68 protein-coding genes, 1 rRNA gene and 1 other annotated feature are annotated in these 55,771 nt (G+C 45.4%); all 69 genes read left to right on the forward strand.

Annotated features, from left to right (window positions below; all coding sequences use genetic code 11):
* Window positions 1-75, forward strand: a 5S ribosomal RNA gene (rrf, locus tag ACL9RM_RS24010); the annotation flags it as partial.
* A gap of 162 nt (window positions 76-237) precedes the next feature.
* Entirely contained in the window at window positions 238-1,425 is a 1,188-nt protein-coding gene (locus ACL9RM_RS24015; protein ID WP_250266762.1) for a GNAT family N-acetyltransferase, read from the forward strand.
* Between the two features lie 538 nt (window positions 1,426-1,963).
* A complete protein-coding gene (locus ACL9RM_RS24020; RefSeq protein WP_013312188.1) occupies window positions 1,964-2,428 on the forward strand; it encodes a CtsR family transcriptional regulator in 465 nt (154 codons plus the stop codon).
* Between the two features lie 69 nt (window positions 2,429-2,497).
* Entirely contained in the window at window positions 2,498-3,022 is a 525-nt protein-coding gene (locus ACL9RM_RS24025) for a UvrB/UvrC motif-containing protein (protein WP_023990574.1), read from the forward strand.
* A gap of 28 nt (window positions 3,023-3,050) precedes the next feature.
* Complete coding sequence (locus ACL9RM_RS24030; RefSeq protein WP_039274956.1) at window positions 3,051-4,115, forward strand: protein arginine kinase; 1,065 nt, start codon at window positions 3,051-3,053, stop codon at window positions 4,113-4,115.
* A 44-nt stretch (window positions 4,116-4,159) separates the two neighbouring features.
* On the forward strand, window positions 4,160-6,604 hold the full coding sequence (gene clpC, locus ACL9RM_RS24035; protein ID WP_023990572.1) for an ATP-dependent protease ATP-binding subunit ClpC: 2,445 nt from the start codon (window positions 4,160-4,162) through the stop codon (window positions 6,602-6,604).
* 240 nt (window positions 6,605-6,844) lie between these two features.
* Window positions 6,845-8,218, forward strand: a complete 1,374-nt coding sequence (radA, locus tag ACL9RM_RS24040) for a DNA repair protein RadA (RefSeq protein ID WP_013312184.1) — start codon at window positions 6,845-6,847, stop codon at window positions 8,216-8,218.
* A gap of 12 nt (window positions 8,219-8,230) precedes the next feature.
* Window positions 8,231-9,307, forward strand: coding sequence for a DNA integrity scanning diadenylate cyclase DisA (gene disA / locus ACL9RM_RS24045; protein ID WP_013312183.1), 1,077 nt, complete (start codon window positions 8,231-8,233; stop codon window positions 9,305-9,307).
* A 54-nt stretch (window positions 9,308-9,361) separates the two neighbouring features.
* On the forward strand, window positions 9,362-10,108 hold the full coding sequence (pssA, locus tag ACL9RM_RS24050; RefSeq protein WP_025723803.1) for a CDP-diacylglycerol--serine O-phosphatidyltransferase: 747 nt from the start codon (window positions 9,362-9,364) through the stop codon (window positions 10,106-10,108).
* Window positions 10,109-10,301: 193 nt separating this feature from the next.
* Window positions 10,302-11,387 (forward strand): PIN/TRAM domain-containing protein, encoded by a 1,086-nt coding sequence (locus ACL9RM_RS24055; RefSeq protein WP_039274953.1) that lies wholly within the window; start codon window positions 10,302-10,304, stop codon window positions 11,385-11,387.
* 69 nt (window positions 11,388-11,456) lie between these two features.
* Complete coding sequence (gene ispD / locus ACL9RM_RS24060) at window positions 11,457-12,155, forward strand: 2-C-methyl-D-erythritol 4-phosphate cytidylyltransferase (RefSeq protein ID WP_039274950.1); 699 nt, start codon at window positions 11,457-11,459, stop codon at window positions 12,153-12,155.
* A complete protein-coding gene (ispF, locus tag ACL9RM_RS24065; RefSeq protein ID WP_025723806.1) occupies window positions 12,152-12,628 on the forward strand; it encodes a 2-C-methyl-D-erythritol 2,4-cyclodiphosphate synthase in 477 nt (158 codons plus the stop codon). Before ispD ends, ispF begins: the two co-directional genes overlap by 4 nt.
* Window positions 12,629-12,667: 39 nt before the next feature.
* Window positions 12,668-14,128 carry a glutamate--tRNA ligase gene (gene gltX / locus ACL9RM_RS24070; RefSeq protein ID WP_069290485.1) on the forward strand — a complete coding sequence of 487 codons (1,461 nt, stop codon included), beginning with the start codon at window positions 12,668-12,670 and terminating at the stop codon, window positions 14,126-14,128.
* 486 nt (window positions 14,129-14,614) lie between these two features.
* On the forward strand, window positions 14,615-15,295 hold the full coding sequence (gene cysE / locus ACL9RM_RS24075; RefSeq protein ID WP_069290484.1) for a serine O-acetyltransferase: 681 nt from the start codon (window positions 14,615-14,617) through the stop codon (window positions 15,293-15,295).
* A gap of 24 nt (window positions 15,296-15,319) precedes the next feature.
* On the forward strand, window positions 15,320-16,723 hold the full coding sequence (cysS, locus tag ACL9RM_RS24080; RefSeq protein WP_250266761.1) for a cysteine--tRNA ligase: 1,404 nt from the start codon (window positions 15,320-15,322) through the stop codon (window positions 16,721-16,723).
* Window positions 16,720-17,178, forward strand: a complete 459-nt coding sequence (locus ACL9RM_RS24085; RefSeq protein WP_069290482.1) for a Mini-ribonuclease 3 — start codon at window positions 16,720-16,722, stop codon at window positions 17,176-17,178. The genes cysS and ACL9RM_RS24085 overlap by 4 nt, the downstream gene beginning before the upstream one ends.
* Window positions 17,179-17,233: 55 nt before the next feature.
* Window positions 17,234-17,980 (forward strand): 23S rRNA (guanosine(2251)-2'-O)-methyltransferase RlmB, encoded by a 747-nt coding sequence (rlmB, locus tag ACL9RM_RS24090; protein ID WP_013312173.1) that lies wholly within the window; start codon window positions 17,234-17,236, stop codon window positions 17,978-17,980.
* A gap of 4 nt (window positions 17,981-17,984) precedes the next feature.
* Window positions 17,985-18,506 (forward strand): NYN domain-containing protein, encoded by a 522-nt coding sequence (locus ACL9RM_RS24095; protein ID WP_007432599.1) that lies wholly within the window; start codon window positions 17,985-17,987, stop codon window positions 18,504-18,506.
* Between the two features lie 162 nt (window positions 18,507-18,668).
* Window positions 18,669-19,313, forward strand: a complete 645-nt coding sequence (sigH, locus tag ACL9RM_RS24100) for an RNA polymerase sporulation sigma factor SigH (RefSeq protein WP_016324748.1) — start codon at window positions 18,669-18,671, stop codon at window positions 19,311-19,313.
* 334 nt (window positions 19,314-19,647) lie between these two features.
* Window positions 19,648-19,797, forward strand: coding sequence for a 50S ribosomal protein L33 (rpmG, locus tag ACL9RM_RS24105; RefSeq protein WP_023990562.1), 150 nt, complete (start codon window positions 19,648-19,650; stop codon window positions 19,795-19,797).
* Between the two features lie 20 nt (window positions 19,798-19,817).
* A complete protein-coding gene (gene secE / locus ACL9RM_RS24110; RefSeq protein WP_013312170.1) occupies window positions 19,818-20,009 on the forward strand; it encodes a preprotein translocase subunit SecE in 192 nt (63 codons plus the stop codon).
* Between the two features lie 22 nt (window positions 20,010-20,031).
* Window positions 20,032-20,565, forward strand: coding sequence for a transcription termination/antitermination protein NusG (nusG, locus tag ACL9RM_RS24115; RefSeq protein ID WP_007432596.1), 534 nt, complete (start codon window positions 20,032-20,034; stop codon window positions 20,563-20,565).
* 73 nt (window positions 20,566-20,638) lie between these two features.
* On the forward strand, window positions 20,639-21,064 hold the full coding sequence (gene rplK, locus ACL9RM_RS24120; protein WP_007432595.1) for a 50S ribosomal protein L11: 426 nt from the start codon (window positions 20,639-20,641) through the stop codon (window positions 21,062-21,064).
* Between the two features lie 87 nt (window positions 21,065-21,151).
* A complete protein-coding gene (rplA, locus tag ACL9RM_RS24125) occupies window positions 21,152-21,844 on the forward strand; it encodes a 50S ribosomal protein L1 (protein ID WP_013312169.1) in 693 nt (230 codons plus the stop codon).
* 68 nt (window positions 21,845-21,912) lie between these two features.
* Window positions 21,913-22,064 (forward strand) — a sequence feature (ribosomal protein L10 leader region).
* A gap of 74 nt (window positions 22,065-22,138) precedes the next feature.
* The gene (gene rplJ, locus ACL9RM_RS24130; RefSeq protein WP_013312168.1) at window positions 22,139-22,642 is read left to right on the forward strand and encodes a 50S ribosomal protein L10; all 504 of its coding nucleotides are present in this window, start codon (window positions 22,139-22,141) and stop codon (window positions 22,640-22,642) included.
* A 68-nt stretch (window positions 22,643-22,710) separates the two neighbouring features.
* Window positions 22,711-23,076, forward strand: coding sequence for a 50S ribosomal protein L7/L12 (gene rplL / locus ACL9RM_RS24135; protein ID WP_010348819.1), 366 nt, complete (start codon window positions 22,711-22,713; stop codon window positions 23,074-23,076).
* A gap of 148 nt (window positions 23,077-23,224) precedes the next feature.
* Window positions 23,225-23,869, forward strand: a complete 645-nt coding sequence (locus ACL9RM_RS24140; RefSeq protein WP_250266760.1) for a class I SAM-dependent methyltransferase — start codon at window positions 23,225-23,227, stop codon at window positions 23,867-23,869.
* Between the two features lie 314 nt (window positions 23,870-24,183).
* Window positions 24,184-27,729: a DNA-directed RNA polymerase subunit beta gene (gene rpoB, locus ACL9RM_RS24145; protein ID WP_061831396.1), complete on the forward strand. Its 3,546-nt coding sequence runs from the start codon at window positions 24,184-24,186 to the stop codon at window positions 27,727-27,729.
* Between the two features lie 140 nt (window positions 27,730-27,869).
* Entirely contained in the window at window positions 27,870-31,484 is a 3,615-nt protein-coding gene (rpoC, locus tag ACL9RM_RS24150) for a DNA-directed RNA polymerase subunit beta' (protein ID WP_029514492.1), read from the forward strand.
* 216 nt (window positions 31,485-31,700) lie between these two features.
* Window positions 31,701-31,952 carry a ribosomal L7Ae/L30e/S12e/Gadd45 family protein gene (locus ACL9RM_RS24155; protein ID WP_007432588.1) on the forward strand — a complete coding sequence of 84 codons (252 nt, stop codon included), beginning with the start codon at window positions 31,701-31,703 and terminating at the stop codon, window positions 31,950-31,952.
* 144 nt (window positions 31,953-32,096) lie between these two features.
* Window positions 32,097-32,519 (forward strand): 30S ribosomal protein S12, encoded by a 423-nt coding sequence (gene rpsL / locus ACL9RM_RS24160; protein ID WP_007432587.1) that lies wholly within the window; start codon window positions 32,097-32,099, stop codon window positions 32,517-32,519.
* Between the two features lie 50 nt (window positions 32,520-32,569).
* Window positions 32,570-33,040 carry a 30S ribosomal protein S7 gene (rpsG, locus tag ACL9RM_RS24165; RefSeq protein WP_007432586.1) on the forward strand — a complete coding sequence of 157 codons (471 nt, stop codon included), beginning with the start codon at window positions 32,570-32,572 and terminating at the stop codon, window positions 33,038-33,040.
* Between the two features lie 47 nt (window positions 33,041-33,087).
* Complete coding sequence (gene fusA, locus ACL9RM_RS24170; RefSeq protein WP_029514491.1) at window positions 33,088-35,166, forward strand: elongation factor G; 2,079 nt, start codon at window positions 33,088-33,090, stop codon at window positions 35,164-35,166.
* Window positions 35,167-35,260: 94 nt separating this feature from the next.
* Complete coding sequence (tuf, locus tag ACL9RM_RS24175) at window positions 35,261-36,451, forward strand: elongation factor Tu (protein WP_023990558.1); 1,191 nt, start codon at window positions 35,261-35,263, stop codon at window positions 36,449-36,451.
* A gap of 339 nt (window positions 36,452-36,790) precedes the next feature.
* On the forward strand, window positions 36,791-37,099 hold the full coding sequence (gene rpsJ, locus ACL9RM_RS24180) for a 30S ribosomal protein S10 (protein ID WP_005544556.1): 309 nt from the start codon (window positions 36,791-36,793) through the stop codon (window positions 37,097-37,099).
* 32 nt (window positions 37,100-37,131) lie between these two features.
* A complete protein-coding gene (gene rplC, locus ACL9RM_RS24185; protein ID WP_013312161.1) occupies window positions 37,132-37,755 on the forward strand; it encodes a 50S ribosomal protein L3 in 624 nt (207 codons plus the stop codon).
* 26 nt (window positions 37,756-37,781) lie between these two features.
* Window positions 37,782-38,405 (forward strand): 50S ribosomal protein L4, encoded by a 624-nt coding sequence (gene rplD / locus ACL9RM_RS24190; RefSeq protein WP_013312160.1) that lies wholly within the window; start codon window positions 37,782-37,784, stop codon window positions 38,403-38,405.
* The gene (rplW, locus tag ACL9RM_RS24195) at window positions 38,405-38,695 is read left to right on the forward strand and encodes a 50S ribosomal protein L23 (protein WP_013312159.1); all 291 of its coding nucleotides are present in this window, start codon (window positions 38,405-38,407) and stop codon (window positions 38,693-38,695) included. Before rplD ends, rplW begins: the two co-directional genes overlap by 1 nt.
* 30 nt (window positions 38,696-38,725) lie before the next feature.
* Window positions 38,726-39,556, forward strand: a complete 831-nt coding sequence (gene rplB / locus ACL9RM_RS24200; protein WP_013312158.1) for a 50S ribosomal protein L2 — start codon at window positions 38,726-38,728, stop codon at window positions 39,554-39,556.
* A gap of 72 nt (window positions 39,557-39,628) precedes the next feature.
* Window positions 39,629-39,907 (forward strand): 30S ribosomal protein S19, encoded by a 279-nt coding sequence (gene rpsS, locus ACL9RM_RS24205; protein WP_007432579.1) that lies wholly within the window; start codon window positions 39,629-39,631, stop codon window positions 39,905-39,907.
* 36 nt (window positions 39,908-39,943) lie between these two features.
* The gene (gene rplV / locus ACL9RM_RS24210) at window positions 39,944-40,276 is read left to right on the forward strand and encodes a 50S ribosomal protein L22 (RefSeq protein ID WP_013312157.1); all 333 of its coding nucleotides are present in this window, start codon (window positions 39,944-39,946) and stop codon (window positions 40,274-40,276) included.
* A gap of 13 nt (window positions 40,277-40,289) precedes the next feature.
* Window positions 40,290-40,955: a 30S ribosomal protein S3 gene (gene rpsC / locus ACL9RM_RS24215; RefSeq protein ID WP_013312156.1), complete on the forward strand. Its 666-nt coding sequence runs from the start codon at window positions 40,290-40,292 to the stop codon at window positions 40,953-40,955.
* 2 nt (window positions 40,956-40,957) lie between these two features.
* Entirely contained in the window at window positions 40,958-41,392 is a 435-nt protein-coding gene (rplP, locus tag ACL9RM_RS24220) for a 50S ribosomal protein L16 (protein WP_007432576.1), read from the forward strand.
* A complete protein-coding gene (rpmC, locus tag ACL9RM_RS24225) occupies window positions 41,382-41,579 on the forward strand; it encodes a 50S ribosomal protein L29 (protein ID WP_007432575.1) in 198 nt (65 codons plus the stop codon). The genes rplP and rpmC overlap by 11 nt, the downstream gene beginning before the upstream one ends.
* A 50-nt stretch (window positions 41,580-41,629) precedes the next feature.
* A complete protein-coding gene (gene rpsQ / locus ACL9RM_RS24230; RefSeq protein WP_007432574.1) occupies window positions 41,630-41,893 on the forward strand; it encodes a 30S ribosomal protein S17 in 264 nt (87 codons plus the stop codon).
* Between the two features lie 34 nt (window positions 41,894-41,927).
* Entirely contained in the window at window positions 41,928-42,296 is a 369-nt protein-coding gene (gene rplN, locus ACL9RM_RS24235; protein WP_007432573.1) for a 50S ribosomal protein L14, read from the forward strand.
* Window positions 42,297-42,332: 36 nt separating this feature from the next.
* Window positions 42,333-42,686 (forward strand): 50S ribosomal protein L24, encoded by a 354-nt coding sequence (gene rplX / locus ACL9RM_RS24240; protein WP_013312155.1) that lies wholly within the window; start codon window positions 42,333-42,335, stop codon window positions 42,684-42,686.
* Window positions 42,687-42,717: 31 nt separating this feature from the next.
* Entirely contained in the window at window positions 42,718-43,263 is a 546-nt protein-coding gene (gene rplE / locus ACL9RM_RS24245; protein WP_007432571.1) for a 50S ribosomal protein L5, read from the forward strand.
* A 76-nt stretch (window positions 43,264-43,339) separates the two neighbouring features.
* Entirely contained in the window at window positions 43,340-43,525 is a 186-nt protein-coding gene (locus tag ACL9RM_RS24250) for a type Z 30S ribosomal protein S14 (protein ID WP_010348808.1), read from the forward strand.
* A 32-nt stretch (window positions 43,526-43,557) separates the two neighbouring features.
* Window positions 43,558-43,956, forward strand: a complete 399-nt coding sequence (rpsH, locus tag ACL9RM_RS24255) for a 30S ribosomal protein S8 (RefSeq protein WP_007432570.1) — start codon at window positions 43,558-43,560, stop codon at window positions 43,954-43,956.
* A gap of 33 nt (window positions 43,957-43,989) precedes the next feature.
* Window positions 43,990-44,532 (forward strand): 50S ribosomal protein L6, encoded by a 543-nt coding sequence (rplF, locus tag ACL9RM_RS24260; protein ID WP_013312152.1) that lies wholly within the window; start codon window positions 43,990-43,992, stop codon window positions 44,530-44,532.
* Window positions 44,533-44,648: 116 nt separating this feature from the next.
* The gene (gene rplR, locus ACL9RM_RS24265; protein ID WP_007432568.1) at window positions 44,649-45,017 is read left to right on the forward strand and encodes a 50S ribosomal protein L18; all 369 of its coding nucleotides are present in this window, start codon (window positions 44,649-44,651) and stop codon (window positions 45,015-45,017) included.
* A 27-nt stretch (window positions 45,018-45,044) separates the two neighbouring features.
* The gene (gene rpsE, locus ACL9RM_RS24270) at window positions 45,045-45,542 is read left to right on the forward strand and encodes a 30S ribosomal protein S5 (protein WP_013312151.1); all 498 of its coding nucleotides are present in this window, start codon (window positions 45,045-45,047) and stop codon (window positions 45,540-45,542) included.
* 12 nt (window positions 45,543-45,554) lie between these two features.
* Window positions 45,555-45,740 carry a 50S ribosomal protein L30 gene (rpmD, locus tag ACL9RM_RS24275; protein WP_013312150.1) on the forward strand — a complete coding sequence of 62 codons (186 nt, stop codon included), beginning with the start codon at window positions 45,555-45,557 and terminating at the stop codon, window positions 45,738-45,740.
* Window positions 45,741-45,783: 43 nt separating this feature from the next.
* On the forward strand, window positions 45,784-46,224 hold the full coding sequence (gene rplO, locus ACL9RM_RS24280; protein ID WP_013312149.1) for a 50S ribosomal protein L15: 441 nt from the start codon (window positions 45,784-45,786) through the stop codon (window positions 46,222-46,224).
* Complete coding sequence (gene secY, locus ACL9RM_RS24285) at window positions 46,224-47,522, forward strand: preprotein translocase subunit SecY (protein ID WP_061831397.1); 1,299 nt, start codon at window positions 46,224-46,226, stop codon at window positions 47,520-47,522. Before rplO ends, secY begins: the two co-directional genes overlap by 1 nt.
* 90 nt (window positions 47,523-47,612) lie before the next feature.
* On the forward strand, window positions 47,613-48,257 hold the full coding sequence (locus ACL9RM_RS24290; protein WP_061831398.1) for an adenylate kinase: 645 nt from the start codon (window positions 47,613-47,615) through the stop codon (window positions 48,255-48,257).
* Between the two features lie 5 nt (window positions 48,258-48,262).
* On the forward strand, window positions 48,263-48,802 hold the full coding sequence (locus ACL9RM_RS24295; RefSeq protein ID WP_250266759.1) for a M24 family metallopeptidase: 540 nt from the start codon (window positions 48,263-48,265) through the stop codon (window positions 48,800-48,802).
* A 9-nt stretch (window positions 48,803-48,811) separates the two neighbouring features.
* Complete coding sequence (locus ACL9RM_RS24300; protein ID WP_013312145.1) at window positions 48,812-49,120, forward strand: KOW domain-containing RNA-binding protein; 309 nt, start codon at window positions 48,812-48,814, stop codon at window positions 49,118-49,120.
* 2 nt (window positions 49,121-49,122) lie between these two features.
* Entirely contained in the window at window positions 49,123-49,338 is a 216-nt protein-coding gene (gene infA / locus ACL9RM_RS24305; protein ID WP_006212898.1) for a translation initiation factor IF-1, read from the forward strand.
* 118 nt (window positions 49,339-49,456) lie between these two features.
* Window positions 49,457-49,570 carry a 50S ribosomal protein L36 gene (gene rpmJ, locus ACL9RM_RS24310; protein WP_003333770.1) on the forward strand — a complete coding sequence of 38 codons (114 nt, stop codon included), beginning with the start codon at window positions 49,457-49,459 and terminating at the stop codon, window positions 49,568-49,570.
* Between the two features lie 21 nt (window positions 49,571-49,591).
* Complete coding sequence (rpsM, locus tag ACL9RM_RS24315; protein ID WP_007432560.1) at window positions 49,592-49,960, forward strand: 30S ribosomal protein S13; 369 nt, start codon at window positions 49,592-49,594, stop codon at window positions 49,958-49,960.
* 19 nt (window positions 49,961-49,979) lie between these two features.
* Window positions 49,980-50,375 (forward strand): 30S ribosomal protein S11, encoded by a 396-nt coding sequence (gene rpsK, locus ACL9RM_RS24320; RefSeq protein ID WP_013312144.1) that lies wholly within the window; start codon window positions 49,980-49,982, stop codon window positions 50,373-50,375.
* 135 nt (window positions 50,376-50,510) lie between these two features.
* Window positions 50,511-51,455 carry a DNA-directed RNA polymerase subunit alpha gene (locus ACL9RM_RS24325; RefSeq protein ID WP_007432558.1) on the forward strand — a complete coding sequence of 315 codons (945 nt, stop codon included), beginning with the start codon at window positions 50,511-50,513 and terminating at the stop codon, window positions 51,453-51,455.
* Between the two features lie 34 nt (window positions 51,456-51,489).
* Window positions 51,490-51,855, forward strand: coding sequence for a 50S ribosomal protein L17 (gene rplQ / locus ACL9RM_RS24330; RefSeq protein ID WP_013312143.1), 366 nt, complete (start codon window positions 51,490-51,492; stop codon window positions 51,853-51,855).
* Between the two features lie 151 nt (window positions 51,856-52,006).
* On the forward strand, window positions 52,007-52,792 hold the full coding sequence (gene truA / locus ACL9RM_RS24335; protein WP_061831400.1) for a tRNA pseudouridine(38-40) synthase TruA: 786 nt from the start codon (window positions 52,007-52,009) through the stop codon (window positions 52,790-52,792).
* 183 nt (window positions 52,793-52,975) lie between these two features.
* Window positions 52,976-53,413 carry a 50S ribosomal protein L13 gene (gene rplM, locus ACL9RM_RS24340; RefSeq protein WP_013312141.1) on the forward strand — a complete coding sequence of 146 codons (438 nt, stop codon included), beginning with the start codon at window positions 52,976-52,978 and terminating at the stop codon, window positions 53,411-53,413.
* Between the two features lie 20 nt (window positions 53,414-53,433).
* Window positions 53,434-53,826 carry a 30S ribosomal protein S9 gene (gene rpsI, locus ACL9RM_RS24345; RefSeq protein ID WP_013312140.1) on the forward strand — a complete coding sequence of 131 codons (393 nt, stop codon included), beginning with the start codon at window positions 53,434-53,436 and terminating at the stop codon, window positions 53,824-53,826.
* 1,247 nt (window positions 53,827-55,073) lie between these two features.
* The gene (locus tag ACL9RM_RS24350; protein WP_013312138.1) at window positions 55,074-55,766 is read left to right on the forward strand and encodes a phosphoadenylyl-sulfate reductase; all 693 of its coding nucleotides are present in this window, start codon (window positions 55,074-55,076) and stop codon (window positions 55,764-55,766) included.
* Window positions 55,767-55,771 lie beyond the last annotated feature (5 nt).

Genomic DNA, 55,771 nt, shown 5'->3' on the forward strand with positions numbered 1-55,771 from the left:
AACACGACCGTTAAGCCCTCCAGCGCCGATGGTACTTGGACCGCAGGGTCCTGGGAGAGTAGGACGTCGCCAAGCAAAAGTGAAAAGGATGATAATCTCAATGAGATTATCATCCTTTTTTATGCGTTTTTAGATGACCACCTGTTTCTAAGGTTGACAGAGAGAATGGGGTTTGCCACACTCTAAGTGTGTAATCTTTTTATGGATGTCCAAGTATACAAGCGAGGTGACGAAGTTATGGAGATCAGACAATTACAACGTAAGGAATTTGAAGCGGCTATTGAATTATCTCAATATGCTTTTCAGTTTACAATGTCCATGGAGGATCTGGAGAAAGCTAGGAAGAAGTTCAAACCAGAGCAAACATGGGGAATATTCGACGGACATGACTTGAATGCTAAACTGACTTTGTTACCGCTACAGGTATACATAAACGGTCAGGTTTTTGATATGGGAGGCATTGCTGGTGTGGCAACATGGCCAGAAAAGCGTCGCGGAGGCATGGTTTCACGTTTGTTGACGCATGCGCTTGAAGAGATGAAGTCTGCGGGACAAAGCCTTTCTTTTCTGCATCCCTTCTCCTTTGCCTTCTATCGTAAATTTGGATGGGAAACGTATATTGAATACAAAAAGTACGTCATTCCCATTGAAAAATTCCCTGCAAAACTTAAAACAGAGGGTACAGTCAAACGCGATGTCAACGATATTTTAGAATTGGACCAAGTGTATCAAGCGTATGCATCTCGTTATAATGGCACGCTGGTACGAGATAAGGAATGGTGGCAAGAGCGGATTTTAAATGAGAATTATCGAACTGCGGTATATTACTCAGAAACAGGCGATCCTCAGGGATATGCACTGTACAAAATTGAAAATAAACAGTTGAATTGTGATGAGTTGGTTTATGAAAATGAGACGGCCCGTCGGGCTTTATGGACTTATTTTGCAAATCATGACTCCATGATAACCCATGGTAAATTTATTTACGTTCCAGCAGATGACAATCTGCCATTTTTACTTGATGATCCGCGAATTCAACAGGAGACCGTGCCTTATTTTATGGGCCGTATTGTGGATGCAGCTGCTTTTGTAGAAAGATACCCTTTTGAGCAGGTTGGAGAGGAAACACGTTTAACCTTAAATCTGACAGATCGGTATGCACCATGGAATGAAGGAGTATGGAGATTAACAATTACTACGGAAGGGAAAGGACATCTGGAGAGAGTGGGTACAAGCAATTCATCTGAAAACGCTATGGTAGCTAACTTGAAACTTGGGATTCAGTCATTGACGACTCTGATGCTTGGCTACCAGCAGGCTGATGATCTGTATAAGTGGGGGCGTATTGAAGGGGACAGTGAATCTGTGTCTGCACTTAAACGTGTAATACCAGTAAAACAAACGTTCTTATTGGATTTTTTCTGATAAAGGCCCATTTAGGTCTTCTTATGCTTCGTTTTTCAGGGAATATAACTTGTGTGATTATTATAATTTTCAAAACTCTTTCTGTAATTGGGAAGAGTTTTTTTATGGTATTGTATAAAACATAATTAGATTGCGAAAAATGGTATTGACCCCTTGGCAAAAATGAATAATGTGCTATAATATGAGTATAGTCAAAGAAAGTCAAAGTCAATCAAACCTCGTGAGGTTCTGTAGAAGTATTTTGGTGGATTGGCCGTATAAAGTAATTTTAATAGCAAAGAAGCAAACGAGGATCGAAATGATTTGCGTATAGTTAGGAACTGCCTTTTATGAAAATAAGAGAAGTGTATGACTAATCGCAAATAAAGGCCACACTAGAGACAAAACGGTACAATTCCAATGAGTGTAGAATAGGCAACAGCCTGAATACAGCTTAGATTCGTGACTTTACCGTTTGGTTAAGTTCAATATACGGCGGACTCTGTGGAGCGTGAAATGTACTTGAATACTTGCGTTTCCGTTAGTGGAGGATGATGAAATGCGCAATGTTTCCGATATTATTGAACAATATTTAAAGAGTATATTGCTGGAAAGTCCCCAAGGTTTAGTGGAGATTCAGCGCAATGATCTGGCTGACCGCTTTTCCTGCGTGCCGTCGCAAATTAATTATGTAATTAGCACCCGGTTTACGCTGGAAAAAGGCTATGTGGTGGAAAGTAAACGCGGTGGCGGGGGCTACATTCGTATTCAGCGAATTCAGCTGCCTGCACAGCATGCCATCCATACACATCTTCATCAGAGCATCGGGGAGGAAATAAGCCAATCGGCAGCAGAAGGACTGATTTATCAGTTAGAGGAGGCCCATTTTTTAAGCAAAAGGGAAGCTAATCTAATGAAGGCTGCCTTATCGAGGGATACATTATTACTGAAGCTTCCCTATCGTGATCAACTGCGAGCAAGATTGCTTAAGGCTATGCTGATCTCGTTGCTGGCGACCAAATAGTGTGTGAATAGAGACTAACGTTTGGATGTAGGGATTGGTATAAATCCTGACATTAAAGGAGGTGCTTTTATGCTGTGCCAAGAATGTAATATGCGGCCGGCAACTTTGCATTTCACCAAAATTGTGAATGGCGAAAAGACAGAGTTTCATATTTGTGAGACGTGTGCCAAGGAAAAAGGGGAGATGATCCCTGGAACACCTAACGGCTTTTCGATTCATAGCTTGTTGTCGGGGATGCTGGATTTTGACTCCAGTACAAAGAGCCAGTCTCCAGGCCACAGTGGTCCGCAAAACCTGCAATGCAAGGATTGTGGCATGACCTATGCACAGTTTAGTAAGCTGGGACGTTTCGGATGCCCGTCGTGCTATCAATACTTTGATAGTCGTCTGGACCCTCTGTTCAAGCGTGTGCATGGCAGTACGAATCATGTTGGTAAAGTTCCGGTTCGCACTGGAGGCCGCCTGAAGGTTAAACGGCAAATTGACGATTTGAAAAAAGAGATGCAACAGCATATTGTACAGGAAGAATTTGAATCAGCTGCTGAGCTTAGGGATCAAATCAGAGAGCTTGAAAAAGAAATGACTGAAGAGTAAAGTTTGTGAAGAGTAGGAGGGATGCGTAATGCCCAATATTCGGTTTACGGAGAAGCCGCTAAGTGACTGGATGCGTGGTGATGCTGCGGATTCGGAGATTGTCATTAGCAGCCGGGTGAGAATTGCGCGTAACTTGCAGCATCTGCCTTTTCCCATGCTTGCTACCAATCAGCAGTCGGAAGAAGCACTTCAACGCTTGACGGATATCCTTCAGTATGATGATTTAGGTGGTTTTGGTACTTTTCATACGTTGAAAATATCCGAGTTGGATGAGATCGACAAGCGAGTGCTGGTTGAGAAGCATTTGATTAGTCCTAATTTGGCGAACGAATCTCGTAACGGTGCTGTTTTAATTAGCGATGATGAATCGGTTAGTGTTATGATAAACGAAGAGGATCATCTGCGTATCCAGTGCTTATATCCGGGATGTCAGGTTAGGGAAGCTTGGGAACGCGCTATGATTATTGATGATGCATTTGAAGCGCATGTTGATTATGCATTTGATGATCGAAGAGGTTTTCTGACCAGTTGTCCGACGAATGTCGGCACAGGTATGAGAGCTTCGGTGATGATGCATTTGCCCGCATTAGTCATGACTCATCAAATCAATCGTATATTGTCTGCTGTTTCACAGGTAGGTCTTACGGTTCGCGGCATTTACGGTGAAGGCAGCGAAGCGGTCGGAAATTTGTTTCAGGTGTCTAATCAGATTACACTGGGACAAACCGAAGCGGAGATTATTGAGAATCTACATGGCGTGGTGCTACAAATTATTGAGCACGAGCGTTCTGCCAGAGAAAGGCTAATGAATGAATCAATGCTGCGAATTACAGATCGGGTGATGCGTTCATTCGGTATTTTGTCATATGCAGCAGTATTGGATTCCAAGGAGGCTGCACAGCGGCTGTCCGATGTGCGTCTTGGCGTAGATTTAGGAATTTTGGAGCGTCCTTCCACCGCAGCGATGAATGAGCTGAATGTGATGACACAACCCGGGTTCCTGCAAAAAAGCTTTGGGGATAAAATGAATACCGAAGAGCGCGATATGTACCGGGCGAAGCTGATCCGGCAAAAATTAGGCACAACCCTTTAATATATAGAATGATCTGAAATACACACTGTGGAGGTGCAGGATATATGATGTTTGGAAGATTTACGGAACGTGCACAGAAAGTGCTTGCTTTGGCTCAGGAAGAAGCAGTTCGATTGGGACACAACAACATTGGCACAGAGCACATTTTGCTAGGCCTCATTCGTGAAGGTGAAGGAATAGCAGCGAAAGCCTTAATCGGTTTAGGACTGGGACTGGAAAAAATCCAGGATGAAGTGGAAACGCTGATTGGACGCGGTCAAGAGCAACCGACGAACATTGCCTATACTCCACGCGCCAAAAAAGTCATCGAACTGTCTATGGATGAAGCCCGCAAACTGGGCCATACCTATGTAGGTACAGAACATATTTTGCTTGGTCTTATTCGTGAAGGCGAAGGCGTAGCAGCACGTGTACTGAATAACCTGGGCATTAGTCTGAACAAAGCGCGTCAGCAAGTGCTTCAATTACTCGGTAGCAGCGAGGCTGTTTCCAGCCATCACGGTGCTCCCGCTAATGTCAGCACGCCAACTCTGGACAGTCTGGCACGCGATCTGACGGCATCTGCGAAGGAAAACAACCTGGACCCTGTTATTGGGCGTAGCAAGGAAATTGAACGCGTAATTCAGGTGCTCAGCCGCCGTACAAAGAACAATCCGGTTCTGATTGGTGAGCCTGGGGTAGGTAAAACGGCGATTGCCGAAGGATTGGCCCAAAAAATCATAGCGAATGAGATTCCCGAAACGTTGCGCGACAAGCGCGTAATGACACTGGATATGGGTTCTGTGGTAGCAGGCACCAAGTATCGTGGTGAATTCGAGGATCGTTTGAAAAAAATTATGGACGAGATTCGTCAAGCGGGTAATATCGTTTTGTTCATTGATGAGCTGCATACGCTGATTGGTGCTGGTGGAGCGGAAGGCGCAATTGATGCGTCCAACATCCTGAAACCTGCTCTGGCACGTGGCGAGCTGCAATGCATCGGTGCGACCACGCTGGATGAATACCGCAAATATATTGAGAAAGATGCTGCTTTGGAGCGTCGTTTTCAACCAATTACAGTGGATCAACCTTCTCCAGAAGAGGCGATTCAAATCTTGTATGGTCTGCGTGACCGTTACGAAGCGCATCACCGTGTAAAGATCACTGATGAGGCTATTGAAGCAGCCGTAAAATTGTCAGATCGTTATATCACCGACCGCTTCCTGCCAGATAAGGCTATTGACCTTATTGATGAGGCGGGCTCCAAAGTAAGGCTGAATTCTTACACTGTACCGCCAAACCTGAAACAGCTGGAAAACCGTCTGGAAGATATTCGTAAGGAAAAGGATTCAGCGGTACAAAGTCAGGAGTTTGAAAAAGCGGCAGCGCTGCGTGATACAGAGCAAAAAATCCGTGAAGAGTTAGACGTAACGAAAAACCAATGGAAAGAACAACAGGGTCGTACAGATTCCGAAGTTACCCCAGAGGATATCGCTCAAGTCGTTGCAATCTGGACAGGTGTTCCAGTCAGCAAGCTGAAAGAGGAAGAAACACACCGCTTGTTGAATATGGAAGAGTTGCTGCATGAGCGGGTAATTGGACAGGATGAAGCAGTTAAGGCAGTAAGCCGGGCGATTCGCCGGGCACGTGCCGGACTGAAAGATCCGAAGCGTCCAATTGGTTCCTTTATTTTCCTCGGTCCAACTGGGGTTGGTAAAACAGAGCTGGCACGCGCCTTGGCTGAATCCATGTTTGGAGATGAAAATGCGGTTATCCGTATCGATATGTCCGAATATATGGAGAAACACTCCACGTCCCGTCTGGTAGGAGCGCCTCCAGGGTACGTTGGATATGAAGAAGGCGGTCAACTGACTGAGAAGGTACGTCGTAAGCCATACTCTGTTGTGTTGCTGGATGAAATTGAAAAAGCACACCCAGAAGTATTCAATATTCTTCTGCAAGTGCTGGAAGATGGGCGTCTGACAGATTCCAAAGGTCGTGTCGTTGATTTCCGTAATACACTCATCATCCTAACATCTAATGTTGGTGCACAGGCGATTAAACGTAACTCCACGCTTGGTTTTACAGCTGTAGTGGACGCTGGAGCGGATTACGATAATATGAAGGGCAAAGTGATGGATGAACTGAAGAAAAGCTTCCGTCCTGAGTTCTTGAACCGGATTGATGAAATTATCGTTTTCCATTCTCTCGAAGAAAAACATATTGCCGAAATTGTATCACTCATGTCTGAGGAGCTGCGTAAGCGCCTGAATGAGTATGAGGTGGACTTCGAGTTGACAGACAACGCTAAAAAATTCCTTGCCAAGGAAGGCTTTGATCCAGCGTATGGTGCGCGTCCATTGCGTCGTGCAATCCAGAAGCATATTGAAGATCGCCTGTCCGAGGAACTGTTGACTGGCAACATTACTAAAGGTGACTCACTCTTCATTGATGAGGAGAACGGTGCATTGACTGTAACCAAAAAGGATAATGTATCTGCCAAGTCCTAAAGCAGTTTACTAAATAAATAGTAGAAAAGGGTGTCTCGCAAGCTGGAAAGCTATTGCGAAGACACCCTTTTTGTGTATAAAACACGGTGAAAAGGTTGGGTAAATGCTTTGGGAAAGTTTGTGATATTGCTTTACGTCCGCCAAGCTTCAATGGTAAACTTTTATTGTTACAGCTCTTTCTGGGCTGTATGAACATAAATTTGACATCATCGTCGTCAATAAGGAGCCAGGGAACAAAGTATGGCTAAAGTGAAAACTAAATTTTCCTGTACGGAATGTGGTTATGAATCGCCCAAATGGTACGGAAAATGTCCTGGATGCCAGGCATGGAATTCCATGGTCGAAGAAACGGAAAGCGTTGTAAAAACTCAAGGAATGGGGTCTTCCCTTCTTACTCATAGCACAAAAGACAAGCCACTTCCTATTATAGAGGTGGAGAGTGGCAAAGAAACACGAATTTTGACGGGAATTGGCGAATTGAATCGAGTACTCGGTGGAGGTGTGGTGCCGGGTTCACTCGTTTTGGTGGGCGGTGATCCGGGAATCGGTAAATCTACGCTTATGCTGCAAACATCTAATGAACTGGCTTTAACTGGTTTAAAGGTGCTGTACGTGTCTGGTGAGGAATCTGTCCGTCAAACGAAACTCCGTGCAGATCGGCTCGGTGCCTTGTCCCCCAGCCTATACGTATTATGTGAGACGAATTTGGAGACGATTGAAGAAGCGGTGGACAGCTTGAAGCCGGAGTTTTTGGTCATCGACTCGATACAGACTGTATATTTGCCTGAGGTGACGAGTGCACCAGGTAGTGTGGCTCAGGTGCGGGAGTGTACTTCACGCTTTATGCGAATTGCCAAGGGGCTAGGTATTGCTACGGTATTGGTAGGACATGTGACCAAGGAAGGGGCCATTGCAGGTCCGCGTTTGTTGGAGCATATGGTTGATTGTGTACTTTACTTTGAAGGAGAGCGTCACCATACGTATCGGCTTTTGCGTGCAGTTAAAAATCGTTTCGGTTCTACAAATGAAATTGGTATTTTTGAAATGGCTGAAAGCGGTTTGCGTGAGGTGTCGAATCCTTCTGAACTTTTCCTGTCTGAACGACCACTGGGTGTGGCAGGTTCTACTGTTGTAGCCAGTATGGAAGGAACCCGACCTGTATTGGTTGAACTGCAAGCATTGATTGCAGCTACACATTTTCCCTCTCCACGCCGAATGGGCACAGGAGTCGACCATCATCGAATGGGATTAATCATAGCCGTGCTAGAAAAGCGGATGGGCATGTTTTTGCAAAACCAGGACGCTTATCTCAACGTAGCCGGAGGCGTGAAGTTGGATGAACCAGCGGTGGATTTGGCTATAGCTGTGAGTATTGCTTCCAGCTTTAGGGATGCTCCTACAAAGCCGTATGATGTGATTTTTGGCGAGGTGGGACTGACAGGTGAGGTGCGCGCGGTATCCCGAGCAGAACAGCGAGTACGAGAAGCGGAGAAACTAGGTTTCAAACGAGTGATCATGCCGGAGAAAAGCTTGAAGGGCTGGACACATCCGAAAGGGATACAAATTATAGGAGTAGGAACGGTGGCAGATGCACTGGCAGCCGCATTAGATTAGGGGGCATTGAGAATGAAAGAAGCGAGCCAACTGGATAAAATGAACGATTTGCTGCGGCTTGTGGCACCGGGAACTCCCTTTCGCGACGGGTTGGAAAACGTTTTGCGTGCCAAAACGGGTGCTCTTCTGGTCGTTGGCTATAGCCCAGAAGTTATGGAAGTCGTGGATGGCGGTTTCTCCATCAATTGTGATTTTTCGCCGAACTATTTGTATGAATTGGCTAAAATGGACGGCGCAATCATATTGAGCGAGGATTTAAAACGAATTTTATATGCCAATACGCAACTGATTCCGGACTCCTCTATTTCTTCAATTGAAACGGGAATTCGGCACCGGACAGCAGAACGAGTTGCAAAGCAGACTGGAAAATTAGTTGTGTCTATTTCCCAGCGGCGTAATATTATTACCTTGTATCAGGGGACATTACGGTATGCGCTCAAGGAAATCGGGGTTATTTTAACGAAAGCCAATCAGGCTATTCAGACGTTAGAAAAATATAGATCCGTGTTGGGGCAAGCCTCTACGAATTTGACAGCATCTGAATTTGAAGAGCTGGTTACCATGCCAGAAGTCGTTAATGTCATCCAGCGGATCGAAATGGTGCTGCGCATCAAAATGGAAATCAAACGATTTATTAACGAACTCGGAAATGAGGGCCGTCTAATTAGTATGCAGATGGAAGAGCTTGTCAGCAACATTGAGGAAGAAGCTTGGTTGCTGTATAAGGATTATGCCAAAGACGATAGCGACGAGAAGATTCGTGAAATTATATTGGGACTCAAACGTTCTACGGACGACGAATTGTTGGATGTGAATCATATTGTACGTTTACTAGGCTACCCTTCTTCAGCTGCGACATCAGAGGAGTATATTGCTGCACGTGGCTATCGGGTACTGAACAAGATACCGCGTTTGCCGAATGTGATTATTCATAATCTGGTGGAGCGGTTTGGACGTTTTCCACATGTCATCACAGCAACGATAGAAGAACTGGATGAAGTGGATGGTATTGGAGAGGTTCGTGCGCGTACGATTAAAGAAGGTCTTAAACGTTTGCAGGAACAAGTTTTCATTGACAGGCAAATGTAAATGTAATACAGTGAAAGGATTATAATGGAACAATTCATACATTGAGGTGAAGAGATGATTACCAAATCAATTCCGAACATGTGTACCTTAGGTAACTTGTTTCTCGGAATGATCGCCATTTTATTGGCTGTAGACGGAAAATACAGTCTTGCCGCTATTATGGTTATTGTCGCCATGTTGTTGGACGGACTGGATGGTAGGATGGCCCGGGTCCTGAATGCCCAAAGCGAATTCGGTAAAGAACTGGACTCCTTATCAGATATGATATCTTTTGGTGTTGCTCCCGCAGTTATTATGTACATGGTTGCTTTTCATGATGCGAATTCGGCTCTCGCTTGGACGGTTACTGCCATTTTCCCGATGTGCGGAGCGTTGCGTTTGGCTCGATTTAACGTACGTCCTGGTGTACCAGGTTATTTTACGGGGTTGCCAATTCCGGCAGCAGGTGGCGTATTAGCCACTTTGTCCTTATTCCATAACGATATTTCATTGTTATACATGTCGATTGCCATGTTGCTGGTTTCTTATTTGATGGTCAGCTCCATGAGATATCCGAATTTTAAAAAGGTCGGCCTTCCGAAAAAAGCGATCTGGGTTGCTCCATGGGTCGTAATTGCAGCGGTGGTGTTGGCTGTTAAATTCCCTGACCAGCTGTCGAAGCTGATTTTTGTGCCGCTGGTGCTGTATGCATTGTATGGTATGAAGCTGAACATTCGTAAGCTGTCACGCAGACGTGGACGTGATCGGGAGCGTTCCAGTCAGGAAGAACAGGACGATCAATATCGTCATTCACAGCGCTAGTATCAAGCAAGAACAAGAATAAGCATTTATTTCCTTGAATCATTTTAGGGAGATAAATGCTTTTTTTTATGCATAAAAAGTGAAATTACAGGGTTAGTTATGTGGGAAATGGATCATACTGGTAAGAGAAATGCTATGTATCCAACAAGCAGCAGACTATATGCAAAGAAAATAAAGGAGGTATAGAGACTCAATGTGGAGAAAGGCTATTTTAACTTTTACAGGATTGTGCGGAGCATGGTTTGGCTATACGTTATACCAGCGGGTAGGAGGCATTGTATCGTGGATGCCACAATGGTTGAGTGATGGGTCTTTACCGGGAATGATTGTTTGGATGATGGCGGGAGCAGTGCTATTTATGGCTGGGTGTTCATTCGCAGGGGCATCCGTGGCAAATCGATTGCAGCAGGGCATTGAAGGCTTGGTACGAATTCCGATGAACGAGATGATGGCAGGTGTGATTGGTTTAGCGGTGGGATTGACGCTTTCCTTAGCAGTTTATCCGCTTTTTTCATGGTTGGGGGCCCCGGGTCAACTTATCCAGACCGCTGTTACCGTGATATGCGGATATGTAGGATTGATGGTTGGACTAGAAAAGCGGGACGAGCTGTCTTCCTTTTGGAGTTCTGGTTTTTTTGGTCGGGGAACGGGTGTAGAAGAACGCAAGCTGGAGGAGCATAAAATATTGGACACCAGCGTCATTATAGATGGACGTATTGCAGATATTTGCAAGACAGGTTTTATTGAAGGAACGATTGTGATTCCTGAATTTGTGCTGGAGGAGCTTCAGCATATTGCAGATTCATCAGATTTACTTAAGCGTAATCGTGGACGCCGGGGTCTGGATATTTTGAATAAAATCCAAAAAGAGCTGGATGTGAATGTGCTCATTTACGAAGGTGATTTTGAGGAAATTTCAGAGGTCGACAGTAAGCTGGTCAAGCTGGCAAAGGTGTTGCAGGGTAAAGTTGTAACTAATGATTTTAACCTGAATAAAGTATGCGAACTGCAAGGTGTATCGGTGCTAAATATTAACGATTTGGCGAATGCAGTGAAGCCTGTCGTATTGCCCGGCGAGGAAATTATGGTGCAGATTATTAAAGACGGCAAGGAGCATGGGCAGGGTGTAGCCTATCTGGATGATGGCACGATGATTGTTGTAGAAGGTGGACGTGACTATATTGGCTCTCTGATGGAGGTACTGGTTACGAGTGTACTTCAGACCTCTGCCGGCCGTATGATCTTTGCTAAACCAAAATTATTGGAAAAAGCTCAATAAACGCGGTATGATGAAGTAGATGTGTTATCATACGGATCGTCCAAAGCGATCAGGGCAGGAGTTATTTGAATGAACAATCGGGTAGGAGTTGTCATTGTGGCAGCAGGGCGCGGCTCCCGTATGGGGACGCAGGAGAGCAAGCAATTTCTGCTTTTGCGGGACAAGCCCATCTTCATACATACACTTGAAATATTCGCAGCTATGCCCGAAGTGGATGAAATGGTGATGGTGACTGGGACAGGAGATGTGGAACGCTGCCGAGATTGGATTCATCAATACAAAATCGGTAAAAATGTACGGGTGGTGGCTGGTGGCAATGAACGCCAGCATTCGGTTTATCGCGGTCTGCGCCACTTACAAGCGGATTGGGTGATGGTGCATGATGGTGTGCGTCCACTCATTCAACCTGAGCTTGTACGTTCATGCCTTGAGGCAGCCCAGCGTACTGGTGCTTCTGTAGCGGCAGTACCTGTAAAGGATACGGTCAAGCAAGTGAACGGGGATGGTATCATTACAGCAACGCCGGATCGCCGAAGTCTGTGGAGTATTCAAACGCCACAGACTTTTCGTCTTTCCGATCTGCTGCGAGCCTATGAGGAAGCGGAGCAGTCGGGATTCTTGGGAACAGATGATTCTATGCTGATAGAGCGGCTAGGAATTCCGGTTACTGTCGTTCAAGGCAGCTACAAGAACATCAAAATTACTACGCCTGAGGATTTGGATATGGCGGCGTTATGGGTAAAAACAGAGGGAGAGGATATCAATTGATCAGAGTGGGACAAGGATTTGACGTCCACCAGCTGGTGGAAGGAAGGCCATGCATCATCGGAGGTGTGAATATTCCGTATGAAAAAGGTTTGTTGGGCCATTCCGATGCAGACGTGCTGCTGCATGCCATTAGTGATGCTATCCTAGGCGCGCTTGGCTTGGGAGACATCGGAAAGCATTTTCCGGATAATGATCCAGAATTTAAGGATGCCGACAGTCTTAAGCTACTGGAGCATGTGTGGGGGCTAGCTAAAGAGCGAGGATATCGCTTGGGGAATATTGATTCTACGATTATCGCACAAAAGCCCAAAATGGCATCGTATATCCCACAGATGAATGAAGTCATTGCACGGGCTTTGGAAGCAGAGGAGCTATCCCAGGTGAACGTCAAGGCGACCACGACAGAGCAACTCGGGTTTCCCGGACGGGGTGAAGGAATCGCGGCTCAATCGGTTGTCTGTCTTATCAAGTAAATGCTATCATCTTGAGTAATTCAATTTGGAGGAGATTATATGAGCACGGAAGTTCGTGTACGCTATGCACCAAGCCCTACAGGGCATCTGCACATTGGAAATGCCAGAACGGCATTATTTAATTATTTGTTTGCTCGCAATCAAGGTGGAAAATTTATTATTCGTATTGAAGACACAGATGTGAAGCGCAATATTGAGGGCGGAGAAGAAAGCCAACTTAAATATTTGAAATGGTTGGGTATGGACTGGGATGAGAGCGTAGACGTGGGAGGAGAGTTTGGACCTTATCGTCAGACGGAACGCTTGGACATATATAAAACGTACTGGCAGGATTTGCTGGATCGTGGTTTGGCTTATCGCTGTTACTGCACTGAAGAAGAGCTGGAGCGCGAGCGTGAAGAACAGACAGAACGTGGGGAGACACCACGCTATTCTGGAAAGCATCGTGATCTAACAGAAGAACAGTGCCAGGCATTCGAAGCAGAGGGCCGTGTACCAAGTATTCGTTTTCGCGTACCGGAAGATCGTGAATATACGTTTGATGATATCGTTAAAGGTCAAATTACGTTTAATTCCAAGGAAAGCGGCGATTTTGTTATCGTCAAAAAGGATGGTATTCCGACATATAACTTCGCTGTAGCGGTTGACGATTATTTGATGAAAATATCGCATGTACTACGGGGCGAAGACCATGTTTCCAATACACCGCGGCAGTTGATGATCTTTGAAGCTCTCGGCTGGGAACCGCCACGCTTCGGTCATATGACGCTGATTGTAGGCGAGGATCACAAAAAGCTCAGTAAGCGTAACGAATCCATTATTCAGTTCATGGAGCAGTATGACAAGTTGGGCTATTTGCCAGAAGCTATATTCAACTTCATTGCACTACTGGGCTGGTCCCCGGAAGGCGAAGAAGAGATCTATGATCGGGAACAACTGATTTCGATTTTCGATCCTAATCGTTTGTCCAAAAGTCCAGCTGTGTTTGATACCAATAAGCTTGCTTACCTGAATAATCACTATATTAAAAAGGCTGATCCTGAGCGAATTGCCAGCATGGCGATTCCACATCTCCAGGCAGCGGGGCTGTTGCCGACTGAACTGTCTTCGGAACAACTGGATTGGGCTAAGGCCCTTGTTCGTTTATACCAGGAACAGATGACTTCTGCATCCGATATTGTAGCGTTGTCTGAGTTGTTTTTCCGTTCACATCTGGAGCTGGATGCTGAAGCAGCAGCTGTATTGGCCGAAGAGCAGGTTCCTGAGGTACTTAGAGCTTTTGCAGGTAAAGTTGAAACGAGTGAGGAATTTACAGCTCCACAAATGGCTAAGCTGATCAAGGAAGTTCAAAAGGAAACGGGTTTTAAGGGAAAACAACTATTCATGCCGATTCGTGTGGCTCTTACAGGCCAAACGCATGGACGAGATCTGAATGAAACCATCTTTTTGCTCGGACGTGACAAGGTACTGGATCGTCTCAAGGCACAAATTAAAGGCTGATATTTCTTGTCAATTTGTTGTCTTTTCGCTATAATGACTCCATTGATACGGATTGATATTTACGTGTAAAGGCTGCGAACAGGAGAAGTACACTGCATATGGGCATCTGCCAGAGAGGACGGTCGAGGGGAAACTCCAGGCTGAGAGCCGTCCAGATGACCTGCGGAGGAAATGCGCCTGGGAGCCGTGCGCCCGAACTTTCATTAGCGTCAAATGCTGATGTGACAAGGGCGTGCCGAGTCGTTCCCGTTACAGGACGCCAAAGACGGACTGTCTGCTTTTTATGCAGCAGATATGTTCGAAGCAGAGTGGGACCACGTTCATGCGTCTCTGCAGCTTAGGCTGCGGAGACGCTTTTTCTTTTTTATCAGACTCAGACTCGTTATAGATTGAAAAATGTCGAAGAGTGCTGGTGGATGCGAAAATTGGCGGAACGTGAAGTGTAGTGATGATGCGGCAAGGATATGAAGGGAATAGGAGGGCGACATGTTCAGACATTTCAAATCCGACATTCAGACTGTTTTGGATAATGATCCGGCCGCCCGGAGTAAGCTGGAGGTCATTTTTACGTATTCCGGCGTTCATGCCCTTTGGGCACATCGAATCGCACATTGGTTTTATTTGCGAAACTGGTGTACTCTAGCCCGTGTTATATCCCAGGTATCAAGGTTTATGACAGGCATTGAAATTCATCCTGGCGCTCGTATCGGAGATCGGCTGTTCATTGATCATGGCATGGGAGTTGTCATCGGTGAAACCTGTGAGATTGGCGACGATGTCATATTGTATCAGGGGGTCACACTCGGTGGGACTGGGAAAGAGAAAGGGAAGCGCCATCCGACCATTGGGAATAATGTTGTTATCGGCTCCGGTGCAAAGATATTAGGTTCTTTCACGATTGGGGCACAATCCAACATTGGCTCTAACTCGGTTGTGCTCAAAGAAGTTCCACCAAACAGTACGGTGGTGGGCATCCCGGGGCGAGTTGTCAGACAGGATGGTAGGCGTCCAGACCGACTTAGTCATCAATTGCCTGATCCGGTTGTGGACTCTATGCGAGAACTTCAACGGGAAATAGAACGTTTGCGTGCAGAAATGTCTGATTTGAAGGATGGGGCATCTGCTCAGAAACATCAGGTGACCCAAGAGAATAAATTAGAAAAATGATTTTCATGAGGGAGGAACATAACAATGCCGCTTCAAATTTATAATACAATGACGAGGAGTCGGGAGCCTTTTGTGCCACTGGAGTCTGGAAAGGTTAAAATGTATGTATGCGGACCTACCGTGTATGATTACATTCATATTGGCAATGCACGACCTGTAATTGTATTTGACGTGGTGCGCAGCTACCTGGAGTACTTGGGCTATGATGTAAACTATGTGGTGAATTTTACGGATGTCGATGATAAATTAATCCGCAAAGCTCGGGAACTTGATATGGAGGTTTCGGCAGTTGCTGAGAAATTTATTGCTGCCTACCATGAGGATCTGGCAGGATTGAATGTTCCTGCTGCCAGTATGAACCCTCGTGTAACAGAGAGCATGGACCTGATTATTGATTTTATTAAGGAATTGGTAGACAAGGACTATGCCTATGAGAATGATGGCGATGTGTTCTATCGAACCAAAAAGTTCAAAGATTATGGACAACTGTCAGGTCAAAATCTGGAAGAGCTTCAGTTCGGTATTCGCATCAATGTGGATGAGCGCAAGGAAAATGCTGAGGACTTTGTACTCTGGAAGGCAGCGAAACCGGGCGAAATTTATTGGTCGAGCCCTTGGGGAGATGGGCGACCAGGCTGGCATATCGAATGCTCTGCTATGGCTCGCCATTATTTGGGGGATACACTGGATATTCATGGGGGCGGACAGGATCTGCAATTTCCGCATCATGAATGTGAATGCGCACAATCCGAAGTGATCACGGGTAAGCCATTATCTCGCTACTGGATGCATAACGGCTATATTCGCATAGATAATGAAAAAATGTCGAAATCACTCGGTAATGGTATTTTGGTTAAAGATTTGCGCGCTCATCACAAGCCGGAGGCTTTACGTTATTTTATGTTGTCGACGCATTACCGGAATCCGTTGAACTACAACCAAGAGACTATGAGTCAGGCAGAGAACAGCGTCGAGCGGATCGCCAATGCAGTTGCCAATGTGAAGCATCGTTTAGCTAATGCGCTGGAAGGTAATGGGGGAGTATCGACGGAACTGCAAACGAAGCTCGACGGAATTTTGCAGCAGTTTGGCGAAAAAATGAATGATGATTTCAATACACCTGATGCGATTACTGCTGTATTTGATTGGGTTAGCGAAGCAAACCATTTGTTGCAGCGAGATGTCGTACATCAGGCGGAACTACAAGCTGTATTGCATACCTTTCAATCGATGAATAACGTTCTTCGCATTTATTCGGAACCGAGTGAAGAGTTGCTGGATGACGAAATTGAGCAGTTAATTGCAGAACGTGTCGAAGCTCGTAAGACCAAAAACTGGGGTAGAGCTGACGAAATTCGCGATCTGTTGGCTGCAAAAGGCATTGTGCTTGAAGATACAGCGCAGGGTATGCGGTGGCGGCGAAAATGAGTGATAAGCCACTGAACTCAGGAGCATCGGCAGGTACGGGGAACTGGTTCCCGTACCCTGCGTCCAAGCCAGCTCGTTTGATGCCTCCCATTGCACTAGCTTATATTGGTGATGCAGTGTATGAGGTAGCTGTCCGGCAATATTTGTTGGCACAGCCCAACCTGCGTCCAAATCATCTGCACCGCCGAGCCACAGGGCTAGTCTCCGCCAAGGCGCAGAGTCGTATGTTGGGGCTATTGGAAAAGGTACTGACGGAAGAAGAACGCGATATTGTCCGACAAGGAAGAAATGCTAAATCAGGAAGTTTGCCTAAAAATGCTGATGTGCTTGAGTATCGTCATGCCACTGCACTGGAAGGGTTAATTGGATCTCTTTATTGTGATGGACATTTGGACAGATTAAGAGAGTTGATTACGTACGGAATTGCACAGATGGAAAATACAGAAAAATCATAAATGGGAACGGACTGGATGGAACAAGCATCGGCCGTGTCCCGGGAGGAAGCTAGAGATGGAAGAAGAATGGATTGCCGGTAAGCATTCGGTAACGGAGGCATTGCGTTCAGGCAGAACGATAAATAAAATATGGATTGCGGATAATGCACAAAAACATTTGACGCTGCCGATTACAGCTGAGGCCAAAAAAGCAGGAATTATTGTCTTGCAGGTGGACAAGCGTAAGCTGGATCAAATGGTTCCGGGCATTCAGCATCAGGGAGTGGTCGCGCAAGCTGCGCCTTTTGCCTATGTTGAAGTGGAAGAATTGCTCGCCACTGCTCGTGATAAGGGAGAAGAGCCGTTTTTAATTTTGCTGGATGAGATTGAAGATCCTCATAATTTGGGCTCCATCCTTCGTACAGCGGACTGTACTGGAGCACATGGTGTTATTGTGCCGAAAAGGCGCTCTGCAGCTGTAACTGTAACAGTGTCCAAAACATCGGCAGGTGCTGTGGAGTACGTCCCGGTGGCGCGTGTAAACAATCTGGGACAAACCATTGATCGTCTTAAAGAAGAAGGTGTATGGGTAGTTGGCACGGATGTTACAGCGACAGATCCTGTCTTTGGGAATGGAGTATTCACGGGGCCAGTAGCTATTGTCATCGGTAACGAAAATAAAGGAATGGGCCGTTTGATCCGTGAAAAATGCGATGTACTCGTCAAGCTGCCAATGGCGGGGCAAATTAATTCCCTTAATGCTTCTGTAGCTGCGGGTGTTGTCATGTACGAAGTATTGCGCGGACGACAGGCACGGGGCTAACGATATGGCTGACACGCGGGATGTTCTGCTTGTGGACGGTTACAACATGATTGGAGCCTGGCCCGAACTTTCCGCACTGGTACAATCTGGTATGCAGGAAGCGAGGGACAGACTTCTTGAACGACTGGCGGATCATCAGGCGTATTCCGGCAGAAGAGTCATCGTCGTATTTGATGCTTACAGGGTGCCAGGATTAGGTAAAACTTTTGCTCAGAGCAAAGTCCAGATTTATTTTACCAGAGAAAAAGAAACTGCTGATGAGTGCATCGAGCGATTGGTTCGGGAGCTGAGCAGTAAAAGAAGAAGTATTTACGTAGCGACAAGCGATCAGGTAGAGCAACATGTCGCATTTGGACAAGGTGCACTCAGGGTGTCGGCGCGGGAATTACTGATCGAGATTGAGGAGTCCGAAAGGGAAGTGCAGAAGCGAATCCAGCAGGATAGTGCCAAATTGTCCCGTAACTCGCTAGATGCCAAACTGAGTCCGGAGCTTCGAAAGTTGTTTGAACGATGGAGAAGAGAATAAACCAATAATTGGGGACTCCTCCATTTTGAAACCATTGACAATTTTGTTAGCGCTCTTCTTTTTTAGGTTGTTGTGGTTGACGGTATCAGGTTACATCGCGTATACTTGTCGTATATTTGAGAGAGTAACGGGTACCTTGCGTTGCAGCCGGAGGGATTGTTAGTGAGTGTGGACCTCAAGGATATCATGTTGTCAAAGTTTGATTACAAAAATGATGAAGACATTGTCGGAGCAGTCCATGAAGGTGATGGGGAAGCGCTGGAGTTTCTGATTAACAAATACCGGAACTTTGTGCGGGCCAAGGCCAGATCCTACTTCTTGATTGGTGCTGATCGCGAGGATATTATTCAGGAGGGCATGATTGGTCTCTACAAATCCATTCGTGATTTTAAGGGAGACAAGCTTGCTTCGTTCAAGGCTTTCGCCGAGTTGTGCATTACACGACAGATTATTACGGCAATTAAGACGGCTACACGACAAAAGCACATTCCTCTGAACTCTTACGTATCTCTGGACAAACCCATCTATGATGAAGAGTCAGATCGCACGTTGCTCGATGTGATTTGCGGAACACAAGTAAGTGACCCCGAAGAGCTGATAATCAATCAGGAAGAGTTTGTGGGCCTTGAGGACAAGATGTCCGAGATTCTGAGCGAGCTGGAACGCAAGGTACTTATGTTGTATCTGGACGGACGTTCGTATCAGGAGATTGCAGAGGATCTTGACCGCCATGTGAAATCCATTGATAACGCGCTGCAACGGGTCAAGCGTAAACTTGAAAAGTATCTGGAAGTAAGAGATAGTTGAAAGTAGAGGCTGACAGGGAAAAGGCTCGAATCCGAGTCTTTTTTTATTCGTTATAGGTAGGCTATGCAGGTTTATAAGTGTTACAAATGATTTATACTAAAAAAGATGAATAATAGATATCGCCTTGATTTTTGAAGCAGCTTTTCAGAGAACAGTTTAAAGGATGCACAGATGTTAAAATGCACCACAGCCGGGACTGCGAATTGTATGCAAACATTCGTTGACATGGAAAACCCCGTGTGATAAAGTGTTTTAGGTAGGCCTAAATTCGCGGTTTTTTTTTAGGATCAATTATGAGACTTCCGGTGTTGGATGTCTTCGGGAGGTGCACATCATGCGGGTAATTATTACTTTGGCTTGTACAACATGCAAACAAAGAAATTACACAACGACGAAAAACAAGCGTAATCACCCCGACCGCATGGAGATGAAGAAATTCTGTAAGTCCTGTAACGAACAGACTTCTCATCGGGAAACCAGATAGTTTTTGGAGGTGTAGTCGGCGTGAAACGCAGTTTCAAGTCTCTGTTTTCCTTTTTCTCTGAAAGCTGGGCTGAACTCAAGAAGGTTCGCTGGCCCAATCGTAAAGAACTGACCAACTATACGTTGATTGTCATAGGGACAATTGCGTTCGTCACGATTTATTTTTGGGTTCTCGATATCGGCATTTCCGCTGTGATCGAAGCGATTATCTAGGAAGGGTTCCAGGTGGCTTGATATGGAAAAAAGATGGTACGTCGTTCATACCTATTCAGGGTATGAGAACAAAGTCAAAGCCAATTTGGAAAAACGCGTTGAGTCCATGGGCATGGAAGACAAGATATTCCGTGTTCTTGTTCCTATGGAAGAAGAACTGGTAACCAAGGACGGTAAGAAAAAAACCGTTATGCGTAAAGTCTACCCTGGTTATGTCTTAGTCGAAATGGTCCAAACCGACGACTCTTGGTATGTTGTACGCAATACACCAGGTGTTACGGGATTTGTAGGGTCGACAGGCTCGGGTTCCAAACCGACGCCATTGCTTCCAGAAGAAGTTGAACAGATTCTGAAGCATATGGGCATGGTAGAGCCGAAACCGAAGATTGAATTCGATGTTAAGGAATCCGTGCGAATTAAAGTTGGTCCTTTTGCGAATTTTGTGGGCTCCGTGGAAGAAATTTTGGTTGAGAAGAGCAAGCTTAAGGTTCACGTCAACATGTTTGGACGGGAAACCCCGCTTGAGTTGGATTATACTCAAGTGGAGAAAATATAGATTTTTCTTACAGGTTTCTTGTGGGAGGATCGATAGGTCCGTCTACCACTATTGAGTCAAGGAGGTGTCATCCATGGCAAAAAAGGTAATTAAAATGGTAAAACTGCAGATTCCTGCAGGGAAAGCTAATCCAGCGCCTCCAGTAGGTCCGGCTTTGGGTCAAGCAGGTGTCAACATCATGGCATTCTGTAAAGAGTTCAATGCTCGTACTGCTGATCAAGCAGGCCTGATTATTCCGGTTGAAATTTCGGTATTTGAGGATCGTTCTTTTACGTTCATCACCAAAACTCCACCGGCTGCTGTTCTGTTGAAAGTTGCTGCTAAAATCGAAAAAGGTTCCGGTGAACCGAATAAAACGAAAGTTGCAACTGTAAATCGCGCTGCTGTTCGTCAAATTGCAGAGCAAAAAATGCCTGACCTTAACGCAGCTTCCGTAGAATCGGCAATGCGTATGGTTGAAGGTACTGCTCGCAGCATGGGTATCACCATCGTAGATTAATTTTATTAATCTACGTGTGCCGGCAGTTTGACTGTCCGGCAAGTGTGGGAGGAATATCCGCTAATACCACATAAGGAGGAAAACATTATGGCTAAACATGGTAAGAAGTACCTGGAAGCTGCTAAGCTGATTGACAGCGAAGCAACTTACGAGCCTTTAGAAGCCGTTGAACTGGTGAAAAAGGCTGCGACTGCTAAATTCGACGAAACCGTTGAAGCAGCAGTTCGTCTGGGCGTAGATTCCCGTAAACAAGACCAGGCTGTTCGTGGTGTTGTTGTCCTGCCGCATGGTACGGGTAAAACACAACGCGTTCTGGTATTTGCAAAAGGTGACAAAGTGAAAGAAGCGGAAGCGGCTGGCGCTGATTTTGTTGGCGATCAAGATATGATCAACAAAATCCAACAAGGCTGGTTCGAATTCGACGTCTGCGTTGCGACACCTGATATGATGAGTGAGGTTGGTAAACTGGGTCGTTTGCTCGGTGGTAAAGGTTTGATGCCTAACCCTAAAGCAGGCACAGTTACTTTCGACGTTGCCAAGGCTGTTCAAGAAATTAAAGCCGGTAAAATCGAATACCGTCTCGACAAAGCCGGTCAAATTCACGCGCCAATCGGCAAAGCTTCCTTCAGTGCTGAACAGCTGAACGAGAATCTTAAAGCCTTGGTTGAAGCCTTGAACCGTGCGAAGCCAGCGGCTGCTAAAGGTGTATACCTGAAAAACATCGCTATTTCTTCGACTATGGGACCAAGTGCACGTGTGAACGCATCTGTTTACAGATAATATTTTGATTGACATGTTCAATCGAATTTGTTATTCTATAAAAGTTGTGAGTCCTTGTGACTGACCATTAAAGTTGAATATGCTTACCGTAGACAGTAGGTGCCTTTGGGCTTAATTTCCTACCGAGGTGTTATGATAGAACGTTTCATGTGACGGGCTTGTCCCGTCCATGTGGATTTATCAAGCCTTCGTACTCTACGGAGGCTTTTTTCATGCTTATGAAAGCAAGCTTTGTAAGATCACCAGATCGGGTGCTTCGAACAAAGCGGATAAATTGATCAGGAGGTGTACAGTTTGGCAAATGCAAAGGTGATTCAAGCAAAACAAGAAGCTGTTGAAGTTGTAGCTGCAAAATTGCGCGAGAGCGTAACGACTGTGGTTGCAGACTATCGCGGTCTGAATGTTGCCCAAGTAACTGAGCTGCGTAAGCAGCTTCGCGAAGCCGGAATCGAATTTCAAGTGCTGAAAAACACACTGCTCCGCCGTGCAACTGCGGCAGCAGAATTGACTGAACTGGACGCAGTATTGACAGGTCCTACTGCAATCGCGTTCGGCAAAGATGATGCAGTGTCTGCAGCTAAAATCTTGAACGATTTCGCTAAGAAGAACAATGCACTGGAACTGAAAGGTGCAGTTGTAGAAGGTCGCGTTATCGGTGTTGAGGAAATCAAAGCACTGGCAGAACTGCCATCCCGCGAAGGTCTCCTTTCCATGCTCCTCAGCGTGCTTCAAGCTCCTGTGCGCAACTTCGCGCTTGCAGTTAAAGCTGTTGCAGAAAAAGAAGAGCAAAGCGCATAAGTTAGGGATTAAACCTGCTGTATAGCAGTTGAGAACAAAAAAATACGAATTTAAATGGAGGTTCAACCATGAGTAAAGAGCAAATCTTGGAAGCAATTAAAGGTATGTCCGTATTGGAACTGAACGATCTCGTGAAAGCAATCGAAGAAGAATTCGGCGTAACTGCAGCAGCTCCAGTAGCTGTAGCAGGTGGCGCAGCAGGTGGCGCAGCTGAAGCTGAGCAATCCGAGTTCGACGTAATCTTGACAAGCGCTGGCGCTTCCAAAATCAACGTTATCAAAGCAGTTCGCGAAATCACAGGTCTTGGCCTGAAAGAAGCAAAAGAACTGGTTGACAACGCTCCAAAACCACTGAAAGAAAAAATCGCTAAAGAAGAAGCTGAATCCATTAAAGCAAAATTGGAAGAAGCAGGCGCTTCTGTAGAAGTAAAATAATTGACTGCTTTCTAGCAGACAATGGACTAAAACAAACCCCTTGAGGTGATCTTCAAGGGGTTTGTTGCTGTAAAACGGTAGTACCAGCATGTCTGAAAGGTTATTGTAAAGGCTATGATGGTAGTACAACCGAAAGAGGTGGGCATGAATGGCTGATCATTATTACTCCAAGCGGCCAGAGACGGCGCATGAACGACGGAGCCTGGAAACAGTGCTGCGGGGGCGGTCATACCGTTTTGCCAGCGATTCAGGCGTTTTTTCGAAGCAGGGAATTGATTACGGGAGTCGTGTGCTGATTGAAGCGATGCAGCTTCCTGCACAAGCCTCGGTATTGGATGTAGGATGCGGTTACGGCCCGATTGGTCTGGCGGCAGCCGCGCTTGTCCCAGAGGGACACGTCACAATGGTTGATATTAATGAGCGAGCCGTTCAACTTGCGATAGAGAATGCGGAACGTAATGGGGTTAAGAATGTCACCATTAAGCAAAGCGATTTGTTTGCGGAAGTGAAGGATGAACGTTTTGACGTTATCTTGACGAATCCTCCTATACGTGCAGGAAAAGAAACAGTTCATACCATTTTTGAGCTTGCTTATGAGCATTTAAACGAAGGTGGAGCTTTGTGGGTAGTCATTCAGAAAAAGCAGGGGGCCCCTTCGGCGAGTGCTAAGATAGAGAGCCTTTTCGGTCATGTAGAAGAAGTTACAAAGGATAAAGGTTATCGAATTTTGAAGGCTGAAAAAAAGTTTTTAAGAAAATGCAATAGGACCATTGACTTGAATCCTGGTCTGTGATATTATTATAAAATGTCAGTATTAGGATGCCCTCCATGGCTTTAGTTTGTTGAAATGTCAATAGATTTATGCGTAGTAGGTATAGTATTTATCTCTATTACGTATAATACAACCATTTTGGGCAAATCTACAAGTGATGAAGATCTTCCGGTAAGAGGATTCTGCAGATACGGTGCTCTTTTTTCGAATGCATTCGAGTAAGGGCTTTTCTGTATTTGTAAGATTGAATCTTCTGTATGTGTCTTATTATAAGGTCACAAACAGAGGTTCGCAATGTATTTTTAAAGTGAGTAGACATGAGGGGTGAGTTTAAGTTGGCAGGACATCTTGTTCAATATGGTCGACGCACTCGGCGCAGTTATGCACGTATTAATGAGGTACTCGAGGTTCCGAACCTGATTGAGATCCAACAAAAATCCTATGATTGGTTTTTGGAGGAAGGATTAAGGGAAATGTTTCGGGATATTTCTCCAATTCAGGATTTCACTGGAAATCTGATTCTGGAGTTTATCGACTATTCTCTCGGAGAACCCAAATATACCGTTGACGACGCAAAGGAACGCGACGTTACGTATGCAGCACCGCTTCGGGTAAAAGTCCGGCTTATTAATAAAGAAACCGGGGAAGTGAAAGAGCAGGAAGTATTCATGGGAGACTTCCCGCTGATGACTGAAACGGGTACGTTTATTATTAACGGTGCGGAACGGGTTATTGTCAGCCAGTTGGTTCGCTCTCCCAGCGTCTATTTCAGCACAAAAGTCGACAAGAATGCGAAAACAACATACACCGCAACGGTAATTCCTAACCGGGGGGCTTGGCTCGAACTGGAGATGGATGCGAAGGATATTATCTATGTCCGGATTGACCGTACCCGTAAAATTCCGGTTACGGTGTTGCTGCGTGCGCTGGGCTTTGGCACTGATGCTGAGATTCTGGATTTGCTCGGCAATGACGAATATATCCGCAACACACTTGATAAAGACAACACGGATTCCACCGAGAAAGCGCTGATTGAAATTTATGAGCGTCTTCGTCCAGGTGAGCCGCCTACACTGGATAACGCAAAGAGCTTGCTAGTTGCTCGCTTCTTTGATCCTAAACGTTATGATCTGGCCAACGTAGGCCGTTACAAAATCAATAAAAAGCTTCACATTAAAAACCGTTTGTTCAATCAACGACTTGCTGAGACTTTGATTGATACAACAACTGGTGAAATCATCGCTGAAGCCGGTCAAATGGTAGATCGCCGCCTGTTGGACGAGATTTTGGCCCAACTGGAGGAATCAGTAGGCCATCGTACGTATCATGTTGCGAGTGGTGTGCTAGAAAGCAATGATATTCCACTTCAAACAATCGATGTGTTCTCACCAATTGAGGATGGTAAAGTAGTAAAACTGATTGCTAACGGAAATATTGATAAATCGGTTAAGAATATTACGCCTGCCGATATTATTTCCTCCATCAGTTATTTTATTAACTTGCTTCACGGAATCGGAAGTACGGACGATATTGACCATTTGGGTAACCGTCGTTTGCGTTCTGTAGGTGAGTTGCTCCAAAACCAGTTCCGTATCGGTTTATCCCGTATGGAACGCGTAGTGCGCGAAAGAATGTCGATTCAGGATGCTAATGTAATTACGCCACAGGCATTGATTAACATACGTCCAGTAATTGCTTCGATTAAAGAGTTCTTTGGTAGCTCGCAGCTGTCTCAGTTTATGGATCAGACGAACCCGCTTGCTGAATTAACGCACAAACGTCGTCTGTCCGCACTCGGACCCGGCGGTTTGACGCGCGAACGCGCGGGCATGGAAGTGCGTGACGTCCATCCGAGTCACTACGGCCGTATGTGTCCTATCGAGACACCAGAGGGACCAAACATTGGTTTGATCAACTCTTTGTCCACTTTTGCACGCATTAACGAGTATGGATTTATCGAAGCTCCTTATCGTTGGGTAGATCCAAAAACCGGAAAAGTTACAGACCAGATTGATTACCTGACTGCTGATGAAGAAGATAACTACATTGTAGCTCAGGCGAATGCGGAATTGACGGAGGAAAACACCTTTAAGGATGAGGTTGTCATTGTCCGTTATAACAAACAGTCTGATAACATTATTCCGATGGCTAGTAGCCGTGTCGATTACATGGACGTATCGCCTAAACAGGTCGTATCGGTCGCGACTGCACTGATTCCGTTCTTGGAGAATGATGACTCTAACCGCGCATTGATGGGTTCCAACATGCAGCGTCAGGCTGTCCCGCTTCTGATTCCGAAGTCTCCATTGGTCGGAACAGGAATGGAGCACAAGTCTGCAAAAGATTCCGGTGTTTGCGTTGTATCCAAATACAACGGAGTTATCGAACGTTCTTCGGCTAACGAAATTTGGTTGCGTCGTATCGAAACTGTAGATGGCGCTGAAGTGAAGGGCGACATTGTTAAGTATAAATTACACAAATTTATGCGATCTAACCAAGGAACTTGCATCAACCAACGTCCGATTGTGAACAGAGGAGATATTGTCAAAGTTGGCGATATTCTTGCGGATGGTCCATCTACAGAGATGGGTGAGTTGGCGTTGGGACGTAACGTTGTCGTTGCCTTCATGACTTGGGAAGGTTACAACTACGAGGATGCGATCTTGCTGAGTGAGAAACTGGTTAAGGAAGATGTATACACCTCGATCCATATTGAGGAATACGAATCCGAGGCTCGTGACACGAAGCTTGGACCGGAAGAAATCACTCGCGACATTCCAAATGTCGGTGAAGAAGCGCTTCGCAACTTGGATGAGCGTGGAATCATACGTATTGGTGCTGAAATTGGCGCAGGTGACATTCTCGTTGGTAAAGTAACACCTAAAGGTGTGACTGAATTGACAGCTGAAGAACGTCTCTTACACGCAATCTTTGGTGAGAAGGCACGCGAGGTTCGCGATACTTCTTTGAGAGTTCCTCACGGAACAGACGGGATTGTTGTAGATGTAAAGGTATTTACACGTGAAAATGGCGATGAACTGCCACCAGGTGTAAATCAGTTGGTTCGTGTATATATTGCTCAAAAACGTAAAATTTCCGAAGGCGATAAAATGGCTGGACGTCACGGTAACAAGGGTGTCGTTGCTCGTATTTTGCCTGAAGAAGATATGCCGTTCCTGCCGGATGGCACACCAGTACAGGTCGTTCTGAACCCGCTGGGCGTACCTTCACGGATGAACATCGGACAGGTGCTTGAAGTCCATCTGGGTATGGCTGCAATGCGTCTTGGTATTCATGTGGCAACTCCAGTATTCGATGGTGCCAAGGAATATGACGTATTCGATACAATGGAAGAGGCAGGCATGCAGCGTAATGGTAAGACTGTGTTGTATGACGGACGTACGGGTGATCGTTTTGAACGTGAAGTTACTGTCGGTGTCATGCACATGATCAAACTGGCGCACATGGTCGATGATAAAATCCATGCTCGTTCTACAGGTCCTTACTCTCTCGTTACGCAACAACCATTGGGTGGTAAAGCTCAATTCGGTGGACAGCGCTTCGGGGAGATGGAAGTATGGGCATTGGAAGCCTACGGTGCAGCGTACACGCTTCAGGAAATTTTGACTGTGAAATCTGATGATGTGGTTGGACGTGTTAAAACTTACGAATCCATTGTCAAAGGTGAAAATGTACCTGAACCGGGTGTTCCAGAATCATTTAAGGTCTTGATCAAAGAGCTGCAAAGCTTGGGTATGGACGTGAAGATTCTGTCTGAAGACGAACAAGAGATCGAAATGAGAGAGCTTGATGATGAGGATGACACAACCGGCGATAAGCTGAGTTTGAATCTGGAAGGCTCTGAGGTTGGCGTAGAGTAGTTTGACTGCTGACTGACTCATAACAGCTATGTTATATACCTTGATCCATTCTAGGATGGATCAGGTTTCTTGATACCGCCCGGTGCTGCTGGGCGGTATCAAACCTAAAAACTCAGGATTTGGTTAAGGAGGGTTGCTCCTTGTTGGACGTTAACAATTTCGAATATATGAAAATCGGGCTTGCTTCCCCCGAAAAGATTCGTTCTTGGTCCCGCGGAGAAGTCAAAAAACCGGAGACGATTAACTATCGTACGCTTAAACCGGAAAAAGAAGGACTATTTTGCGAGAAAATTTTCGGACCTACGAAAGACTGGGAATGTCATTGCGGTAAGTACAAACGTGTACGCTATAAAGGTGTTGTCTGTGACCGTTGTGGAGTAGAAGTTACTCGTGCTAAGGTTCGCCGTGAGCGTATGGGCCATATTGAGTTGGCTGCTCCTGTATCGCACATTTGGTACTTTAAAGGCATTCCAAGTCGTATGGGTCTTGCTCTTGATATGTCTCCAAGATCTCTGGAAGAGATCATTTACTTCGCATCTTATGTTGTAACCGATCCAGGAGATACGCCTTTGGAGAAAAAGCAACTCCTGTCCGAGAAAGAATACCGTAGCTACCGTGAGAAATACGGCTATGGCTTCCAGGCAGGTATGGGTGCTGAAGCGGTTAAAAAGCTTCTTCAAGATTTGGATATAGACAAAGAATTAGAATTCTTGAAAGAAGAGCTGCGTACAGCTCAAGGACAACGTCGTAACCGTGCGATCAAACGCCTTGAAGTTATTGAGGCATTCCGTAACTCCGGCAACCAACCGGATTGGATGATCATGGACGTACTTCCTGTTATTCCTCCTGAGCTTCGTCCGATGGTACAGTTGGATGGTGGTCGTTTCGCTACCTCTGACCTTAACGACTTGTATCGTCGTGTTATTAACCGTAATAACCGTCTGAAACGGTTGTTAGATCTAGGTGCGCCAGATATTATCGTGCAAAATGAAAAACGGATGTTGCAGGAAGCTGTTGACGCCTTGATTGATAATGGTCGTCGTGGTCGTCCTGTTACAGGTCCAGGTAACCGTCCTTTGAAATCCCTCAGCCACATGCTGAAAGGTAAACAAGGACGTTTCCGTCAGAACTTGCTCGGAAAACGTGTTGACTACTCTGGTCGTTCCGTTATCGTTGTAGGCCCGTACTTGAAAATGTATCAATGCGGTTTGCCAAAAGAAATGGCACTGGAACTGTTCAAACCTTTTGTTATGAAGGAACTGGTGAACAAAGGTTTGGCGCACAATATCAAGAGCGCGAAGCGTAAAGTAGAGCGTGTGAGTGCAGAAGTATGGGATGTGCTGGAAGAAGTAATCAAGGAGCATCCAGTTCTTCTGAACCGTGCCCCTACGCTGCATAGACTCGGTATCCAGGCGTTCGAACCGATTTTGGTTGAAGGCCGTGCGATTCGTCTGCATCCGCTCGTATGTACTGCATATAATGCCGACTTTGACGGTGACCAAATGGCTGTTCACGTTCCGTTGTCTGCGGAAGCCCAAGCTGAAGCTCGTTTGCTTATGCTAGCATCCGGCAACATTTTGAATCCGAAAGACGGCAAGCCAGTTGTTACACCTTCCCAGGATATGGTTCTTGGTTCTTTCTATCTGACTATGGATAACAAAGAAGAAGAAGGAAGCAATATGATCCTTCGCAACATGAATGAAGCTATATCGGCCTACCAACGTGGTACAGCTGGACTTCATGCTCGTGTAGCTATTCCGGTTAAAGCTTTGAATAAAACGAGCTTTACGGAAAAACAACAGGAAGCGATGTTGATCACAACGGTTGGTAAAATTATCTTTAATGAAATTTTCCCGGCAAGCTTCCCGTACATCAATGATGCTACCCGTGCGAACCTGCTTTATGGTACTGCAGAGGAGTTCTTTGTTTACGAGAAGGGTGTAAATCTTACAGAAGCCATTCAAAACGCTCCGCAAGCTAGCGGGGTAGGCAAGGATTACCTTGGTAATATCATTGCCCGTTGTTTTGAGACTTACCATACAACAGAAACAGCTGTAATTCTGGATAAAATCAAGCAGCTTGGCTTTACGTATTCCACTCGTGCAGGGGTAACCGTTGCTGTGTCGGACGTAATCGTGCCGGTGGAAAAACAAGAGATTCTTAAGGGATCCGAAGACAAAGCGCAAGTTGTAACGAATCAGTACCGTCGTGGTCTGATTACGAATGAAGAACGCTATGACCGGATTATCGATATTTGGTCTAAAGCGAAAGATGATATTACCGAAGTATTGATGAAGTCCATGGATCGCTACAACTCTATCATGATGATGGTGGACTCCAAAGCGCGGGGTAACAAATCACAGATTACTCAGCTCGGCGGTATGCGTGGTCTGATGGCCAATCCATCCGGACGTATTATCGAACTCCCAATCAAATCAAACTTCCGTGAAGGTCTGACAGTACTCGAGTACTTCATCTCCACTCACGGAGCGCGTAAAGGTTTGGCGGATACAGCCCTTCGTACGGCTGACTCTGGTTACCTGACTCGTCGTCTCGTAGATGTGGCACAGGATGTTATCGTGCGCGAAGAAGACTGCGGAACGGATAAAGGCTTCACAGTAAGTCGTATCCAGGACGGTAAAGAAGTAATTGAGGATCTCTATGACCGTCTGGAAGGTCGCTATTGCTTTGAAACGGTACGTCATCCTGAGACTGGCGAGATTTTGGCTAGACGTAACGAATTGATTGACTCCGACAAAGCTGAAGCGATTGTTAAAGCTGGTGTACACAAAGTTCAGATTCGTTCTGTACTAAGTTGCCGTGCTAAACATGGCGTCTGCAAGAAATGTTACGGTCGCAATCTGGCTACTGGTAAACACGTTGAGATTGGTGAAGCAGTTGGTATCATCGCTGCACAATCCATTGGTGAGCCAGGAACACAGCTTACTATGCGTACGTTCCACACAGGCGGCGTAGCGGGTGACGATATTACACAAGGTTTGCCTCGTATCCAGGAGCTTTTTGAAGCACGTAATCCTAAAGGTCAGGCAACTATTAGTGAAATTGACGGTACAGTTAAAGAAGTTCGTGAAGGTAAAGACCGCCGTGAGATCGACATTCAGGGTGAAGCCGAAACGAAAACATACTCAGTAACGTATGGTTCCCGCCTGCGCGTAAGCGAAGGTATGACTGTTGAAGCTGGGGACGAACTGACGGATGGTTCGATTGATCCTAAAGAAATGCTACGTATTAAAGGTATTCGCGGGGTACAGAACTATATCCTTCAGGAAGTTCAACGCGTATACCGGAACCAGGGCGTAGAAATCAACGACAAGCACGTAGAAGTTATGATTCGTCAAATGTTGCGTAAAATCCGTATCATTGATGCGGGCGACACGATCTTACTTCCAGGCTCCTTTGTTGATGTCCATGAGTATGAAAATGCAAACAAGATAGCGATTCTCAGCGGCCAAGAACCAGCGGTAGCCAAGCCGGTACTACTCGGTATTACCAAGGCATCTCTGGAAACTGACTCCTTCTTGTCAGCAGCATCCTTCCAGGAAACTACTCGTGTCCTGACTGATGCAGCTATTAAAGGCAAGGTCGATCAGTTGCTTGGACTGAAAGAGAACGTAATTATTGGTAAATTGATTCCTGCGGGAACAGGTATGAACCGTTACCGTAGCGTGAAATTTGCCCAACCGGAAGAGGGGCAGTCTCCATCTGAGGAGCTCGAACCAATTTCGGCCGAGTAATATAAAAATAGTATGATTGCCGGAACACCGTAGACATAAGCTTTGCATAAAAGCTACAGCAGACGGTGCTCCGGTGCTTTTCAAAAATGAATCGTACTAGTCTGTTTAAATGAATTATAGTTTATAATTGTCTTGACATTACTTATAGTCAATGCTAATATAGCAAAGGTGCGTGAGCAGCCTATATGCTATTGGGTCTTTTCGGAGGAATGAGATATGTCTAAAGAACAAGGACTGCAAGATGCTCATGTCAAAATCGGTACCAAACAAACCATTCGTATGGTAGAATTGGGCTTTGCCTCAGAAGTATATGTGGCAGAAGACGCAGATCAGCGTCTCACTTCCAACATCATTGCTTTGTGCAACAAGCAAGGAGTCAAAGTGACTCTCGTAGACACAATGAAAAATCTCGGAGCTGCATGTGGGATTGAAGTGGGAGCCGCAATGGCTGCTATCGTAAAACAATAGGGTAAGGAACGTTTTTGTCTAAGGAATTGTTATTCTTGGCGGCAAAGACTTTTCATTTGTTCTTTTATGAACCGCCTGGGTCTGTGGGCTTAGATAAGGTTTGTAAAGTAACAGCAAAAATTGAGGAAGGGGGTGGCAACCAACATGCCAACTATTAACCAACTGGTTCGTAAAGGACGTCAAGCCAAAATCGAGAAATCGAAATCACCGGCTTTGCAAAAAGGTTTTAATGCCTTGAAACGTGAAGCTACCGACATCAGTGCCCCGCAAAAACGCGGAGTGTGCACTCGTGTAGGTACTATGACTCCGAAAAAACCAAACTCCGCACTTCGTAAATATGCTCGTGTTCGCTTGACGAACCGTGTAGAGGTGACTGCTTACATTCCAGGTATTGGACATAACCTTCAAGAACACAGCGTAGTGCTGATTCGCGGCGGTCGTGTAAAAGACCTTCCGGGTGTGCGTTACCACATCGTTCGCGGTGCTTTGGATACTGCAGGCGTAAACAACCGCATGCAAGCTCGTTCCAAATACGGCGCAAAACGCCCTAAAGCTAAAAAATCCTAATGAATATAAACCGCGTATGTCGGTTTAACATGTAAGAAAGGGGGATATCCATGCCACGCAAAGGTCCAGTTACCAAAAGAGACGTGTTGCCAGATCCGGTATACAACAGCAAGTTGGTTACCCGCTTGATCAACCGCATCATGCTCGACGGAAAACGAGGCGTTGCTCAAAGCATTCTGTACAATGCGTTCAAGCTTATCCAAGAACGTACGGGGAATGACCCGATGGAAGTTTTTGAAGCAGCTATCAAGAATATCATGCCAGTCCTGGAAGTTAAAGCACGCCGTGTCGGCGGTGCCAACTACCAAGTACCAATCGAGGTAAAACCAGAAAGACGTACGTCCCTGGGATTACGTTGGCTCGTAAACTACTCCCGCAACCGCGGTGAGAAAACCATGGAAGAGCGTTTGGCGGCTGAAATTATTGATGCTTCCAACAACACAGGCGCTTCCGTGAAAAAACGTGAAGACACGCACAAAATGGCTGAAGCGAACAAAGCGTTTGCTCACTATCGTTGGTAGGATTCAGCTCAAAAAAATAACTTCAATTTTGAAGGGAGACCCATTTCATGGCAAGAGAGTTCTCCTTGAAAAATACACGTAATATCGGGATCATGGCTCATATTGACGCGGGTAAAACCACAACAACAGAGCGGATATTGTTCTACACAGGCCGTACGCACAAAATCGGTGAAGTTCACGAAGGCGCTGCGACAATGGACTGGATGGAACAAGAACAAGAGCGCGGAATCACGATTACTTCCGCTGCGACGACCGCTGCCTGGAAAGGTCACCGCGTCAATATCATCGACACCCCGGGGCACGTTGACTTCACTGTTGAAGTTGAACGTTCCCTTCGTGTATTGGACGGAGCAGTTGGTGTTTTCAGTGCGAAAGAAGGCGTTGAGCCTCAGTCCGAAACCGTATGGAGACAGGCTGATCGCTACGGCGTTCCACGGATCGCATATGTAAACAAAATGGATATCATTGGTGCCGACTTCCTGAATGTTGTCTCTGACATGCGTGATCGCCTTCAAGCGAACGCAGTTGCGATTCAATTGCCAATCGGCGCAGAAAATGATTTTACTGGTATTATCGATATCGTTGAACAAAAAGCTCATATGTACAAAGATGATCTTGGTCAAGATATCGAAGAAGTAGAAGTTCCTGCGGAATTCAAAGATCAAGTTGAAGAACTTCGTAATGAATTGATCGAGAAGGTTGCTGAACTGGACGAAGAATTGACAATGAAATACCTGGAAGGCGAAGAAATTTCGGTTGCCGAAATTAAAGCCGCTCTCCGTAAAGGTGTTGTAGAAGTTAAAATCTTCCCAGTTATCTGTGGATCTTCTTACCGCAATAAAGGTGTTCAGCTGATGTTGGATGCTGTTCTCGACTATTTGCCGGCTCCTATTGATGTGCCAAGTATTCAAGGGCATTTGGAAGACGGTACGGAAGTTGAACGTCACTCTTCCGATGAAGAGCCATTCTCCGCATTGGCATTCAAAATCATGACGGATCCTTACGTTGGTAAGTTGACATTCTTCCGCGTATACTCCGGTGTTCTTCAATCCGGTTCTTACGTATTGAATGCAACAAAAGGTAAACGCGAACGTATCGGACGTATTCTTCAAATGCATGCGAACAGTCGTCAAGAAATCACTGTAGTTTACTCTGGTGATATTGCAGCTGCCGTAGGTTTGAAAGATACAGGTACAGGTGATACACTGTGTGATGAGAAGAGTCCTGTTATTCTCGAGTCCATGAACTTCCCTGATCCGGTTATCGAAATCGCGGTTGAGCCTAAAACCAAAGCTGACCAAGATAAAATGTCTGTAGCTCTCGGTAAGTTGACTGAAGAGGATCCAACTCTTCGCGCTCATACTAACGAAGAAACAGGTCAAACCATCTTGGCGGGTATGGGTGAGCTTCACTTGGACATCATCATTGACCGTATGCGTCGTGAGTTCAAGGTAGAAACAAATGTGGGTAAACCACAGGTTGCTTACCGTGAAACGTTCCGTGCTCCAGCACGTGTCGAAGGTAAATTCGTTCGTCAGTCCGGTGGTCGTGGTCAATATGGTCACGTATGGGTTGAGTTCGAACCGCTCGAGCCAGGTACTGGTAGTCAATTCGAAAGTAAGGTAGTCGGCGGCTCTGTTCCTAGAGAGTACATCGCTCCTGCTCTTGCTGGTATTGAGGAACAAATGAAAAACGGTGTTATCGCAGGCTTCCCGCTTGTGGACGTTAAAGCTACAATCGTGGACGGATCATACCATGATGTCGATTCCAATGAAATGGCATTTAAAATTGCCGGATCAATGGCGCTGAAAGCAGCGAAAGACAAATGTAAACCAGTATTGCTCGAGCCGATTATGAAAGTTGAAGTAACGGTTCCTGAGGAATATATGGGTGACGTAATGGGTATGTTGAACTCCCGTCGTGGTCGGATTGAAGGTATGGATTCCCGCAGTGGAGCTCAAATCATTCGTGCGAAGGTGCCTTTGTCCGAAATGTTCGGATACTCGACTACACTTCGCTCCGGTACACAAGGACGCGGCGTGTTCTCCATGGAACTCTCTCATTATGAAGAAGTACCGAAGAGCATTGCTGAAGAGATCGTTGCCAAAACCAAAGGCGGCGAGTAATACAATGTATCAGCTGACCGGCATGCTTAAGGTTTTACCAAAAAGGCATCCGGCAGCCTAAAATAAAACAAGTTATTGAGGAGGAATTGTTCAAATGGCAAAGGCTAAGTTTGAACGTAACAAACCGCACGTTAATATCGGTACTATTGGTCACGTCGATCATGGTAAAACTACTTTGACTGCTGCAATCACAACTGTATTGTCCAAAACTTACGGTGGTGCTGCTGTAGCATTCGATCAAATCGATAAAGCTCCAGAAGAGCGCGAACGCGGTATCACAATCTCCACTGCACACGTGGAATATGAAACACCTAACCGTCACTATGCACACGTTGACTGCCCAGGTCACGCCGACTATGTTAAAAACATGATCACTGGCGCTGCACAAATGGACGGAGCGATCCTGGTTGTATCCGCAGCTGACGGCCCAATGCCGCAAACTCGCGAGCACATCCTGTTGTCCCGCCAAGTTGGTGTTCCTTACATCGTTGTATTCCTGAACAAATGCGACATGGTTGAAGACGAAGAGTTGCTGGAATTGGTTGAAATGGAAGTTCGCGACTTGCTGAGCGAGTATGACTTCCCAGGCGACGACACTCCAATCACTCGCGGTTCCGCTCGTGAAGCACTGCAAAACCCAGATGGCGACTGGGCTAAGAAAATCGTTGAAATGTTCGAAACAATCGACACTTACATCCCAACTCCAGAACGCGACACTGACAAGCCTTTCCTTATGCCTGTCGAGGACGTATTCTCCATCACTGGTCGTGGTACAGTTGCTACAGGCCGTGTAGAGCGTGGTACAGTTAAAGTGGGCGACGAAATCGAAATCATCGGTATTCAAGAAGAATCCCGTAAATCCGTAGTAACAGGCGTAGAAATGTTCCGTAAATTGCTTGATTCCGCTCAAGCTGGTGACAACATCGGCGCACTGCTTCGCGGTGTAGATCGTGCACAAATCGAGCGTGGTCAAGTATTGGCTAAACCAGGTTCTGTTAACCCACATACAGAATTTTCTGCTCAAATCTACGTTTTGACTAAAGAAGAAGGCGGACGTCACAAACCTTTCTTCACTGGTTACCGTCCACAGTTCTACTTCCGTACAACTGACGTAACTGGTATCATTACTTTGCCAGAAGGTTCTGAAATGGTAATGCCTGGTGATAACATCACAGTTACTGTTCAACTGATCAACCCGATCGCTATCGAAGAAGGAACTAAGTTCTCTATTCGTGAAGGTGGACGTACAGTTGGCGCTGGTGCTGTAGCAACAATCTCCAAATAAGAAGGCTTTAGCCTTTAAATAGAGCAACAGTGTACTGGAACGAGTAACGTTGTATTGGAACGAAGCTAAACGAGCCCCTGCCCTGGTGCGGGGGCTTTTCTCTTGGGAAAAATCGCGAGCTGCGAGCACAACTGCATCTCTTGAAAATAAGATGCATTGTTTTTTCGTTTTTGCTTGCAATAGGCAGAACTATTCGATATAATAACTAATGTTGTTTGTGACTGTGCGATGATGTGAGAGGTTACTGACACACCCGGCCCCTTTGCCATGGGAGGGCTGTCGGAAAATTTTCACGGAGTATGTCCGATACCAAATTGGGCGATAGAAGGAGGGACTAAAATGGCAAAGCAAAAAATTCGTATTCGTTTGAAAGCTTACGATCATAGAATTCTTGATCAATCCGCTGAGAAAATTGTTGAAACAGCTAAACGTTCGGGCGCAGGTGTATCCGGGCCAATTCCGCTGCCAACTGAAAAACAAATCATTACTATTCTCCGTGCGGTACACAAGTACAAGGATTCCCGGGAGCAGTTCGAAATGCGCACACACAAGCGTTTGATCGACATTGTTAACCCGACTCCACAAACTGTGGATGCCTTGATGCGCTTGGACCTGCCGTCCGGTGTAGATATCGAAATTAAATTGTAATATGTAATTAGGAAAAGAAATGAGGTGTCAACATGAAAGGTATCTTAGGAAAAAAACTCGGAATGACTCAAGTGTTTACCCCTGAAGGTAACGTACTTGCTGTTACGGTTATCGAAGCAGGTCCTTGTGTTGTTCTGCAAAAGAAAGATCTGGAAAACGATGGATACGAAGCTATCCAACTCGGTTTCTCTGATAAGAAAGAAAAAAGATCCAACAAACCTGAAGCAGGACATGCGAAAAAAGCAAATACTGCACCTAAGCGCTACGTTCGTGAACTTCGTGGCATCGACCTTGCTGCGTACGAGGTTGGCCAAGAACTGAAGGCTGATGTCTTCACAGAAGGCGAGTTCGTTGACGTAACAGGTATTTCTAAAGGTAAAGGTTTTGCCGGCGTTATCAAACGTTGGGGACAAAGCCGCGGACCAATGGCACACGGATCGCGTTACCACAGAGGTCCAGGTTCTATGGGGTCCATTCAAGCTAACCGCGTTCCTAAAGGTAAACACCTTCCAGGACACATGGGGCATGAAACGGTAACGATCCAACGTCTTGAAGTTGTTAAGATCGATACAGAACGTAATGTATTGCTCGTGAAAGGTTCCATTCCAGGGCCTAAAAATAGCTTCGTTAAAGTATTAGAAACGGTGAAAAAATAAACAACTGAAGAAAGGAGGAACACGAAATGCCAAAAGTAGCACTATTTAATATTAGCGGCAGCCAAGTTGGTGAAATTGAATTGAACGACGCAGTGTTCGGTATCGAGCCGAATAAGCACGTTCTTCATGACGCTGTTGTTATGCAATTGGCTTCCCTGCGTCAAGGTACTCACAAAGTAAAAGGACGTTCTGAAGTACGTGGTGGCGGACGTAAACCTTGGAAACAAAAAGGTACTGGCCGCGCTCGTCAAGGTTCGATTCGTGCACCGCAATGGGTTGGTGGCGGTACTGTATTCGGTCCGACTCCACGCAGCTATGCTTACAAATTGCCTAAAAAAGTTCGTCGTCTGGCGATCAAATCGGCGTTGTCATCCAAAGTGATTGAGAATGAAATTATCGTATTGGACGCTCTTACACTGAACGGACCTAAAACGAAAGAATTCGCAGCCATTTTGAATAACCTTAAAGCTGATCGTAAAGCATTGATCGTAGCTCCTAGCTATGATGATAATGTAGCACTGTCCGCTCGTAATATTCCTGGTGTGAAGTTTGTAGCCGCAGACGGCATTAATGTTCTTGATGTGCTCGGACACGACAAACTGATCATTACGAAGGAAGCAGTTCAGAAGGTAGAGGAGGTGCTCGCGTAATGAAGGATCCTCGTGATATTATCAAACGTCCGGTTATCACCGAACGTACGGCTGGTATGATGAATGACTTGAAATACGTTTTCGAGGTTGACATTCGTTCTAACAAAGTCGAAGTTAAAAAAGCAATCGAAGCCATTTTTAACGTGAAAGTAAGTAACGTAAATACGCTTCGTGTTCCTGCAAAACCAAAACGCTACGGACGTCATTCCGGCTATACGAGCGAGTGGAAAAAAGCGTTCGTAACGCTGAGCAAAGACAGTAAGCCGCTTGAGTTTTTTGAAACGGTATAATTGAAACTGTAAAGTAAGGAGGGAAACTCAGTGCCAATTAAAAAGTATAAACCAACGTCCCCGGCCAGACGTGCTATGTCTGTATCTACTTTCGAGGAGATTACAACTAATCAGCCCGAGAAATCGTTGCTGGCACCTCTGAGCAAGCAAGCTGGACGCAATAACCAAGGTAAAATTACAGTTCGTCATCAAGGCGGCGGACACAAACGTAAATACCGTATTATTGACTTCAAACGTAACAAAGATGGAATACCGGGCCGCGTTGCTACGATCGAATATGATCCAAACCGTACGTCCAACATCGCACTTATCCACTATGTGGATGGTGAAAAACGTTACATCATCGCTCCTAAAGGTCTGAAAGTAGGAGACGAAGTGGTATCCGGTGCAGGTTCCGATATCAAAATCGGTAACTCCTTGCCGTTGGAAAACATTCCAGTAGGTACGGTTATCCACAACATCGAATTGAAACCGGGTAAAGGTGGTCAACTCGTTCGCGCCGCTGGTACGGAAGCCCAACTTCTTGGTAAAGAAGAAAAGTATGTTACAATTCGTTTGACTTCTGGTGAAGTTCGCCGCATTCTGAAAGTTTGCCGCGCTACAATCGGTTCTGTAGGTAACGAAGACCACGAACTGGTGAAAATCGGTAAAGCTGGTCGTAGTCGCTGGTTGGGACAACGTCCTGAAGTTCGCGGTGTTGTAATGAACCCTAACGATCACCCACACGGTGGTGGTGAAGGTCGCGCTCCAATCGGACGTAAATCTCCAATGTCTCCATGGGGTAAACCAACCCTTGGTTACAAGACGCGTAAAAAAGGTAAAGCATCTGATAAGTACATCGTTCGTCGTCGTACTAAGTAATAAAACGTGCGCTTAAGTCGCACGTTAACATATTAAGGAACGACTACGTTTTAACGAAGGGAGGATTCATAAATGGGTCGCAGTCTCAAAAAAGGACCATTCATTGATGGTTACCTGTTGAAAAAAGTAGAGGTTTTGAACGAGTCGGACAAAAAAGTGGTAATCAAAACTTGGTCCCGTCGCTCTACGATTTTCCCACAATTTATCGGACATACGTTTGGTGTATACGATGGTCGTAAACACGTGCCAGTATACGTAACGGAAGATATGGTCGGACACAAATTGGGCGAATTTGCTCCAACACGTACGTACAAAGGCCATACGGATGACGATAAGAAAACAAGAAGATAATCAACACAGCGTAGTGTTTGAGAGGAGGTAAACTCAATGGAAGCAAAAGCACATGCTAAGTCCGTACGGATTTCTGCTCGCAAAGTGAAACTTGTTATCGATTTGATTCGCGGTAAGCAGGTTGGTGAGGCGATCGCAATTCTTCGTCACACTCCAAAGTCCGCTTCTCCAGTCGTTGAGAAATTGTTGAATTCTGCGATTGCAAATGCAGATCACAACTACTCTTTGGACGTAAATAAATTGGTAGTATCTCAGGTTTTTGTAAACCAAGGTCCTACAATGAAACGATTCCGCCCGCGTGCAATGGGTCGTGCAAGTCGCATCAACAAACGCACCAGTCATATTACTCTGGTGGTATCTGAAAAATAAGGAGGGAAAACGTGTGGGCCAAAAGGTAAATCCCGTCGGACTCCGAATCGGTATTATCCGTGATTGGGAATCCAAATGGTATGCAGGCAAAGATTTCGGTGATCTTTTGCTGGAAGACGTTAGAATTCGTGAACATCTGAAAAAAAGATTGAAAGACTCCGCTGTATCCCGTGTTGAAATCGAGAGAGCAGCTAACCGTGTCAACGTAACGATTCACACTGCGAAACCAGGTATGGTTATCGGTAAGGGTGGTTCCGAAGTTGAAAATCTGCGTAATGAAATTACTAAAATCGCAGGCGGTAAAAAGGTACACATCAATATTTCTGAAATTAAAAATCCTGAACTGGATGCAATTCTGGTTGCAGAAAGCATTGCACAACAATTGGAACGTCGTGTTTCTTTCCGTCGTGCTTTGAAACAAGCAATTCAAAGAACTATGCGTTCCGGAGCAAAAGGAATTAAAACTCAAGTAGGCGGACGTCTTGGCGGTGCCGAAATCGCTCGTTCCGAAGGGTACAGCGAAGGAACTGTTCCACTGCATACGCTTCGTGCCGATATTGACTATGGTACAGCGGAAGCTCATACTACTTACGGTCGTCTTGGCGTAAAAGTATGGATCTATCGTGGAGAGGTTCTTCCTCCAGCTAAGAAACAAGCTCCTCAGGAAGGAGGCAACTAATCATGTTGGTACCAAAACGCGTAAAACATCGTAAACAACAACGTGGTCATATGAAGGGTCGTGCAAAAGGCGGCACTACACTGAACTTTGGTGAGTACGGTTTGCAAGCTACTGAACCTGCATGGATTACTAACCGTCAAATCGAAGCTGCTCGTATTGCGATGACTCGTTACATCAAACGTGGTGGTAAGGTTTGGATTAAAATTTTCCCTGACAAACCAATTACTCAGAAGCCTCTTGAGGTTCGTATGGGTAGTGGTAAAGGTAACGTAGAAAAATGGGTTGCAGTAGTGAAACCAGGCAAGATTATGTTCGAACTTGCTGGTGTTCCGGAAGAGATTGCTCGTGAAGCAATGCGTCTTGCCGCTCACAAACTGCCAATCAAAACTAAGTTTGTGAAACGTGAAGAATTGGGTGGTGAAGCAAATGAAGGCTAGTGAATTCCGCAACCTAACCACTGCTGAAATCGAACAAAAGATCTCCGGTTTTAAAGAAGAACTTTTCAACCTTCGTTTTCAACTCGCTACCGGTCAGCTTGATAACCCGACTCGGATCGGCGCTGTGCGTAAGGAAATTGCTCGTGCTAAAACTGTGATCCGTGAAAGAGAACTTGGGATTAGCTAAGATATCAGACCGGGTGGAAAATCCGCCTGTAATTAGGAAGGAGGCCAACAATGAGCGAACGTAATGCCCGTAAAGTATTAGTCGGTAAAGTAGTCAGCGACAAAATGGATAAAACGATTGTGATTGCTGTAGAAACTTACAAAAAACATGATCTCTACCATAAACGCATTAAAGTAACTAAGAAATTCAAAGCTCATGATGAAAACAACACCGCACAAATTGGTGATACTGTTAAAATCATGGAAACTCGCCCTTTGTCCAAAGACAAAAACTGGAGACTGGTCGAAATCGTTGAAAAAGCTGTTATAATCTAATGTAGTGTAGTTTTTCCGAAAGGAGGATAAATAAATGATTCAACCATTTACACGTTTGACTGTAGCTGACAATTCCGGCGCGAAGGAACTGATGTGTATCCGTGTGCTCGGTGGTACGGGACGTCGTACAGCTCAAATTGGTGACCTGATCGTTTGTTCCGTAAAACAAGCAACACCAGGCGGCGTTGTCAAAAAGGGTGATGTAGTAAGAGCGGTTGTTGTTCGTACTAAACGTTCTATCCGCCGTAAAGACGGTTCCTACATCGGATTTGACGAAAACGCAGCAGTGGTCGTTAAAGAAGACAAGAGCCCACGTGGTACTCGTATTTTCGGACCAGTTGCTCGCGAACTTCGTGACAAGGACTTCATGAAAATCGTTTCCTTGGCTCCGGAAGTGATCTAAACTCACCTTAAAATGTGCCCGTAGGAGGTGTACGAAATGCCAAAAGTGAAAAAAGTTCTGGAATCCCATAACAACAAGCTGCACGTCAAAAAAGACGACACTGTTCTGGTGATTACAGGTAAAGATAAAGGTAAAAAAGGTCGCGTTATCGCTGCTTACCCTCGTCAAAACCGTGTGCTTGTGGAAGGTGTTAACATGATTAAAAAACACCAAAAGCCTAATCAGCTGAATCCACAAGGCGGCATCATCGAGAAAGAAGCTCCGATTCACGTTTCCAACGTTATGCACATTGATCCGAAGAGCGGAAAAGTAACCCGTGTTGGTTACAAAGTTTTGGACAACGGAAAAAAAGTGCGCATTGCAAAACGTTCTGGCGAAGTGATCGACTAATTATTTTTTGAAGAAAGGAGGTATATGATTCATGGCTACAACAAGAATGAAAGAACGTTTCTTGAAAGAAATCACTCCTGCTTTGATGCAGAAGTTCAACTATACAACAGTGATGCAAGTGCCTAAAATCGAGAAAGTTGTAATCAACATGGGTGTTGGCGACGCAGTCCAAAACTCCAAAGTGCTTGATTCAGCTCTCAACGACATGCAGCTGATCGCTGGTCAAAAACCAGTAATCACTCGCGCAAAAAAATCTATTGCAGGTTTTAAATTGCGTGAAAACATGCCGATCGGTGTAAAGGTAACACTTCGTGGCGAGCGTATGTATTATTTCTTGGACAAATTGTTCAACATTACTCTTCCTCGCGTACGTGACTTCCATGGTGTATCGACAAAAGCTTTTGACGGACGTGGTAACTACACGCTTGGTCTGAAAGAACAGTTGATCTTCCCGGAAATCGAGTATGATCAAGTTGATAAAGTTCGTGGTATGGACATCGTTATCGTAACGACTGCCAAAACTGACGAAGAGTCCCGTGAGCTTCTGACTCAGCTGGGCATGCCTTTCGCAAAATAATGTTGGCATAACGTTTCGGGCGTCTGATTTTAAAGACACCCTGTTCTCCGAAACTATTTAGGAGGTGTCAGGCTAAGTGGCAAAAACTTCAATGAAAGTCAAACAACAACGCGCACCAAAGTTTAAAGTTCGTGCTTACACTCGTTGCGAGCGTTGTGGTCGTCCACATTCGGTACTGCAAAAGTTTAAGATCTGCAGAATTTGCTTCCGTGAATTAGCTTATAAAGGCCAGATTCCTGGCGTGAAAAAAGCAAGCTGGTAAAAAGTCCTGTTTGGGAAGGAGGTTTATACACAATGACTATGTCTGATCCAATTGCAGATATGCTTACTCGTATTCGTAACGCGAACACAGTTCGTCACGAAACAGTAGAAATGCCTGCATCTACAATGAAAAAACAAATCGCCGACATCCTGAAACGTGAAGGATTCATTCGTGATGCGGAATTTGTTGAAGATAGCAAACAAGGGATCATCCGTATTTTCTTGAAATACGGTGCAAACAACGAGCGTGTTATTACAGGTTTGAAAAGAATCAGTAAACCAGGTCTTCGCGTTTACACGAAGAGCAATGAGATTCCACGCGTACTGGGTGGACTCGGGATCGCAATCATTTCAACATCCAAAGGTATCATGACTGACAAAGAAGCGCGTCAGTCCAAAGCCGGCGGAGAAGTTGTTTGCTACGTTTGGTAAGATAACGTTTAAAAGATAGGAGGTGCAACAGATATGTCCCGTATTGGTCGTAAACCAATCACAGTACCAAGTGGTGTTGACGTGACTTTGAACAACACAGCAATCACAGTTAAAGGTCCTAAAGGAACATTGACTCGTGAGCTTCATAAAGACATGTCCGTTACTGTGGAAAACAATGAAATTAATGTAGTTCGTCCTTCGGACAACAAACTTCACCGCTCTTTGCATGGAACAACCCGCAGCGTTGTCAACAACATGGTAAGTGGTGTAACTGAAGGGTTTTCAAAATCTCTGGAGCTGGTTGGGGTCGGATATCGTGCAAGCAAATCCGGAGATAAAATCGTTCTGAACGTTGGATACTCTCACCCGGTTGAAATCACACCGGAAGCGGGCATCGAATTCGAAGTTCCTTCGAACACTAAAATCATCGTTCGCGGAATTGATAAAGAGCGTGTAGGTGCCTACGCTGCTAAAATTCGTTCCGTTCGTGAACCTGAACCGTACAAAGGTAAAGGGATTAAATACGAAGGCGAGCGCATCATTCGTAAAGAAGGTAAAGCCGGTAAGAAGAAATAAGTTTCTTACCGACTTTGTGCGGTCTTTCTGCTGGAAAGACTTCGTACTTCTTTTTTTACCCAGTGCGTCTTAGTATAAAGTTTTAAAAGGCAAACTGAAGGGAGTGAAAACTTGAGATGATTACAAAACAAGATAAAAATAAAGCACGTGTCAGAAGACATCTGCGTGTACGTAAGAAAATCGAAGGTACGGCTGTACGTCCTCGTTTGAACGTGTTCCGTTCTTCCAAGCATATCTACGCACAACTGATTGATGATGTAGCTGGTGTAACATTGGTATCTGCATCCACTATGGATAAAGAACTGAGCAGCGAAATCAAAAACGGCGGTAGTGTAGAAGCAGCTCGTAAAGTTGGCGAACTCGTTGCTAAACGTGCGAAAGAAAAAGGTCATGCTAACATCGTATTTGACCGTGGTGGATACTTGTATCATGGACGGATTCAAGCTTTGGCTGATGCAGCTCGCGAAGCAGGCCTTGAATTCTAAGACATTTCTCAAAAGGAGGTTAACGACTTGCGTGTAGATCCGAATACTTTGGAACTGACTGAAAGAGTAGTAAATATTAATCGTGTAGCTAAAGTTGTCAAAGGCGGACGCCGTTTCAGCTTCAGTGCTCTGGTAGTAGTGGGCGACGGCAACGGCTGGGTAGGCGCTGGAATCGGTAAAGCTGGCGAAGTACCTGATGCAATTCGCAAAGGTATTGAAGATGCTAAGAAAAACCTGGTTCACGTTCCACTCGTAGGAACAACAATTCCTCACCTTGTTACAGGTAAGTTCGGTGCTGGCCGGGTTCTGTTGAAACCGGCATCGGAAGGTACTGGAGTTATCGCTGGTGGTCCGGTTCGTGCTGTACTGGAACTTGCTGGTGTAGGTGATATCTTGACAAAATCTTTGGGTTCTTCGAATTCCATGAATATGGTCAATGCGACTTTGGAAGGTTTGTCCCGCTTGAAACGCGCTGAAGAAGTTGCAAAATTGCGCGGCAAATCCATCGAAGAGCTGCTGGGCTAAGGAGGGAATATCATGGCGAAATTAGAAATTACCCTCGTTCGTTCGTTGATCGGCCGTCCTGGTAATCAGAGAACGACTGTTAAAACGCTCGGCTTGCGTAAAATCAACCATAAAGTAGTTCAACCCGACAATGCAGCTATTCGCGGGATGATTAATCAAGTTAGCCATTTGGTTTCTGTTAAAGAAATTGAGGCTTAAGAAATAAAGTATTTTAACAATAATCAAGGAGGTGCAACGAACGATGAAGTTACATGAGCTTTCCCCAGCTCCAGGCTCCCGCAAAGAACGTAAACGTTTGGGTCGTGGTCCTAGTAGCGGTACGGGTAAAACTTCTGGTCGTGGTCATAAAGGTCAAAACGCTCGTTCCGGCGGTGGTGTACGTCCGGGCTTCGAGGGTGGTCAAAACCCACTGTATCGTCGCTTGCCTAAACGCGGTTTCGTAAATCCTACTCGTAAAGAGTATGCGGTTTTGAATATCGAAGATTTGAACAGTTTTGCAGCGGGTACAGAAGTAAGCCCTGAGTTTTTGCTGAACAATGGCATTGTGAAAAACGCCAAATCCGGAATTAAAATTCTGGGTAACGGTGAAATCACTGTGAAGTTGACAGTTAAAGCGAACAAGTTCTCTCAATCTGCGGTAGAGAAAATTGAAGCTGCCGGCGGTAAAACCGAGGTGATCTAATGTTCAAGACCCTGAAAAATATATGGCGGGTTGAGGATCTTAGAACCCGAATCCTGTTTACCCTGTTTATACTCTTTGTATATCGTATTGGCTCCTTCGTGCCGGTTCCCGGCGTGAACAAGCAAGTCTTTACTTCTCAGGATCAGGCAGGAAGCGAGTTGTTTGGACTCCTTAACACCTTCTCAGGGGGCGCATTGTATCAGTTTTCGATCTTCGCCCTCGGGATTATGCCATATATTACAGCGTCCATCATTGTACAGTTGCTGTCAATGGACGTGATTCCGAAACTTGCGGAATGGGCTAAACAAGGAGAGCATGGTAAAAAGAAGTTGGCTCAAATTACGCGTTATGGTACGGTAATACTTGGCCTGATTCAAGCATTCGGAACGTCGATTGGCTTTAATCGTCTGTACGGTGCAGCGATGATTCCAGGAGCCACTTTTGCAGATTATCTGGTTATTGCCATTGTGCTTACAGCAGGAACTACGTTCCTTATGTGGCTCGGTGAGCAAATTACTGAAAAGGGAATCGGCAACGGTATCTCTATTGTTATCTTCGCAGGGATTGCGGCGGGTATTCCAAGACATATTCGGACGGTTGTAGAATCTCAGTTTATTCAGGCAGATCAGCTGTTTATGAATATTCTGAAGGCAATTATAATTGCCCTGGTGATTGTTCTGATTATTGTTGGTGTTATCTACATCCAGCAAGGTATTCGGAAAATCCCGGTACAATACGCGAAACGTGTAGTTGGCAACAAAATGTACGGTGGCCAGAATACGCATATTCCGATGAAAATTAATGCGGCAGGCGTTATTCCGGTAATCTTTGCGGTATCATTGCTGCAATTCCCGACAATTATTGCGAGTTTCTGGGCAGATCATGCTTGGGCTAAGTGGATTACCACTTACTTGTACTATGACAAGCCGCTGGGCATGGTTTTGTATGTCGTAATGATTATCGGTTTCACATTCTTCTATACCTTTGTACAGATGAATCCGCAGCAAATGGCCGACAATATGAAGAAGAACGGCGGTTATATTCCGGGAATTCGCCCGGGTAAGGCCACGGAGAAATACTTGACACGAGTAATGTCACGTTTGACAATGACAGGAGCTTTGTTTCTGGCAGTCATATCCGTTTTGCCGGTATTCTTCGGTTCGCTTTCGGGCTTGCCTCGTTCCGTGCAAATTGGCGGTACTTCATTGCTCATCATCATTGGTGTAGCACTGGATACAATGAAGCAAATCGAAAGCCAACTGATCAAACGCCATTACAAAGGCTTCATCAACAAATAGGCAATAGGTACCGGCTTAGGATGTTCGCATGCTTACCGGCACCTTTTGTGCTGTTTCTTGTGTAGGGGTCGTCTTGAGGAGTGACAGATTGTGAATATTTTGATCATGGGCCCTCCGGGGGCTGGTAAAGGTACACAAGCAGATGTCATTGTGAAGGAATTCGGCATTCCTCATATCTCGACAGGTGATGCTTTTCGCCTAGCGATGAAACAGGGAACACCTATTGGCATTAAAGCTAAAGAATATATCGACAAGGGTGAACTTGTTCCGGATGACGTAACAATCGGTATCGTTGAAGAACGGTTACAACAGCCAGATTGCAAGAAAGGGTTCTTGCTGGACGGTTTTCCAAGAACTTTGGCTCAAGCTGAAGCCTTGGATCAAATTTTGGGTCGTTTGAATACGAAGCTAGATGACGTCATCAACTTGAAAGTGGATAGTGACAACTTGTTGGCACGAATCACAGGACGGCGGGTTTGTAAAAGCTGCGGAACTAGCTATCATATTGTCTTTAATCCTCCTAAGGTTGAAGGCATTTGCGATAAAGACGGTGGGGAACTCTATCAGCGTCCTGACGATAATGAAGATAGCGTAAGAACACGACTTGAAGAATATAGTAATAAAACAGCACCACTCCTCACGTTTTATGAGAACCAGAATCTTCTGCGTCATATTGACGGAGAACAGGATATTGATGTGGTTTCCCAAAATATCGTGTCCTTGTTGCGGGGTTAGCTGTAATGATCATTTGCAAGTCGGGGACGGAATCAAGCTTAATGAGGAAAGCTAAGAGAATAGATACGGAGACGGATCATCTCTTGGCAGGACACATCGAGCCCGGTATTACGACCGGTGAACTTGATCATTTAGCTGATCGGTATATTCGCAGTCAGGGAGCTGTGCCGTCTTTTAAAGGTTATAACGGTTTTCCTGCTAGCATTTGCGCTTCAGTCAACGAACAACTGGTGCACGGATTTCCCGGCAAACGCAAGTTAAACAAAGGCGATATCATCGCGAAAACTCGCCAGTTTACAATGTCGCATGCCATTCGGCAATATATTGAGAATCCAAACCGTGGTATTCCTGAGCAGGGGCCGAGGCTGAAAACCGGCATTGGGCTGGCTATTGAATCTATGATTCAGATAGGTTCTCACCATGTAGGGACGCTGGAAGACTACTGGACGGTCGTTACGATGAACGTAACCTCATGTGCTCATAACGAGCAAGCGGTGACGTGCGAAACGGGCGGCATGGACATTTTCACGAAACTGAGTGCGTAGGTGATTGGAATGATTCAGCAAGGAAACCTGCAAATCGGTCAGCTGGTGAAGATTCTGAAGGGCAGAGGTGCCGGACAGATTGCGGTTGTCGTTTCAGTAGCAGATAGCAGGTTTGTATATATTGCGGATGGGGATAAACGAAAGTTTGATCAAGCGAAGAAGAAAAATGTTCTTCATTTGGTGCCTCAGCCAAAGATTAGTAGCGAGATTGTAAACAGTTTAAACGAAAGCGGTCGGGTGACGAACGGAAAGCTGCGCCATGCAGTGAAAACTTTCCTGGACTCGTCCGAATACCAAGCTGAAGAGAAAGGAGACTGACTTTGGCCAAAGAAGATGTCATTGAGGTTGAAGGTACGGTAATCGAGCCACTACCGAACGCTACGTTCAAGGTAGAGCTGGAGAACGGTCATCAAATTCTTGCTCATGTTTCCGGAAAGCTGCGGATGCACTTTATCCGTATTTTGACAGGCGACAAGGTGGTTGTACAGTTATCGCCTTACGATTTAACCAAAGGCCGTATAACGTACCGCAAGTAATTCATGCAGGTTTTTATTAAACGTATGTCATTTAAAAAAACTTGTTTTGCTCGGCAAAACGATGTGAATGTTCACGAAGCGAGTTTTACCAGGGTAAAGCTTGGAGGAGGTAATCAACATGAAGGTAAGACCTTCTGTAAAACCTATTTGCGAAAAATGCAAAGTCATTCGCCGCAAAGGGAATGTAATGGTTATTTGCGAAAATCCGAAACACAAACAAAAACAAGGTTAATAGAAGGGGGTGTAGCGTAAAATGGCTCGTATAGCTGGTGTGGATTTGCCACGTGACAAACGCGTTGAGATCGCCTTGACTTACATTTTCGGAATCGGTAAAACGACTTCTCAGAAAATCTTGAAGGAAACAGGCATCAGTGCAAACACGCGTGTTCGTGATTTGACTGAAGATGAAGTGAGCAAATTACGTGAAACGATCGACAAAGAAGTTAAAGTAGAAGGCGATCTGCGTCGTGAAATTTCCTTGAATATTAAACGTCTGACTGAGATTGGCTGCTACCGTGGTGTTCGTCACCGTCGTGGATTGCCTGTTCGCGGACAACGTACTAAAACTAATGCTCGTACCCGTAAAGGTCCTCGTCGGACTGTAGCGAACAAAAAGAAATAAGAAGGGAGGATAACATTCAATGGCTAAACCGAAAAAAGTTGTACGTACAAAACGCCGTGACCGTAAAAATATCGAGACTGGCGTGGCACACATCCGTTCCACGTTCAACAACACGATCGTTACGATCACAGATCCACACGGTAACGCAATCTCTTGGGCCAGCTCAGGCGGCATGGGATTCCGTGGTTCCCGTAAATCTACTCCATTCGCAGCACAAATGGCCGCAGAAACTGCTGCTAAAGCTGCTATGGAACACGGCATGAAAACTGTCGAAGTCATGGTTAAAGGACCTGGTGCAGGTCGCGAAGCAGCAATTCGCTCTTTGCAAGCTGCTGGTTTGGAAGTTAACCTGATTAAAGACGTAACTCCGGTACCTCATAACGGATGCCGTCCTCCAAAACGTCGTCGCGTCTAATGAGATTTCTCCTCTGCGTGTAGTATAGATCCGGCACAAACTGCCAAGAATGGATGTTTAGGTATACTGCATGATAGACTATGGATAAGGTGAATGTTTCATATAGGAGCGACGTTTTGAAGGAGGGATATTGCAGTGATAGAAATCGAAAAGCCGAAAATTGAGACGGTTGACGTCAATGATGATGGCACCTATGGAAAATTCGTAGTAGAACCGCTGGAACGCGGATACGGTACGACGTTGGGTAACTCGCTTCGCCGTATTCTGTTATCCTCGTTACCGGGGGCAGCAGTCACATCGGTTCAGATCGATGGGGTTCTGCACGAGTTTGCAACGGTTCCCGGTGTGAAGGAAGACGTAACGGAGATCATTCTGAACTTGAAAGCTTTATCGCTTAAAATCCACTCGGATGAAGAGAAAGTACTCGAAATCGATGCGGAAGGCGAAGGAGTTGTAACGGCAGGAGATATCCGTGCGGATAGTGATGTGGAAATTCTTAATCCGGATCTTCACATTGCTACGCTCGGACCGGGTTCGAGACTTCACATGCGTATTTTTGCCAATCGCGGTCGCGGTTACGTTAAGCAGGATCGGAACAAACGTGATGACCAGCCGATCGGCGTCATTCCCGTCGACTCCATCTACACTCCGATTGCACGCGTGAACTACGGCGTAGAAAATACGCGTGTCGGCCAGGTTACGAATTACGACAAGCTGACACTTGAGGTTTGGACTGACGGAAGTATTCGTCCCGAGGAAGCAGTGAGCCTTGGAGCCAAAATTTTGACCGAGCATGTGATGTTGTTCGTGGGTCTCACGGACGAGGCAAAAGATGCTGAAATTATGGTTGAAAAAGAAGAAGACAAGAAAGAAAAAGTTCTTGAAATGACGATCGAAGAGCTGGATCTCTCCGTCCGTTCCTATAACTGCCTTAAGCGCGCTGGTATCAATACGGTACAAGAACTCACGACTAAATCTGAAGAAGATATGATGAAGGTCCGTAACTTGGGTCGCAAATCTTTGGAAGAAGTACAAGAGAAGCTTGAGGAACTTGGTTTAGGACTTCGTACGGAAGAATAGTACAGCAACGTTTTTGTGAAGGAGGGGAAATTACATGGCATACCAAAAATTGGGCCGTAACTCCAGTGCCCGTAAAGCTTTGTTTCGTGATTTGGTAACCGATCTGTTCTTGTATGAGCGTATCCAAACTACTGAGGCTAAAGCGAAAGAAGTTCGTTCTATTGCTGAAAAACTGATCACCAAAGCGAAAAAAGGAGATCTGCACGCACGTCGTCAAGTGGCTGCGTTCGTTCGCCGTGAAACTTTGGATGGTGAGCAGGATGCAATCCAAAAGCTGTTTAGCGAATTGGCTACACGTTACACTGAGCGTCCAGGTGGATACACTCGTATCTTGAAATTGGGACCTCGTCGTGGCGACGCCGCTCCAATGGTATATCTGGAATTGGTTGACCGCGCGTAGACAGGCGAAGATGAGGGAAGGGTGGACAGAATCGGCTTGATTCTGAACAACCCTTTTTTTCTCTTGGAGGAGTCCTTGAGGGGCTTCTCCTTTGTTATGTTCGGTTATTCCTTGTAAGGCCAGAGACTACCCCTATAAAGGTGTGAGAAACATGCGGAACTTGTGCATGAAGGTGAACTATGACGGAACCCACTATGATGGCTTTCAGACGCAGCCTGACGGTAACACCATTCAGGACTGCCTTGAACATGCTATTTACTCATTGACGGGCGAGCGTCTTAAAATTACAGGCTCAGGCCGTACAGATGCAGGTGTACATGCATACGGGCAGGTATTCAATTTTCACACTGAATCGCCGATTCCGTTACAGCGCTGGTGTCTGGCACTTAATGCCTGGTTGCCTCGTGATATCATCGTTACGGATGCGAGAGAGGTGCCACTGTCCTTTCATGCACGCCGCATGGCGAAGCGGAAGACATATCGGTACAGCATTAATGCGAACCGGTTTCCGGACATCTTTCACCGTCGTACACAGGCCCATCATCCAACGAGACTGGATGTAAGAGCGATGGAGGAAGGGTTGGCTCATTTAGTGGGCACCTTTGACTATACTTCGTTCGCATCTCGACGTTCCCAAAAGACGAATCATGTTCGCACTATTTACGAAGCCTATATGACAGTAGACCATTCCTTTTCACGTCCGGGCTCGGATGATCAGGGAATTATCCATACTTATATTACAGGTAGCGGATTTTTACAGCACATGGTTCGGATTATTATGGGTACTTTGCTGGAAGTGGGAGAAGGCAAAAAATCGTCGGATGATATTCCTTCCATTTTGGAGGCGAAAAATCGTTCAAAGGCTGGACCTACGGCCGTTGGACACGCTTTAACGCTCTGGAATGTAGAGTACGACGAAAACATCAAAAAACATTGATTTTACGCTTGCGGAATTGATGGTTATCCTGTAATATAAAAGTTGTGTTTTCTTAATGGCTTTCCCACAGCCCCAATTAAGATAATCACTTTAAATTAACATCTAATCCATCAATAATGCAGCAACTTAACGAACGAAGATAAATGATGATTTCTGTTAACGAACTTAAGGAGGATACTTTTCATGCGTACTACGTATATGGCGAAGCCAAATGAAGTTGAGCGCAACTGGCACATCATTGATGCCGAAGGCAAAACGCTCGGCCGTCTGGCAAGCGAAGCGGCTGCGTTGATTCGCGGCAAACACAAGCCACAATTTACACCACATGTGGACACAGGTGATTTTGTTGTTGTAATCAATGCGGAAAAAATCGTATTGACCGGTAAAAAAATGGAGAACAAGAAATACTACCGTCACTCCCTGCATCCGGGTGGTCTGAAAGTAACGGTTGCACAAGAAATGGTTAAGAACAAGCCTGAGCGCATGTTGGAATTGGCTGTTCACGGTATGCTTCCTAAAACTCGTCAAGGCGAGAAAATGAAGCTGAGACTTAAAGCTTACAGAGGCACTGAGCATCCACATGCAGCACAAAAACCTGAAGTTTACGAACTTCGCGGATAATTAAAAGGGAGGACAGTTTCATGGCACAAGTACAATACTATGGGACAGGTCGTCGTAAACATTCGGTAGCTCGTGTTCGTCTCGTACCGGGTGAAGGACGCATTGTCATCAATAAGCGTGATATTAATGAATATTTTGGTTTGGAAACTCTCAAACTGATCGTAAAACAACCACTGAACCTGACAGAAACAGTTGGTAGCTATGACGTACTCGTTATCGCTCATGGTGGTGGTATCTCTGGTCAAGCCGGCGCAATTCGCCACGGTATTTCCCGTGCTCTGTTGAAAGCAGATCCAGAATTCCGTCCAGCTTTGAAAAAAGCAGGTTTCTTGACTCGTGACCCACGTATGAAAGAACGTAAAAAATACGGTCTCAAAGCCGCTCGTCGTGCACCACAGTTCTCGAAACGTTAATATTTCGAATACAGAAGAACCTTTTCCTTATGGAAAGGGTTCTTTTTTATTTAGTCATTTCCTGATCATTATCCACATGTGGATAAGTAGACCTGCTCTAAAAGTTACAAGCTTCAGCATGTTTCAGCGAATACATAAATAACTGCATGCAAATGCACGGAATACGAAAAGTTATCCAACATGGAATTGAAGATGATATTGTTATACACAAATACAGTTTGCTATTTCAACGCAGTTTATTCTGTAATGTTTATAACCTGTGACTAAAAATATAATGTTCGGTTATTCTATATAGCCTCATCTTAATATTCTCTGCTAAGTGCTGTTTCACGAGGATACTTTGCTTTCACTTGTTTATGTAAAGTCCTCCTTGATATGTTCTGGCTGGCACTGTCTATGCCTCTTGTACAGCTGTTTTGGGCGTAGCTAGGGATACGGCAAGGAATACCTCTTTTTATTTGTGTGCACGGAGCAGAAGGACGGTCCTTAGCCTAGCAGTGTCCGCTTCCTAGGCTACTGCAATTGCAACGCCGATGTACATGTTACTGGTAATAGAAATAGTCTACACAGCAATCGCTCCAAACTATAACTGGGAGCACCATGTATTGTCCGACTGTCTAACCTCATAATATCGCCCCTCATTGATGACAGGCTTTAAATAGGCTTCTAGTAGCGATAAGAGTCTTGCTTGTGTCCAGTGATCAATTCCTCGGGAATTGCCGCTACGAGCGCTTTAGGATTGAATAGAGGTATACTAAGAGTTCAGCGCGCAGTCATTCCTTTTATAATTTTCAGAATGAAGGCATCGCTGACGCCAGAGCTCCAGAATAGTAGAGTGAAACCTAAAGTCATTTTCAATTCCCTCGGTTAGCATCCTTCGATAATCTTAGATTTAGAAACGATGCTTGCTTTCTTCTACAGATGGTTCTTGCTTGATCAAAGCAACCCAAAGCTGTTCAGCATTACCGATGGCTGCCGCGCACTGGGCCTATGGGCCATTTTTCAAATGTTTGGTATAAGAATATTTTATATAAAGTCAATGAACTTGATTGGATACGCAAGAAAGCATTAAAGAATGCTGACAGAGCAACATTCCTGCAAATTTAGGTGGATAAATGCTTGCATCAGGGCATTTTGCGGTGGATTGACAATGATTGTGAAAGTTTTATACTGTATTTAATCTTATTAGTTTAGTCGGTATTGGAGTGACACTTATTTATGAATCTTCATATGGAGGCGCATTGATAATGAATTTATTGGAGAAAGAAGCGTTGATTAGAGTCAAGGCAATTGAACTGGAAGAGGCTACGCCAGAGGAAATTATCCAGTATGCTGTTCTTACATTTCCCAATCTTACCTTTGCTTGTAGCTTCGGAGCAGAAGATGTAGTACTAGTAGATATGCTTCAAAAAATTAGCCCTTCCACCGACATTTTTTACTTGGACACCGACTTTCATTTTCAAGAAACTTATGATACGCGAGATCAGATGAAAGCCAGATATAACTTGGATTTTGTTAGGGTCTCTCCCTTAATTACTCCTGAAGAGCAAGCGGCTGAGCATGGAGAGGAACTGTGGAAAACAGATCCAAACACATGTTGTGGTATACGCAAAGTTGAGCCGCTGACACGTATTTTGTCACAATACGATGCATGGATTACCGGTATTCGCCGGGATCAGGCCCCTACCCGTGCGAATTCAAAAAAGGTAGAGTATGACGAAAAGTTTGGACTCGTTAAATTTAACCCCTTGGCAAGCTGGACATCCGAGGATGTATGGAACTATATCCGTACTCATGAAGTGCTGTATAATCCATTGCATGACCGCAATTATCCCAGTATTGGTTGTGAGCAATGTACCCGTGAGGTCCTACCAGGTGAAGATCCTCGTGCAGGTCGCTGGTCAGGTAATGAGAAAACGGAGTGCGGGCTCCATCAATAAAATGG

Origin of the sequence: Paenibacillus sp. S29 (genome assembly GCF_049319765.1) — a bacterium.
Lineage (GTDB): Bacteria > Bacillota > Bacilli > Paenibacillales > Paenibacillaceae > Paenibacillus > Paenibacillus polymyxa_B.

Bases quoted from the DNA above. Each gene is read 5' to 3' on its own strand.
- ACL9RM_RS24020 (WP_013312188.1), top strand. From the start codon at position 1,964: ATGCGCAATGTTTCCGATATTATTGAACAATATTTAAAGAGTATATTG.
- rplM (WP_013312141.1), top strand. From the start codon at position 52,976: ATGCGTACTACGTATATGGCGAAGCCAAATGAAGTTGAGCGCAACTGG.
- rplO (WP_013312149.1), top strand. From the start codon at position 45,784: ATGAAGTTACATGAGCTTTCCCCAGCTCCAGGCTCCCGCAAAGAACGT.
- rpsM (WP_007432560.1), top strand. From the start codon at position 49,592: ATGGCTCGTATAGCTGGTGTGGATTTGCCACGTGACAAACGCGTTGAG.
- disA (WP_013312183.1), top strand. From the start codon at position 8,231: ATGAAAGAAGCGAGCCAACTGGATAAAATGAACGATTTGCTGCGGCTT.
- rlmB (WP_013312173.1), top strand. From the start codon at position 17,234: ATGGAAGAAGAATGGATTGCCGGTAAGCATTCGGTAACGGAGGCATTG.
- rpsL (WP_007432587.1), top strand. From the start codon at position 32,097: ATGCCAACTATTAACCAACTGGTTCGTAAAGGACGTCAAGCCAAAATC.
- cysS (WP_250266761.1), top strand. From the start codon at position 15,320: ATGCCGCTTCAAATTTATAATACAATGACGAGGAGTCGGGAGCCTTTT.
- rpsH (WP_007432570.1), top strand. From the start codon at position 43,558: ATGACTATGTCTGATCCAATTGCAGATATGCTTACTCGTATTCGTAAC.
- rpmC (WP_007432575.1), top strand. From the start codon at position 41,382: ATGAAGGCTAGTGAATTCCGCAACCTAACCACTGCTGAAATCGAACAA.
- rplK (WP_007432595.1), top strand. From the start codon at position 20,639: ATGGCAAAAAAGGTAATTAAAATGGTAAAACTGCAGATTCCTGCAGGG.
- rplP (WP_007432576.1), top strand. From the start codon at position 40,958: ATGTTGGTACCAAAACGCGTAAAACATCGTAAACAACAACGTGGTCAT.
- ispD (WP_039274950.1), top strand. From the start codon at position 11,457: ATGAACAATCGGGTAGGAGTTGTCATTGTGGCAGCAGGGCGCGGCTCC.
- ACL9RM_RS24085 (WP_069290482.1), top strand. From the start codon at position 16,720: ATGAGTGATAAGCCACTGAACTCAGGAGCATCGGCAGGTACGGGGAAC.
- rpmG (WP_023990562.1), top strand. From the start codon at position 19,648: ATGCGGGTAATTATTACTTTGGCTTGTACAACATGCAAACAAAGAAAT.
- rplD (WP_013312160.1), top strand. From the start codon at position 37,782: ATGCCAAAAGTAGCACTATTTAATATTAGCGGCAGCCAAGTTGGTGAA.
- ACL9RM_RS24025 (WP_023990574.1), top strand. From the start codon at position 2,498: ATGCTGTGCCAAGAATGTAATATGCGGCCGGCAACTTTGCATTTCACC.
- ACL9RM_RS24295 (WP_250266759.1), top strand. From the start codon at position 48,263: ATGATCATTTGCAAGTCGGGGACGGAATCAAGCTTAATGAGGAAAGCT.
- rpsS (WP_007432579.1), top strand. From the start codon at position 39,629: ATGGGTCGCAGTCTCAAAAAAGGACCATTCATTGATGGTTACCTGTTG.
- rplQ (WP_013312143.1), top strand. From the start codon at position 51,490: ATGGCATACCAAAAATTGGGCCGTAACTCCAGTGCCCGTAAAGCTTTG.
- rpsQ (WP_007432574.1), top strand. From the start codon at position 41,630: ATGAGCGAACGTAATGCCCGTAAAGTATTAGTCGGTAAAGTAGTCAGC.
- ACL9RM_RS24055 (WP_039274953.1), top strand. From the start codon at position 10,302: ATGTGGAGAAAGGCTATTTTAACTTTTACAGGATTGTGCGGAGCATGG.
- tuf (WP_023990558.1), top strand. From the start codon at position 35,261: ATGGCAAAGGCTAAGTTTGAACGTAACAAACCGCACGTTAATATCGGT.
- rplA (WP_013312169.1), top strand. From the start codon at position 21,152: ATGGCTAAACATGGTAAGAAGTACCTGGAAGCTGCTAAGCTGATTGAC.
- rplN (WP_007432573.1), top strand. From the start codon at position 41,928: ATGATTCAACCATTTACACGTTTGACTGTAGCTGACAATTCCGGCGCG.
- rplX (WP_013312155.1), top strand. From the start codon at position 42,333: ATGCCAAAAGTGAAAAAAGTTCTGGAATCCCATAACAACAAGCTGCAC.
- rplL (WP_010348819.1), top strand. From the start codon at position 22,711: ATGAGTAAAGAGCAAATCTTGGAAGCAATTAAAGGTATGTCCGTATTG.
- ACL9RM_RS24140 (WP_250266760.1), top strand. From the start codon at position 23,225: ATGGCTGATCATTATTACTCCAAGCGGCCAGAGACGGCGCATGAACGA.
- rplF (WP_013312152.1), top strand. From the start codon at position 43,990: ATGTCCCGTATTGGTCGTAAACCAATCACAGTACCAAGTGGTGTTGAC.
- ACL9RM_RS24095 (WP_007432599.1), top strand. From the start codon at position 17,985: ATGGCTGACACGCGGGATGTTCTGCTTGTGGACGGTTACAACATGATT.
- secY (WP_061831397.1), top strand. From the start codon at position 46,224: ATGTTCAAGACCCTGAAAAATATATGGCGGGTTGAGGATCTTAGAACC.
- truA (WP_061831400.1), top strand. From the start codon at position 52,007: ATGCGGAACTTGTGCATGAAGGTGAACTATGACGGAACCCACTATGAT.
- cysE (WP_069290484.1), top strand. From the start codon at position 14,615: ATGTTCAGACATTTCAAATCCGACATTCAGACTGTTTTGGATAATGAT.
- rplV (WP_013312157.1), top strand. From the start codon at position 39,944: ATGGAAGCAAAAGCACATGCTAAGTCCGTACGGATTTCTGCTCGCAAA.
- rplW (WP_013312159.1), top strand. From the start codon at position 38,405: ATGAAGGATCCTCGTGATATTATCAAACGTCCGGTTATCACCGAACGT.
- ACL9RM_RS24300 (WP_013312145.1), top strand. From the start codon at position 48,812: ATGATTCAGCAAGGAAACCTGCAAATCGGTCAGCTGGTGAAGATTCTG.
- ACL9RM_RS24030 (WP_039274956.1), top strand. From the start codon at position 3,051: ATGCCCAATATTCGGTTTACGGAGAAGCCGCTAAGTGACTGGATGCGT.
- ACL9RM_RS24155 (WP_007432588.1), top strand. From the start codon at position 31,701: ATGTCTAAAGAACAAGGACTGCAAGATGCTCATGTCAAAATCGGTACC.
- rpsG (WP_007432586.1), top strand. From the start codon at position 32,570: ATGCCACGCAAAGGTCCAGTTACCAAAAGAGACGTGTTGCCAGATCCG.
- ACL9RM_RS24015 (WP_250266762.1), top strand. From the start codon at position 238: ATGGAGATCAGACAATTACAACGTAAGGAATTTGAAGCGGCTATTGAA.
- rpsI (WP_013312140.1), top strand. From the start codon at position 53,434: ATGGCACAAGTACAATACTATGGGACAGGTCGTCGTAAACATTCGGTA.
- gltX (WP_069290485.1), top strand. From the start codon at position 12,668: ATGAGCACGGAAGTTCGTGTACGCTATGCACCAAGCCCTACAGGGCAT.
- ACL9RM_RS24350 (WP_013312138.1), top strand. From the start codon at position 55,074: ATGAATTTATTGGAGAAAGAAGCGTTGATTAGAGTCAAGGCAATTGAA.
- rplE (WP_007432571.1), top strand. From the start codon at position 42,718: ATGGCTACAACAAGAATGAAAGAACGTTTCTTGAAAGAAATCACTCCT.
- rpmD (WP_013312150.1), top strand. From the start codon at position 45,555: ATGGCGAAATTAGAAATTACCCTCGTTCGTTCGTTGATCGGCCGTCCT.
- rpmJ (WP_003333770.1), top strand. From the start codon at position 49,457: ATGAAGGTAAGACCTTCTGTAAAACCTATTTGCGAAAAATGCAAAGTC.
- clpC (WP_023990572.1), top strand. From the start codon at position 4,160: ATGATGTTTGGAAGATTTACGGAACGTGCACAGAAAGTGCTTGCTTTG.
- rplR (WP_007432568.1), top strand. From the start codon at position 44,649: ATGATTACAAAACAAGATAAAAATAAAGCACGTGTCAGAAGACATCTG.
- radA (WP_013312184.1), top strand. From the start codon at position 6,845: ATGGCTAAAGTGAAAACTAAATTTTCCTGTACGGAATGTGGTTATGAA.
- rpsJ (WP_005544556.1), top strand. From the start codon at position 36,791: ATGGCAAAGCAAAAAATTCGTATTCGTTTGAAAGCTTACGATCATAGA.
- rpsK (WP_013312144.1), top strand. From the start codon at position 49,980: ATGGCTAAACCGAAAAAAGTTGTACGTACAAAACGCCGTGACCGTAAA.
- nusG (WP_007432596.1), top strand. From the start codon at position 20,032: ATGGAAAAAAGATGGTACGTCGTTCATACCTATTCAGGGTATGAGAAC.
- rplC (WP_013312161.1), top strand. From the start codon at position 37,132: ATGAAAGGTATCTTAGGAAAAAAACTCGGAATGACTCAAGTGTTTACC.
- pssA (WP_025723803.1), top strand. From the start codon at position 9,362: ATGATTACCAAATCAATTCCGAACATGTGTACCTTAGGTAACTTGTTT.
- fusA (WP_029514491.1), top strand. From the start codon at position 33,088: ATGGCAAGAGAGTTCTCCTTGAAAAATACACGTAATATCGGGATCATG.